This is a genomic window from Enterobacter wuhouensis (assembly GCF_035835995.1).
Classification (GTDB): Bacteria; Pseudomonadota; Gammaproteobacteria; order Enterobacterales; family Enterobacteriaceae; genus Enterobacter; species Enterobacter wuhouensis.
Genome location: NZ_CP142124.1, coordinates 4,406,570 through 4,464,240, shown reverse-complemented (window position 1 = coordinate 4,464,240; position 57,671 = coordinate 4,406,570). Strand labels below are relative to the sequence as shown.

At 57.9% G+C, this 57,671-nt stretch carries 48 protein-coding genes (1 of these 48 cut by a window edge); 29 read left to right on the top strand and 19 right to left on the bottom strand.

The genetic code is table 11. From position 1 onward, the window contains the following. Positions 1-396: the end of a gluconate transporter gene (gene gntU / locus VPX56_RS21330; protein ID WP_010436459.1), read on the top strand. It extends 945 nt beyond the left edge of the window; the window shows 396 of its 1,341 coding nt (coding positions 946-1,341); its start codon lies off the left edge, out of view; it ends in the stop codon at positions 394-396. A 342-nt stretch (positions 397-738) separates the two neighbouring features. On the opposite strand, the gene VPX56_RS21325 is transcribed toward gntU, so the two are convergent. Continuing rightward, positions 739-1,185: a hypothetical protein gene (locus tag VPX56_RS21325; protein ID WP_131635160.1), complete on the bottom strand. Its 447-nt coding sequence runs from the start codon at positions 1,183-1,185 to the stop codon at positions 739-741. A 398-nt stretch (positions 1,186-1,583) separates the two neighbouring features. Next, positions 1,584-2,177, bottom strand: coding sequence for an NAAT family transporter YhgN (gene yhgN / locus VPX56_RS21320; protein ID WP_003861574.1), 594 nt, complete (start codon positions 2,175-2,177; stop codon positions 1,584-1,586). A 177-nt stretch (positions 2,178-2,354) separates the two neighbouring features. Between yhgN and asd the strand changes: the two genes are divergently transcribed. The 6 genes from asd to glgP all read left to right on the top strand — a co-directional run bounded on the left by asd (position 2,355) and on the right by glgP (position 13,059). Further along, positions 2,355-3,458, top strand: coding sequence for an aspartate-semialdehyde dehydrogenase (gene asd, locus VPX56_RS21315; protein ID WP_119937579.1), 1,104 nt, complete (start codon positions 2,355-2,357; stop codon positions 3,456-3,458). A 232-nt stretch (positions 3,459-3,690) separates the two neighbouring features. Beyond that, positions 3,691-5,877 carry a 1,4-alpha-glucan branching enzyme gene (glgB, locus tag VPX56_RS21310; protein ID WP_326468771.1) on the top strand — a complete coding sequence of 729 codons (2,187 nt, stop codon included), beginning with the start codon at positions 3,691-3,693 and terminating at the stop codon, positions 5,875-5,877. Then, on the top strand, positions 5,874-7,847 hold the full coding sequence (gene glgX / locus VPX56_RS21305; protein ID WP_326468769.1) for a glycogen debranching protein GlgX: 1,974 nt from the start codon (positions 5,874-5,876) through the stop codon (positions 7,845-7,847). The genes glgB and glgX overlap by 4 nt, the downstream gene beginning before the upstream one ends. A gap of 17 nt (positions 7,848-7,864) precedes the next feature. Next, on the top strand, positions 7,865-9,160 hold the full coding sequence (gene glgC, locus VPX56_RS21300) for a glucose-1-phosphate adenylyltransferase (RefSeq protein WP_263610876.1): 1,296 nt from the start codon (positions 7,865-7,867) through the stop codon (positions 9,158-9,160). Then, positions 9,160-10,593 carry a glycogen synthase GlgA gene (gene glgA, locus VPX56_RS21295; RefSeq protein ID WP_131635156.1) on the top strand — a complete coding sequence of 478 codons (1,434 nt, stop codon included), beginning with the start codon at positions 9,160-9,162 and terminating at the stop codon, positions 10,591-10,593. The genes glgC and glgA overlap by 1 nt, the downstream gene beginning before the upstream one ends. Before the next feature lie 18 nt (positions 10,594-10,611). Then, positions 10,612-13,059 (top strand): glycogen phosphorylase, encoded by a 2,448-nt coding sequence (glgP, locus tag VPX56_RS21290; RefSeq protein ID WP_131635155.1) that lies wholly within the window; start codon positions 10,612-10,614, stop codon positions 13,057-13,059. A 110-nt stretch (positions 13,060-13,169) separates the two neighbouring features. On the opposite strand, the gene glpD is transcribed toward glgP, so the two are convergent. Beyond that, on the bottom strand, positions 13,170-14,678 hold the full coding sequence (glpD, locus tag VPX56_RS21285; RefSeq protein WP_131635154.1) for a glycerol-3-phosphate dehydrogenase: 1,509 nt from the start codon (positions 14,676-14,678) through the stop codon (positions 13,170-13,172). Positions 14,679-14,974: 296 nt separating this feature from the next. On the opposite strand from glpD, the gene glpE reads away from it, so the two are divergent. From glpE to VPX56_RS21270, 3 genes are read left to right on the top strand one after another with little or no spacing between them, the layout of a single operon-like run. After that, complete coding sequence (gene glpE / locus VPX56_RS21280; protein ID WP_131635153.1) at positions 14,975-15,307, top strand: thiosulfate sulfurtransferase GlpE; 333 nt, start codon at positions 14,975-14,977, stop codon at positions 15,305-15,307. Between the two features lie 47 nt (positions 15,308-15,354). Beyond that, on the top strand, positions 15,355-16,185 hold the full coding sequence (glpG, locus tag VPX56_RS21275) for a rhomboid family intramembrane serine protease GlpG (protein WP_263610877.1): 831 nt from the start codon (positions 15,355-15,357) through the stop codon (positions 16,183-16,185). A gap of 16 nt (positions 16,186-16,201) precedes the next feature. Continuing rightward, entirely contained in the window at positions 16,202-16,960 is a 759-nt protein-coding gene (locus VPX56_RS21270; protein WP_131635151.1) for a DeoR/GlpR family transcriptional regulator, read from the top strand. A gap of 62 nt (positions 16,961-17,022) precedes the next feature. Here the strand turns inward: VPX56_RS21270 and malT are convergent, their stop codons facing one another. Beyond that, positions 17,023-19,728: an HTH-type transcriptional regulator MalT gene (gene malT, locus VPX56_RS21265; protein ID WP_131635150.1), complete on the bottom strand. Its 2,706-nt coding sequence runs from the start codon at positions 19,726-19,728 to the stop codon at positions 17,023-17,025. A gap of 574 nt (positions 19,729-20,302) precedes the next feature. Here malT and malP point away from each other — a divergent pair. Next, complete coding sequence (gene malP / locus VPX56_RS21260; protein WP_326468761.1) at positions 20,303-22,696, top strand: maltodextrin phosphorylase; 2,394 nt, start codon at positions 20,303-20,305, stop codon at positions 22,694-22,696. A 9-nt stretch (positions 22,697-22,705) separates the two neighbouring features. Next, positions 22,706-24,784, top strand: coding sequence for a 4-alpha-glucanotransferase (gene malQ / locus VPX56_RS21255; RefSeq protein ID WP_263610880.1), 2,079 nt, complete (start codon positions 22,706-22,708; stop codon positions 24,782-24,784). A gap of 109 nt (positions 24,785-24,893) precedes the next feature. On the opposite strand, the gene gntT is transcribed toward malQ, so the two are convergent. From gntT to gntX, 3 genes are all read right to left on the bottom strand, one after another. Continuing rightward, positions 24,894-26,210 carry a gluconate transporter gene (gntT, locus tag VPX56_RS21250; RefSeq protein ID WP_263610881.1) on the bottom strand — a complete coding sequence of 439 codons (1,317 nt, stop codon included), beginning with the start codon at positions 26,208-26,210 and terminating at the stop codon, positions 24,894-24,896. A gap of 307 nt (positions 26,211-26,517) precedes the next feature. Continuing rightward, positions 26,518-27,093 (bottom strand): Fe-S biogenesis protein NfuA, encoded by a 576-nt coding sequence (gene nfuA, locus VPX56_RS21245; RefSeq protein ID WP_014072124.1) that lies wholly within the window; start codon positions 27,091-27,093, stop codon positions 26,518-26,520. 61 nt (positions 27,094-27,154) lie between these two features. Further along, complete coding sequence (gene gntX / locus VPX56_RS21240; RefSeq protein WP_263610882.1) at positions 27,155-27,838, bottom strand: DNA utilization protein GntX; 684 nt, start codon at positions 27,836-27,838, stop codon at positions 27,155-27,157. A gap of 37 nt (positions 27,839-27,875) precedes the next feature. Here gntX and bioH point away from each other — a divergent pair, with 37 nt between their 5' ends. After that, positions 27,876-28,649 (top strand): pimeloyl-ACP methyl ester esterase BioH, encoded by a 774-nt coding sequence (gene bioH / locus VPX56_RS21235; protein WP_326468755.1) that lies wholly within the window; start codon positions 27,876-27,878, stop codon positions 28,647-28,649. A 110-nt stretch (positions 28,650-28,759) separates the two neighbouring features. Then, positions 28,760-29,029: a YdgH/BhsA/McbA family protein gene (locus VPX56_RS21230; protein WP_131635144.1), complete on the top strand. Its 270-nt coding sequence runs from the start codon at positions 28,760-28,762 to the stop codon at positions 29,027-29,029. A gap of 33 nt (positions 29,030-29,062) precedes the next feature. Here the strand turns inward: VPX56_RS21230 and feoC are convergent, their stop codons facing one another. The 5 genes from feoC to greB form a co-directional block, all read right to left on the bottom strand. Next, positions 29,063-29,299, bottom strand: coding sequence for a [Fe-S]-dependent transcriptional repressor FeoC (feoC, locus tag VPX56_RS21225; RefSeq protein WP_023309498.1), 237 nt, complete (start codon positions 29,297-29,299; stop codon positions 29,063-29,065). A gap of 11 nt (positions 29,300-29,310) precedes the next feature. After that, positions 29,311-31,629 carry a Fe(2+) transporter permease subunit FeoB gene (feoB, locus tag VPX56_RS21220; protein WP_131635142.1) on the bottom strand — a complete coding sequence of 773 codons (2,319 nt, stop codon included), beginning with the start codon at positions 31,627-31,629 and terminating at the stop codon, positions 29,311-29,313. 29 nt (positions 31,630-31,658) lie between these two features. Further along, positions 31,659-31,886, bottom strand: coding sequence for a ferrous iron transporter A (gene feoA, locus VPX56_RS21215; RefSeq protein WP_010436417.1), 228 nt, complete (start codon positions 31,884-31,886; stop codon positions 31,659-31,661). Between the two features lie 335 nt (positions 31,887-32,221). Next, positions 32,222-34,552, bottom strand: coding sequence for a Tex family protein (locus VPX56_RS21210; protein ID WP_326468751.1), 2,331 nt, complete (start codon positions 34,550-34,552; stop codon positions 32,222-32,224). Positions 34,553-34,638: 86 nt separating this feature from the next. Then, complete coding sequence (greB, locus tag VPX56_RS21205) at positions 34,639-35,112, bottom strand: transcription elongation factor GreB (protein WP_010436410.1); 474 nt, start codon at positions 35,110-35,112, stop codon at positions 34,639-34,641. A gap of 228 nt (positions 35,113-35,340) precedes the next feature. Between greB and ompR the strand changes: the two genes are divergently transcribed. Next, on the top strand, positions 35,341-36,060 hold the full coding sequence (gene ompR, locus VPX56_RS21200) for an osmolarity response regulator transcription factor OmpR (RefSeq protein ID WP_006177890.1): 720 nt from the start codon (positions 35,341-35,343) through the stop codon (positions 36,058-36,060). Further along, complete coding sequence (gene envZ / locus VPX56_RS21195) at positions 36,057-37,403, top strand: two-component system sensor histidine kinase EnvZ (protein WP_326468748.1); 1,347 nt, start codon at positions 36,057-36,059, stop codon at positions 37,401-37,403. The genes ompR and envZ overlap by 4 nt, the downstream gene beginning before the upstream one ends. A gap of 96 nt (positions 37,404-37,499) precedes the next feature. Here envZ and pckA read toward each other — a convergent pair whose 3' ends face one another. The 5 genes from pckA to VPX56_RS21170 all read right to left on the bottom strand — a co-directional run bounded on the left by pckA (position 37,500) and on the right by VPX56_RS21170 (position 43,699). Continuing rightward, the gene (gene pckA, locus VPX56_RS21190; RefSeq protein WP_131635140.1) at positions 37,500-39,116 is read right to left on the bottom strand and encodes a phosphoenolpyruvate carboxykinase (ATP); all 1,617 of its coding nucleotides are present in this window, start codon (positions 39,114-39,116) and stop codon (positions 37,500-37,502) included. A gap of 392 nt (positions 39,117-39,508) precedes the next feature. Continuing rightward, positions 39,509-40,387, bottom strand: a complete 879-nt coding sequence (hslO, locus tag VPX56_RS21185; protein ID WP_131635139.1) for an Hsp33 family molecular chaperone HslO — start codon at positions 40,385-40,387, stop codon at positions 39,509-39,511. 23 nt (positions 40,388-40,410) lie between these two features. Beyond that, positions 40,411-40,812: a ribosome-associated heat shock protein Hsp15 gene (gene hslR, locus VPX56_RS21180; protein ID WP_131635138.1), complete on the bottom strand. Its 402-nt coding sequence runs from the start codon at positions 40,810-40,812 to the stop codon at positions 40,411-40,413. Continuing rightward, a complete protein-coding gene (yrfG, locus tag VPX56_RS21175; RefSeq protein WP_131635137.1) occupies positions 40,809-41,495 on the bottom strand; it encodes a GMP/IMP nucleotidase in 687 nt (228 codons plus the stop codon). The genes hslR and yrfG overlap by 4 nt, the downstream gene beginning before the upstream one ends. A 65-nt stretch (positions 41,496-41,560) precedes the next feature. After that, the gene (locus VPX56_RS21170) at positions 41,561-43,699 is read right to left on the bottom strand and encodes an intracellular growth attenuator family protein (RefSeq protein WP_131635136.1); all 2,139 of its coding nucleotides are present in this window, start codon (positions 43,697-43,699) and stop codon (positions 41,561-41,563) included. A gap of 322 nt (positions 43,700-44,021) precedes the next feature. Between VPX56_RS21170 and nudE the strand changes: the two genes are divergently transcribed. Then, positions 44,022-44,582 carry an ADP compounds hydrolase NudE gene (nudE, locus tag VPX56_RS21165; protein WP_326468742.1) on the top strand — a complete coding sequence of 187 codons (561 nt, stop codon included), beginning with the start codon at positions 44,022-44,024 and terminating at the stop codon, positions 44,580-44,582. Positions 44,583-44,661: 79 nt separating this feature from the next. Here the strand turns inward: nudE and mrcA are convergent, their stop codons facing one another. Further along, on the bottom strand, positions 44,662-47,214 hold the full coding sequence (gene mrcA / locus VPX56_RS21160) for a peptidoglycan glycosyltransferase/peptidoglycan DD-transpeptidase MrcA (RefSeq protein ID WP_165500726.1): 2,553 nt from the start codon (positions 47,212-47,214) through the stop codon (positions 44,662-44,664). Between the two features lie 120 nt (positions 47,215-47,334). Between mrcA and VPX56_RS21155 the strand changes: the two genes are divergently transcribed. The 12 genes from VPX56_RS21155 to trpS all read left to right on the top strand — a co-directional run bounded on the left by VPX56_RS21155 (position 47,335) and on the right by trpS (position 57,300). After that, entirely contained in the window at positions 47,335-48,117 is a 783-nt protein-coding gene (locus VPX56_RS21155; protein WP_263611457.1) for a type IV pilus biogenesis protein PilM, read from the top strand. Next, positions 48,108-48,602, top strand: a complete 495-nt coding sequence (locus tag VPX56_RS21150) for a PilN domain-containing protein (RefSeq protein WP_326468739.1) — start codon at positions 48,108-48,110, stop codon at positions 48,600-48,602. Before VPX56_RS21155 ends, VPX56_RS21150 begins: the two co-directional genes overlap by 10 nt. Positions 48,603-48,605: 3 nt before the next feature. Further along, the gene (locus VPX56_RS21145) at positions 48,606-49,067 is read left to right on the top strand and encodes a HofO family protein (protein WP_326468737.1); all 462 of its coding nucleotides are present in this window, start codon (positions 48,606-48,608) and stop codon (positions 49,065-49,067) included. After that, entirely contained in the window at positions 49,057-49,458 is a 402-nt protein-coding gene (locus VPX56_RS21140; RefSeq protein WP_326468735.1) for a HofP DNA utilization family protein, read from the top strand. Before VPX56_RS21145 ends, VPX56_RS21140 begins: the two co-directional genes overlap by 11 nt. Beyond that, positions 49,373-50,608: a DNA uptake porin HofQ gene (hofQ, locus tag VPX56_RS21135; RefSeq protein WP_326468733.1), complete on the top strand. Its 1,236-nt coding sequence runs from the start codon at positions 49,373-49,375 to the stop codon at positions 50,606-50,608. The genes VPX56_RS21140 and hofQ overlap by 86 nt, the downstream gene beginning before the upstream one ends. 288 nt (positions 50,609-50,896) lie before the next feature. Beyond that, on the top strand, positions 50,897-51,418 hold the full coding sequence (aroK, locus tag VPX56_RS21130) for a shikimate kinase AroK (protein WP_010436374.1): 522 nt from the start codon (positions 50,897-50,899) through the stop codon (positions 51,416-51,418). 57 nt (positions 51,419-51,475) lie between these two features. Beyond that, positions 51,476-52,564 carry a 3-dehydroquinate synthase gene (aroB, locus tag VPX56_RS21125; RefSeq protein WP_131635127.1) on the top strand — a complete coding sequence of 363 codons (1,089 nt, stop codon included), beginning with the start codon at positions 51,476-51,478 and terminating at the stop codon, positions 52,562-52,564. Positions 52,565-52,655: 91 nt separating this feature from the next. Beyond that, complete coding sequence (gene damX, locus VPX56_RS21120) at positions 52,656-53,951, top strand: cell division protein DamX (RefSeq protein WP_326468730.1); 1,296 nt, start codon at positions 52,656-52,658, stop codon at positions 53,949-53,951. Positions 53,952-54,017: 66 nt separating this feature from the next. Continuing rightward, entirely contained in the window at positions 54,018-54,830 is an 813-nt protein-coding gene (gene dam / locus VPX56_RS21115; RefSeq protein ID WP_131635125.1) for an adenine-specific DNA-methyltransferase, read from the top strand. 41 nt (positions 54,831-54,871) lie between these two features. Next, on the top strand, positions 54,872-55,549 hold the full coding sequence (rpe, locus tag VPX56_RS21110) for a ribulose-phosphate 3-epimerase (RefSeq protein WP_131635124.1): 678 nt from the start codon (positions 54,872-54,874) through the stop codon (positions 55,547-55,549). After that, the gene (gph, locus tag VPX56_RS21105) at positions 55,542-56,303 is read left to right on the top strand and encodes a phosphoglycolate phosphatase (protein ID WP_326468727.1); all 762 of its coding nucleotides are present in this window, start codon (positions 55,542-55,544) and stop codon (positions 56,301-56,303) included. The genes rpe and gph overlap by 8 nt, the downstream gene beginning before the upstream one ends. Further along, positions 56,296-57,300, top strand: coding sequence for a tryptophan--tRNA ligase (trpS, locus tag VPX56_RS21100; protein ID WP_131635122.1), 1,005 nt, complete (start codon positions 56,296-56,298; stop codon positions 57,298-57,300). Before gph ends, trpS begins: the two co-directional genes overlap by 8 nt. Before the next feature lie 143 nt (positions 57,301-57,443). Here trpS and VPX56_RS21095 read toward each other — a convergent pair whose 3' ends face one another. Then, a complete protein-coding gene (locus VPX56_RS21095; RefSeq protein ID WP_326468725.1) occupies positions 57,444-57,614 on the bottom strand; it encodes a YhfL family protein in 171 nt (56 codons plus the stop codon). Positions 57,615-57,671 lie beyond the last annotated feature (57 nt).

Here is a 57,671-nt window from a genome sequence, read left to right as displayed (position 1 = left end):
TTCAAGCAGGTGCTGGTGGATTCCGGCGTGGGTCCGGCGCTGGGCGAAGCGCTGACCGGGATGGGCCTGCCGATTGCGGTCACCTGCTTCGTGCTGGCCGCGGCGGTGCGTATCATTCAGGGCTCTGCAACCGTGGCATGCTTAACCGCAGTGGGCCTGGTGATGCCGGTGATTGAACAGCTGAACTACTCCGGTGCGCAGATGGCGGCGCTGTCTATCTGTATCGCGGGCGGTTCGATTGTGGTATCCCACGTGAACGACGCAGGCTTCTGGCTATTCGGTAAATTTACCGGCGCGACCGAAGCGCAAACCCTGAAAACCTGGACGCTGATGGAGACCATCCTCGGCACGACGGGTGCGATTGTCGGGATGATTGCGTTTACGTTGTTGAGCTAACGGATTTTCTCCCTCTCCCTGTGGGAGAGGGCGGCCGTATGTTTGTCGGGTGGCGGCTTCGCCTTACCCGACCTACAAGCCACTCCGGTTTTCTCTCTCTCCCTGTGGGAGAGGATTGGGGTGAGGGCAACAGGCCGCAGTGGCCGTATATTGTCGGGTGGCGGCTTCGCCTTACCCGACCTACAGGTCACTCCGGTTTTCTCCCTCTCCCTGTGGGAGAGGGTTGGGGTGAGGGCACCTGACCGCAGTGGTCGTATATTGTCGGGTGGCGCTTACGCTTACCCGACCTACACACCCCTCAGGTCCCGTAGGCCGGGCAAGCGCAAGCGCCACCCGGCTTTTTTACAGCGGCACGATGCCTTCCTTTGTGCGCAGCCAGCGCGGCGCTTTCAGCGTATCGCTGTACAACCCCACTAAGCCCTGCAACAAATCTCCTGCCACTCTTTCATCACTTCCAGAAAGCGTTCGAGCCAACAGCAGTTGCGTTAACAGCTGGCAGTATCTCCCCAGCTGATCCACTTCCGGCTCGAAGACCGGCACGTCCAATGGCAGGTCGTCCACCGTCAGGCTGGCTTTTAAAAATTCCGGTACAGGTTCAAGCAGCGTAGGCTGAAGCAGAGCGAGACAGGCAGAGAGCCGTCCGCACAGCGCCATCTTCTGGGCTGGGTTGTCACATTCAACCAGCACGTCGGCAAACCGCGCGCAGTTGTCTGCCAGTTCGGTGAAATCGGTGGTGTGATCGAACGGGGTGGTGAATAAAGCGTGAGGAAAGTTAGGGGTAGTAGTCATATGACCGCCTCCAAAGAGTAGTTTTTATCCACCACTGGAGAGGCTAATCTCGCTGGTGGCGGAACCGAGCAGGGTTAGCCTTACCGGCCTCTTCGGATACCGGCGCGTCTTTCGACGCCCCCGCTCGGCCCACCTTTGGAGTGTAGCTAAGCGCGCGACACAAAAAAACGTGTGTCACCGAAGAAGTAAGTCAGGAGGCTAACCCCGACGCCTGATTTTGCAGGCGCGGCAAGAAGATACTGCTTTGAAGATCGGGTGGCAAGAGAGGCTCTGGAAGGCAGCTCGCAAAACGAAATATTATTTTAGGGTGCGGCCTGATGCCCTCACCCCGGCCCTCTCCCACAGGGAGAGGGTGCAAACACTAAAAACGACAACGTTCGTTGTCGTTTTGCTTTTACCTAACCCTTCATCCACGCCCGGATCCCGTCCAGGAACATCTGCGTCGCCATCATCACCAGAATCAGCCCCATCAGGCGCTCCAGCGCGTTCACCCCTTTCTCGCCCAGCAGGCGCAGGAACAGCGACGACTGCAGCAGGATGATAAACGTCCCGCCCCAGGCGATCAGCAGGGCAATCACCAGATGGCTCATCTGATTCGGATACTGGTGCGACAGCAGCATCAGCGTCGCCAGAATCGTTGGTCCGGCGACCAGCGGGATCGCCAGCGGCACGATGAACGGCTCTTCACCCGCAGGCAGGCCGCTGCTGCTGCCTTCCGCGCTCGGGAAAATCATTTTGATGGCAATCAGGAACAGAATAATCCCGCCCGAAATCGAGACCGTTTCGGCGCGTAAGTTCAGGAACGCGAGGATCTTCTCCCCGGCAAACAGGAAGATAAACATCACCAGCAGGGCGATAAGCAGCTCGCGGATCATGATCGCCCGACGGCGCTTTGGTTCGGTGTGCTTTAGCACCGACATGAAGATGGGCAGGTTTCCGAGTGGATCCATTATCAGGATCAATAAAACCGCCGCGGAAATGATTTCACTCATGTAAATTATCCCTGAAACTCTCTATGGTTATTATGATGATTAGCTGTATTTCTGATTGCCGGGCAATCATCGATTAATTTCGCTTGCGACTTTGGCAGCATTTTGTAATGTGAAGCATATCCCAGTTCAATACTGGCTTGCACAAACAGCACACACCCTCTGCAGGAAATAAATGCTATGAAAAACGTTGGTTTTATCGGCTGGCGCGGTATGGTCGGCTCTGTACTCATGCAACGCATGGTTGAAGAGCGCGATTTCGACGCTATCCGCCCGGTCTTCTTCTCCACTTCCCAGCTCGGCCAGGCTGCACCGTCCTTTGGTGGTACCACAGGCACGTTGCAGGATGCTTACGATCTGGAAGCGCTGAAGGCACTCGACATTATTGTCACGTGCCAGGGCGGCGATTATACCAACGAAATCTATCCAAAGCTGCGTGAAAGCGGCTGGCAGGGCTACTGGATTGACGCGGCCTCTTCGCTGCGCATGAAAGACGATGCCATCATCATTCTCGACCCGGTTAACCAGGGCGTCATCACCGACGGCCTGAACAACGGCGTGAAAACCTTTGTCGGCGGCAACTGTACCGTTAGCCTGATGCTGATGTCCCTGGGCGGCCTGTTCGCGCAGGATCTGGTGGAGTGGGTCTCCGTGGCGACCTACCAGGCCGCGTCCGGCGGCGGCGCGCGCCACATGCGCGAGCTGCTGACCCAGATGGGCCAGCTGCACCAGAGCGTCGCAGCCGAGCTGGCAAACCCGGCGTCTGCAATCCTCGATATCGAGCGTAAAGTCACCCAGTTGACCCGCAGCGGCGAGCTGCCGGTAGACAACTTCGGCGTACCGCTAGCCGGTGGCCTGATCCCGTGGATCGACAAACAGCTGGACAACGGCCAGACCCGCGAAGAGTGGAAGGGCCAGGCTGAGACCAACAAAATCCTCAACACCGCGTCGGCGATCCCGGTTGACGGACTGTGCGTGCGCATCGGTGCGCTGCGCTGCCATAGCCAGGCCTTCACCATTAAACTGAAAAAAGATGTGTCTATTCCGACCGTGGAAGAGCTGCTGGCCGCGCACAACCCGTGGGCGAAAGTGGTGCCAAACGATCGCGATATCACCATGCGCGAACTGACCCCGGCTGCCGTCACCGGCACGCTGACCACCCCCGTTGGCCGCCTGCGCAAGCTGAACATGGGGCCGGAGTACCTCTCCGCGTTCACCGTCGGTGACCAGCTCCTGTGGGGCGCCGCCGAGCCGCTGCGCCGCATGCTGCGCCAGCTAGCGTAATAATTTGCTTACATACCGGGGGTGATTTTCACCCCCTTTTTTTGCGTACTACATGGAGTAACACGCGGATGTCTTATTTTTTATCAGGAGTCATGTAGAGCGTTGGCTATGCTTTAAGGAAGATTTGTTTCTTACCTGAGGTTAGGACGGGGCTGAGTGGATGCCCGTTCAGGTCACATTAAAGTCGTCCCAGGCGCTTAATAAGGGCGACATAAAAAACAGGATGAATACCATGTCCGATCGTGTGGATAGAGACGTGATTAATGCGCTTATTGCGGGTCATTTTGCCGACCCCTTTTCTGTGCTAGGGATGCACCGTACGGAGGCCGGACTGGAAGTTCGGGCGCTGCTGCCGGATGCCACAGAAGTCTGGGTGATTGAACCCAAAACCGGCCGCAAGGTCGGCAACCTGGAATGCCTCGATTCCCGTGGCTTCTTCTCGGGCGTCATGCCCCGCCGTAAAAACCCTTTTCGCTACCAGCTTGCCGTTATCTGGCACGGCCAGCAGAACCTGATTGACGATCCCTACAGCTTTGGCCCGCTCCTGAAGGAGATGGACGCCTGGCTGCTGTCCGAAGGCACCCACCTGCGCCCCTATGAAACGCTTGGCGCGCATGCCGATACCATGGACGGTATCACCGGCACGCGGTTCTCCGTGTGGGCACCGAACGCCCAGCGCGTCTCGGTCGTCGGGCAGTTCAACTACTGGGACGGTCGCCGTCACCCGATGCGCCTGCGCCGTGAAACCGGCATCTGGGAGCTGTTTATCCCCGGCGCGCACAACGGCCAGCTGTATAAATTCGAGATGATCGACGCCCACGGCAAGCTGCGCATCAAGGCCGATCCGTACGCCTTCGAAGCGCAGATGCGCCCGGAGACCGCGTCGCTGATCTGCGGCCTGCCGGAAAAGGTCGTGCAGAGCGAGGAGCGCAAGCAGGCCAACCGCTTCGACGCGCCGATCTCCGTCTATGAGGTTCACCTCGGGTCGTGGCGCCGCCACACCGACAACAACTTCTGGCTCAGCTATCGCGAGTTGGCAGACCAGCTGGTGCCGTACGCAAAATGGATGGGCTTTACCCATCTGGAGCTGCTGCCGGTCAACGAACACCCGTTTGACGGGAGCTGGGGCTATCAGCCAACCGGGCTCTATGCCCCGACGCGCCGCTTCGGCACGCGTGACGACTTCCGCTACTTCATCAACGCCGCCCACGCCGCCGGGCTGAACGTCATCCTCGACTGGGTGCCGGGCCATTTCCCGTCCGATGATTTTGCGCTGGCAGAGTTCGACGGCACGAAGCTGTACGAGCACAGCGACCCGCGCGAAGGCTATCACCAGGACTGGAACACGCTGATCTACAACTACGGTCGCCGTGAAGTGACAAACTACCTGGTGGGCAACGCGCTGTACTGGATCGAGCGCTTCGGCATTGATGCCCTGCGCGTCGATGCGGTGGCGTCGATGATCTACCGCGACTACAGCCGTAAAGAGGGGGAGTGGATCCCCAACGAGTTTGGCGGCCGTGAGAATCTCGAAGCGATAGAGTTCCTGCGCAACACCAACCGCATTCTCGGCGAGCAGGTGGAAGGCGCCGTGACCATGGCGGAAGAGTCCACCGACTTCCCCGGCGTCTCGCGTCCACCGTCAATGGGCGGCCTGGGCTTCTGGTACAAGTGGAACCTGGGCTGGATGCACGACACCCTCGACTACATGAAGCTCGACCCGGTTCACCGCCAGTATCACCACGACAAGCTCACCTTCGGGCTGCTCTATAACTACACCGAAAACTTCATGCTGCCGCTGTCGCACGATGAAGTGGTGCACGGCAAAAAATCCATCCTCGACCGGATGCCGGGCGACGCGTGGCAGAAGTTTGCCAACCTGCGCGCCTACTACGGCTGGCTGTTCGCTTTCCCCGGCAAGAAGCTGCTGTTTATGGGCAACGAGTTCGCGCAGGGCCGCGAGTGGAACCACGATACCAGCCTCGACTGGCACCTGCTGGAAGGCGGCGACAACTGGCACCACGGCGTGCAGCGCCTGGTGCGCGACCTCAACCTGACCTATCGCCACCACAAAGCGCTGCACGAACTAGATTTTGACCCGTACGGCTTTGAATGGCTGGTGGTGGACGACCACCAGCGCTCGGTGTTTGTCTTTGTACGCCGGGATAAGGCTGGCAATGAAATTATCGTTGCCAGCAACTTCACGCCGGTGCCGCGCGAACATTACCGCTTCGGCATCAACCAGCCGGGGAAATGGCGCGAAATCCTCAATACCGATTCCATGCACTACCACGGCAGCAATGCGGGTAACGGCGGGCTTGTGCAGAGCGATGCGATCGAAAGCCACGGGCGACCGAATTCCCTGAGCCTGACGCTGCCGCCGCTGAGCACCATCTGGCTGGTGCGGGAGGGGGAATGACGCAGCTCACGGCAGGTAAACCCGAACCGCTCGGGGCAAGCTTTGACGGAAAGGGGGTGAACTTCACCCTGTTTTCAGCCCATGCGGAGCGGGTAGAACTCTGCGTGTTTGACGGGGAAGGTAACGAGCACCGTTACGATTTACCCGAACGCACCGGGGATACCTGGCACGGCTACCTGTCCGGCGGTCGGCCGGGAATGCACTACGGCTTTCGCGTTCACGGCCCGTGGCAGCCTTCGCAGGGGCACTGGTTTAACCCGGCGAAGCTGCTGATCGATCCGTGCGCGCACCGCGTGGACGGCGAGTTTAAGGACGATCCCATCTTCCACGTCGGCTACGGTGAACCCGACCACCGCGACAGCGCGCCGCTCGCGCCAAAAAGCGTGGTGGTGAACGACCTCTACGACTGGGAGGACGATGCCCCGCCGCGCACGCCGTGGGGCAACACCGTCATTTACGAAGCGCATGTGAAGGGGCTGACGTACCTGCACCCGTCGATCCCCAAAGAGATGCGCGGCACCTATAAGGCGCTCGGGCATCCGACGATGGTCGCCTACCTGAAGCATTTGGGTATCACCGCGCTGGAGCTGCTGCCCGTGGCCCATTTCGCCAGCGAACCCCGCCTGCTGCGCCTGGGGCTGAGCAACTACTGGGGGTATAACCCGCTGGCGATGTTCGCCCTCGATCCGCGCTATGCGGTTCATCCCGAGAAGGCGCGGGACGAGTTTCGCGATGCGGTAAAAGCACTCCACGCGGCGGGCATTGAGGTCATTCTGGACGTGGTATTGAACCACAGCGCGGAAAGCGATCTTGACGGCCCGACGCTCTCGCAGCGCGGAATTGATAACCGTAGCTATTATTGGATCAGGGAGGATGGCGATTACTACAACTGGACCGGCTGCGGTAACACGCTGAATCTCAGCCATCCGGCGGTATCGCACTACGCGTATGAATGCCTGAAATACTGGGTAGAAACCTTCCACGTGGACGGTTTTCGGTTCGACCTGGCGCCGGTGATGGGGCGCACGCCGGCGTTTAGCCAGCAGGCGCCGCTGTTTGAAGCCATCAAAAACTGTCCGGTGCTCTCTCAGGTGAAGCTGATCGCGGAGCCGTGGGACATCGGTGAGGGCGGTTATCAGGTGGGGAATTTCCCGCCGCTGTTTGCCGAATGGAACGATCGCTACCGGGATGCCATCCGCCGCTTCTGGCTGGCGCGGGATCTGTCGTTAGGCGAATTCGCCGGACGCTTTGCCGGTTCAGCCGATCTCTTTAAGCGCGACGGCAAACGTCCGTCGGCCACCATCAATCTGGTGACGGCGCACGACGGTTTTACGCTGCGCGACTGCGTTTGTTTCAATCAGAAACACAATGAGGCAAACGGCGAGGAGAATCGCGATGGGACTAACAATAACCATAGCTTTAACCATGGTATAGAAGGGTTAGGCGGAAGCCTCGACGTTATCGAGCGGCGACGCGACAGCGTACACGCGCTGCTGACGACGCTGTTGTTGTCGCAGGGCACGCCGATGCTGCTGGCGGGCGATGAACACGGCCATAGCCAGCACGGTAACAACAACGCCTATTGCCAGGATAACACCTTAACCTGGCTCGACTGGGGGGAAGCGAACAGCGGGTTAACCCATTTTACCGCGGCGCTGATCCACCTTCGCCAGCAAATCCCTGCCCTTACCGCCGACGGCTGGTGGGAGGAGGGCGATGGCAACGTTCGCTGGCTGAATAAAGACGCGCAATCGTTGAGCGCGCAAGAGTGGCAACACGGCATAACCTGCCTGCAAATCCTGCTCTCGGATAGGTGGCTGGTGACGCTGAACGCGACGGACGACGTCGCAGAGATTGTTTTACCTGACGGGGAGTGGCGAGCCGTTCCCCCCTTTGCCGGAGCGGATAATCCGGTAGTTATGGCTGTCTGGCACGGGCCTGCGCACGGAGTGTGCGTATTCCAAAGATGATAAAAAAGGAGTTAGTCATGGTTAGATTAGAGAAGAACGATCCGTTAATGTTGGCGCGCCAGCTACCATTAAAAACTGTTGCCCTGATACTCGCGGGCGGGCGTGGTACCCGTCTGAAGGATTTAACCATCAAGCGCGCCAAGCCGGCCGTTCACTTTGGTGGTAAGTTTCGCATCATCGACTTTGCACTCTCCAACTGCCTGAACTCAGGCATTCGCCGCATTGGCGTCATTACGCAGTATCAGTCGCACACCCTGGTGCAGCACATCCAGCGCGGCTGGTCATTTTTCAGCGAAGAGATGAACGAGTTCGTCGACCTCCTGCCTGCGCAGCAGCGCGTTCACGGGGAAAACTGGTATCGCGGCACGGCGGATGCGGTGACCCAGAACCTCGACATCATTCGCCGCTACAGCGCGGAATACATCGTGATCCTCGCCGGGGATCACATCTACAAGCAAGACTACTCCCACATGCTCATCGACCACGTCGAAAAAGGGGCGCGCTGCACCGTGGCGTGTCTGCCGGTGCCCGTTGCCGAGGCGACGGCGTTTGGCGTGATGCACGTGGATACCGATGACAAAATCATCGACTTCGTCGAAAAACCGGCGAACCCGCCGACCATGCCGGGAGATGACACCAAATCGCTCGCCAGCATGGGGATCTATGTCTTTGATGCAGATTACCTTTATGAGCTGCTGGAAGACGATGACAAAGACGAAAACTCCAGCCACGACTTCGGTAAAGACATCATCCCGAAAATCACCAAAGCTGGCATGGCGTATGCACATCCCTTCCCGCTGTCCTGCGTGCAGTCTGACCCGAATGCGGAACCTTACTGGCGCGACGTGGGGACGCTGGAGGCGTACTGGAAAGCAAACCTCGACCTCGCGTCCGTCACGCCTGAACTGGATATGTACGACCAGAACTGGCCGATTCGTACCCATATGGAATCGCTGCCGCCCGCGAAGTTCGTGCAGGACCGCTCCGGCAGCCACGGCATGACGCTGAACTCGCTGGTGTCCGGCGGGTGCATTATCTCCGGATCGGTGGTGGTGCAGTCCGTCCTGTTCCCGCGCGTGCGCGTAAATTCATTCTGTAATATCGACTCGGCGGTCCTGCTGCCGGATGTGTGGGTAGGGCGCTCGTGTCGTCTGCGTCGCTGCGTAATCGACCGCGCCTGCGTCATTCCTGAAGGAATGGTGATTGGTGAAAACGCGGAAGAAGACGCACGTCGTTTCTACCGTTCTGAAGAGGGGATCGTGTTAGTCACACGGGAAATGTTGCGGAAGCTGCAGATCAAACAGGAGCGATGATGCAGGTTTTACACGTATGTTCTGAGATGTTCCCGTTGTTGAAAACGGGCGGTCTGGCGGATGTTCTGGGGGCATTACCGGCGGCGCAAATTGCCGGAGGCGTGGATACCCGAGTTCTGTTGCCCGCCTTTCCGGATATCCGGCGCGGAATACCTGATGCAAAGGTCGTGACGCGCCGTGAAACGTTCGCCGGACGTATCACCCTGCTGTTTGGACACTACAACGGCGTTGGCATCTACCTGATCGATGCCCCACACCTTTACGATCGACCGGGGAGCCCGTACCACGATACCAACCTGTTCGCCTACACGGACAACGTGCTGCGCTTTGCGCTGCTGGGCTGGGTCGGGGCGGAGATGGCCGTCGGGCTGGATCCGTTCTGGCGACCCAACGTGGTGCATGCCCACGACTGGCATGCTGGCCTTGCGCCCGCGTATCTGGCGGCGAAAGGTCACCCGGCCAAATCAGTGTTCACGGTACACAACCTGGCGTATCAGGGGATGTACTACGCCCATCATATGAATGACATCGATCTGCCATGGTCGTTCTATAACATGCACGGGCTGGAGTTTAATGGACAGATCTCGTTCCTGAAGGCGGGGATTTACTACGCCGATCACATTACGGCGGTGAGCCCAACCTACGCGCGTGAAATCACCCAGCCGGAGTTTGGCTACGGTCTGGAAGGGCTGTTGCAGCAGCGCCACCGTGAAGGCCGCCTGTCGGGCATTCTGAACGGCGTGGATGAGCAGATCTGGAGCCCGGAAACCGATCTTCTGCTGGCCGCGCGCTACGGCCGCGATTCGGTGGAAGACAAAGCCGAAAACAAACGCCAGCTGCAGATTGCGATGGGGCTGAAGGTTAACGACAAGGTGCCGCTGTTTGCGGTGGTCAGCCGCCTGACCAGCCAGAAGGGGCTGGATCTGGTGCTGGAGGCGCTGCCCGGTTTACTGGAGCAGGGCGGGCAGCTGGCGCTGCTCGGTGCGGGCGATCCGGTGCTGCAGGAAGGTTTCCTCGCCGCGGCCGCGGAACATCCGGGGCAGGTGGGCGTGCAGATTGGCTATCACGAGGCGTTCTCGCACCGCATCATGGGCGGCGCGGACGTTATTCTGGTGCCGAGCCGCTTCGAGCCCTGCGGCCTGACGCAGCTCTATGGCCTGAAGTACGGCACGCTGCCGCTGGTGCGCCGCACGGGCGGGCTGGCGGATACGGTGTCCGATAGCTCTCTGGAAAACCTGGCGGACGGTATCGCCAGCGGGTTTGTCTTTGAGGACAGTAATGCCTGGTCGCTGCTTCGTGCGATTCGGCGTGCGTTCGTCTTGTGGTCCCGTCCATCCCTGTGGCGTTACGTACAGCGTCAGGCGATGGCGATGGACTTTAGCTGGCACGTTGCGGCGCAGTCCTACCGCGACCTTTATCAACGCTTGATGTAACGAGGCGAAGTTACTGATATGAATGCACCTTTTAGCTACTCCTCACCCACGCTCAGCGTTGAGGCGTTAAAGCACTCCATCGCCTATAAGCTGATGTTTACCATCGGGAAAGATCCGGTTATCGCCAACAAACACGAGTGGCTAAACGCCACCCTGTTTGCGGTGCGTGACCGCATGGTCGAACGCTGGCTGCGCTCTAACCGCGCCCAGCTTTCGCAGGAAACGCGGCAGGTTTACTACCTGTCGATGGAGTTTTTGATTGGCCGCACGCTCTCTAACGCCCTGCTGTCGCTCGGTATCTACGACGACGTCAAAACCGCGCTGGAAGAGATGGGGCTGGACTTAGAAGAGCTGATTGACGAAGAGAACGACCCGGGCCTGGGTAACGGCGGCCTGGGGCGTCTTGCGGCCTGCTTCCTCGACTCGCTGGCGACGCTGGCGCTGCCGGGCCGCGGGTACGGTATCCGCTACGACTACGGCATGTTCAAGCAGAACATCGTCGACGGTCGCCAGAAAGAGTCCCCGGACTACTGGCTCGAATACGGCAACCCCTGGGAGTTCAAGCGCCACAACACGCGCTATAAGGTGCGTTTTGGCGGGCGTATTCAGCAGGAAGGCAAAAAATCCCGCTGGGTAGAAACCGAAGAGATCCTCGCGGTGGCCTATGACCAGATTATCCCGGGCTACGACACCGACGCGACCAATACCCTGCGCCTGTGGAACGCCCAGGCCAGCAGCGAGATCAACCTCGGTAAATTTAATCAGGGCGACTACTTCGCGGCGGTGGAAGATAAAAACCACTCCGAGAACGTCTCCCGCGTGCTGTATCCGGACGATTCGACCTACTCAGGCCGCGAGCTGCGCCTGCGCCAGGAGTATTTCCTCGTCTCCGCGACCATTCAGGACATCCTCAGCCGCCACCATCAGCTGCACAAAACCTACGCCAACCTCGCAGAAAAAACGGCTATTCACCTCAACGATACCCATCCGGTGCTCTCGATCCCCGAGCTGATGCGCCTGCTGATCGACGAGCATAAGTTCAGCTGGGACGAGGCGTTTGAAGTGACCTGCCAGGTGTTCTCTTACACCAACCACACCCTGATGAGCGAAGCGCTGGAGACCTGGCCGGTGGACATGCTCGGCAAAATTCTGCCGCGCCACCTGCAGATCATCTTCGAGATCAACGACTACTTCCTTAAGACATTGCAGGAGCAGTACCCGAACGATACCGGGCTGCTGAGCCGCGCGTCCATCATTGATGAATCAAACGGTCGCCGGGTGCGCATGGCCTGGCTGGCGGTGGTGATCAGCCACAAGGTCAACGGCGTCTCCGAACTCCACTCGAACCTGATGGTGCAGTCGCTGTTTGCGGACTTCGCGAAGATCTTCCCGACGCGCTTCTGCAACGTGACGAACGGCGTCACGCCGCGCCGATGGCTGGCGTTGGCAAACAAGCCGCTGTCAGAAGTGCTGGATGCAAATATCGGGCGCACCTGGCGTACCGACTTGGGTCAGCTGAGCGAGCTTGAGCAGCATATCGATTTCCCGACCGTGAACAAAGCCGTGCGGGAAGCCAAGCTGCTGAACAAAAAACGTCTCGCGGTCTGGCTTGCTATGCATCTGAACGTGGTGGCGAACCCGAAAGCGCTGTTTGACGTCCAGATCAAGCGCATACACGAGTACAAGCGCCAGCTGATGAACGTGCTGCACGTGATCACCCACTACAACCGCATCAAGGCCGATCCGACGGCCGACTGGGTGCCGCGCGTGAAGATCTTTGCCGGTAAGGCGGCGTCTGCCTACTACATGGCGAAGCACATCATTCACCTGATTAACGACGTGGCGAAGGTGGTGAACACCGATCCGGACATTGGTGACAGGCTGAAGGTGGTGTTCATCCCGAACTACAGCGTGAGCCTGGCGCAGCTGATCATTCCGGCGGCAGATCTCTCCGAGCAGATTTCAACGGCGGGTACGGAAGCGTCCGGCACCAGCAACATGAAGTTTGCCCTCAACGGCGCGCTGACCATCGGCACGCTGGACGGGGCGAACGTCGAGATGCTGGAGCACGTAGGCGAGGAAAACATCTTTATCTTCGGGAATACCACGGAAGAGGTGGAGGCGTTGCGCGCGAAGGGCTACTCGCCGCGTGAGTATTACGAAGAGGATGAAGAGCTACGCCAGGTGCTGACGCAAATCGCGACGGGTCTGTTTAATCCTGACGAGCCGGGGCGCTATCGTGACCTGGTGGATTCGCTGATTAACTTTGGCGATCACTATCAGGTGCTGGCGGATTACCGTAGCTATGTTGATTGTCAGGACAGGGTCGACGAGCTGTACCGTCAGCAGGAGAAGTGGACCAGCGCCGCGATGTATAACATCGCCAATATGGGGTATTTCTCGTCGGACAGGACCATCAAAGAGTATGCCGAGAACATTTGGCATATTGATCCGGTGCGGTTGTAAAAACAACCCCTCACCCCAGCCCTCTCCCCGAAGGGGAGAGGGTGTTAAAGTCCCCTCTCCCCTTCGGGGAGAGGGTTAGGGTGAGGGGGCATCAGCCCGCACCGATCGCATTACGACGCCAGCGACAATTCACGCTTTCCCGCATGCTGCTGCAACCACTGCGCCACGCGAGACTGCTGCTCGGCGTTGAGCCACATCCCTTCTTTGGTACGACGCCAGATAGCATCGTCCAGACGACGAACCCACTCGTGCTCTACCAGGTAACGCAGCTCGGCTTCGTACAGCTCGTGGCCGAAATGCTCGCCCAGATCCGCAATCTCTTTCGCTTCGTTCAGGAACAGCTCGGTATTGCTGCCGTAGGTGCGGGCGTAGTGGCGCGCCATCCCTTCGGTAATGAACGGGAAGCGACGGCGCAGCTTCGCGGCGTAATCGTCGCGGTTATTACCAATATCACCGCCGGGCAGAACCGCGCCTTTGGTCCACGCCGGGCCGATGCCTTTGTAGTACGGCGCCAGTTTTTCCAGCGCGTGCTCGGCCAGCTTGCGGTAGGTGGTGAGCTTGCCGCCGAAAACCGACAGCAGCGGCGCCTGGCCGTCTACGTCGTGAATATCAAGCGTATAGTCGCGGGTGATGGCCTGCGGTGAGTCAGACTCGTCATCGCACAGCGGACGCACGCCGGAGTAGGTCCAGACCACGTCATCGCGCGCCAGCTGTTTCTTGAAGTGCGCGTTATACACTTTCAGCAGGTAGTTCACTTCGCTCTCGTCGATCTCGACGTTCTTCGGATCGCCTTTGTACTCCACGTCGGTAGTGCCGATGATCGAGAACTCGTCCATCCACGGGATCACAAACACGATGCGCTTGTCTTCGTTCTGCAGAATGTAGGCCTGCTTCTGGGTATGCACGCGCGGCACCACGATGTGGCTGCCCTTGATCAGGCGAATGCCGTACGGCGAAGGCAGATGCATGCCGTCGTCGAAGAACTGCTTCACCCACGGGCCGGTGGCGTTCACCAGGCCGCGCGCTTTCCAGCTGAACTTCTCGCCGGTATCCACGTCTTCCGCTTCCACAATCCACAGGCCGTTTTCACGGCGCGCGGCGGTCGCGCGGGTACGGGTTTTCACCTCGCCGCCTTTCTTCTCTACCATCTGTGCGTTTGCCAGCACCAGGCGGGCATCGTCCACCCAGCAGTCGGAATATTCGAAACCGCGCACGATTTCAGGCTTAAGGACCGATTCTGAGCCAAAACGCAAACCGTTCGAACCCGGCAGGCTGGTGCGTTTACCCAGATGATCGTACATAAACAGGCCGATGCGGATCATCCACGCCGGACGCAGGTGCGGGCGATGGGGCAGGCGGAAGCGCATCGGGATCGCGAGATGCGGGGCCATTTTCAACAGCACTTCGCGTTCGGCCAGCGCTTCGCTGACCAGGCGGAATTCGTAGTGTTCAAGGTAGCGCAGGCCACCGTGAATCAGCTTGGAGCTGGCGGACGACGTCGCGCAGGCGAGATCGTTAGCTTCCAGCATCAGTACGGATAATCCGCGTCCTGCGGCATCGACCGCAATACCGGCACCGTTGATGCCACCGCCTATCACAATCAGATCTTTGGTTTCCATAACACCCTCACGCACTTTCGTTAAAGCTCAGAAATGTTCGATATCGCTCATAATAGCAAAGGAACGCGCTTTTGGTAACATCAAAAAAACAATTTAGAGTGATATGGATAACATAATGGCGTTTACCCGCCGCCAGGACGTACACTACGGGGTAAAATAGTGCGGTGAAACTTCACCCCTCACCCTAACCCTCTCCCCTGAGGGGAGAGGGAATGGTTTGCTCCCTCGCCCCCTTGGGGAGAGGGCCGGGGTGAGGGGGAAAACCGCACCACACCAGAATATAAGATGAGAACACCATGGATCAGTTTGAATGTATTAACGTAGAAGAAGCCCACCAGAAGATGCATCAGGGAAAAGCGGTGCTGGTGGACATCCGCGATCCGCAGAGCTTTGCGATGGGCCACACGCCGGGCGCGTTTCATCTTACCAACGACTCATTGGGCGCGTTTATGCGCGATAACGACTTTGACACCCCGGTGCTGGTGATGTGCTACCACGGCAACAGCAGCAAAGGCGCGGCGCAGTATCTGCTTCAGCAGGGCTACGACGCGGTGTACAGCGTCGACGGCGGCTTCGATGCCTGGCATCGTCATTTCCCGGCAGAAGTGGAATACGCTTTTGAGCGCTGATCCCGCTATACTGTCCCCTTTTGTGTGGAAATAAGCGACCGCCGCCCATGTTGATGATTACCTCCTTTACCAACCCGCGCGTCGCCCAAGCGTTTGTCGACTATATGGCGACGCAGGGCATTATTCTGACGATTCAGCAACATAACCAGACCGACGTCTGGCTGGCCGATGAGAGCCAGGCCGCGCGCGTAAACGAAGAGCTGGCGCGTTTTCTTGAAAACCCAGGCGACCCGCGCTATCTGGCGGCAAGCTGGCAGTCCGGGCAGACCGGCAGCGGTTTGCACTACAGCCGGTTTCCCTTTCTTGCCACCATCCGCGAACGTGCAGGGCCGTTTACGCTGCTGCTGATGGCGGCGTGCATCATCGTCTTCATTATTATGAACGTGGTGGGCGACCAGGGCGTGATGATGGCCCTCGCGTGGCCGTACGATCCGTCGCTGGATTTTGACGTCTGGCGCTACTTCTCCCACGCGCTGATGCACTTCTCGGTCATGCATATCCTCTTTAACCTGCTGTGGTGGTGGTATCTTGGCGGTATCGTTGAGAAGCGTCTCGGCAGCGGCAAGCTGATCGTCATTACGGTTATCAGCGCCCTGCTGAGCGGCTACGTTCAGCACAAGTTCAGCGGTCCGTGGTTCGGTGGATTGTCCGGCGTGGTATATGCCCTGATGGGCTACGTCTGGCTCAGAGGCGAGCGCGACCCGGAAAGCGGCATCTATCTGCAACGCGGATTGATAACCTTTGCGTTAATATGGCTAATTGCCGGATGGTTTGATCTGTTTGGTATGTCTATCGCCAACGGTGCGCACGTTACCGGGCTGGCCGTGGGGCTGGCGATGGCGATTGCCGACACGCTCCATGCGCGGAAACGAACATAATTCCCAGGGATATTTCATGAAACAAACACAGCGTCATGACGCCATTATCGAACTGGTTAAAAAGCAGGGATACGTCAGCACCGAAGAGCTGGTGGAGCAGTTTGCCGTCAGCCCGCAAACCATTCGCCGCGACCTGAACGACCTGGCCGATCAGAACCGCATCCTTCGCCACCACGGCGGCGCGGCGCTGCCGTCCAGCTCGGTTAACACCTCCTGGCACGACCGTAAGGCCACGCAGACGGCTGAGAAAGAGCGCATTGCCCGGAAAGTGGCGAGCCAGATCCCGAACGGCGCGACGCTGTTTATTGATATCGGCACCACGCCGGAAGCGGTCGCCCATGCGCTGCTGGATCACGAAAACCTGCGCGTGGTGACCAACAACCTGAACGTCGCCAACACCCTGATGCAAAAAGATGATTTCCGCATTATCCTCGCGGGCGGCGAGCTGCGCAGCCGCGACGGCGGGATTATCGGCGAAGCGACGCTCGATTTTATCTCCCAGTTCCGCCTCGACTTCGGCATTCTGGGGATCAGCGGCATCGACAGCGACGGTTCCCTGCTGGAGTTTGATTACCACGAGGTGCGCACCAAGCGCGCGATTATCGAAAACTCACGCCACGTGATGCTGGTAGTAGATCACTCTAAGTTTGGCCGTAACGCGATGGTGAACATGGGCAGCATCAGCATGGTGGATGCGGTCTATACGGACGTACCGCCGCCTGCAGGGGTGATGCAGGTGATTAAAGATAATAATGTGCAGTTAGAGTTGTGTTGAGAAGCCTTTCTCCCTCTCCCTGTGGGAGAGGGCCGGGGTGAGGGCATCAGGCCGCACAAAACCTAAACGCCGTACCCCATCATCTTCAATAATTGCTGCGCGTGCAGCACGGCATCCTGACGGTGCGCCACGCCCAGCTTCTGATACAGATTGCGGATATGCGTTTTGATGGTGGTCGCCGCCACCGCCAGCTCGCCGGCAATCTGCTCGTTGCTATAGCCTGAATAGATCAGCCCCAGCACCTGCCATTCACGCTGGGTGAGCGGGCTGGTGCGGATAAGCTCCGGCACTTCCGGATGGTTCAGCAGACGTTCCACGAAGTTCTCATCGAAGTGCGCAAACTTGTGGCGGTGATGCTGGTTAATTTCGCGCAGAATGCGCTGGGCGCGATGCTGATCCAGCTCCGGCAGCGTGTTGAGCTGAATAAGCTGGCGCAGCTGCTGCGCCATCACTTCGCCTTCAATCACAAAGTGGCTGATAAACCCGGTGCGGTTGGCGAGCTGGAGTGCTTCCAGCAGTACGCGCTGGGCGTCGTTTTTGCGCCCCGCCTGCCAGTAAAGCTGGTTGAGCAGCAGCAGGTTGCGGTTCAGATCGCTCATCAGGCGCAGGCTGCGGGCGTTTTCGTTCAACTCCTCAAGCACGATCTCGGCAGGCTCGAAGTCACCCAGCAGGATCTGCACGCGGGCAATATTGCGCCACTGGCTCTGCAGGAAGTGGTTATTGGCAAATTCCGGTTTTGGCGTCTGGCGCAGCCAGTTGGCGGCGGATTTTTTGTCGCCGGTCATTTGCCAGTAAATCACCCGGACCTTGTCGGCGTTCGATACCCAGTCGCTGTGATACTGGCCGTTGCCGAGCAGGTTTTCCAGGCGGTTCAGGTGGTTGCGGGCATTATCCAGATCCCCGCGCGCCAGCGAGCACTGCACCAGCAGCGCCAGGCACTGCAGCTGCTGCTGCGGCTGGAAGCTGGAAAGGACGTCCACCCCCTGACGCGCGCAGCTTTCTGCTTCGTCCAGGCGCGACCATGCCCACAGCAGCTGGGCGCGAATACGCAACAGAAACTCGTGCATCGGCAGCTGTTCCAGATGCTGTTCACGAATCAGCTGGAACGCTTTTTCCTGATTCTCCCAGGCGGCCTGCAGGAAGCCCTGCGCGAATAAAATCTCGCTCTGCTGGATCAGGCTCCACAGCGCGTAGTGCCAGACATCGTGACGACGGGCCATCTGTTCGGTTTGCTGCATTAATGAAAGCGAACGGGTGAGATCGCCTTTGCAGTGCAGCACTTCACCGTGCACCGAGGTCGCCACAATGCGGCTGTAGAAGTTGGCCAGCGGAAGCTCATCCAGCGCGACCATGGCAAGGCGCTCTGCCTCGTCCGGGTCGCCATCGTTAATCGCCACCTGCGCGCGCAGGGCGTTAAACTCGCCGTGCAGGGTGACATCCATTTCGCTTTCCATCTCCTGCTCGGCGCGCGCCAGCAGGGTATTCACTTCGCTGTAGCGATGCTGGCTCTGCATCAGCCAGGCCTGCAGCAGCACCAGGCGCGGGTTCTCCAGCAGGCTCTCCCACGGCAGGGCTTTTAATGACTCTTCCAGCAGGGACAGTTCGCTGTGGTTAAACAGCCCCCACGCATGGTTGAGGAGGATATCGCGCAGCATGCCGGCATCACCGGCGGCCAGCGCGTGGTGGATAGCCTCGCTCGGGAAACCTTGCGCCATCCAGCTTTCGGCGGCGGCGCGGTGGATTTCCGGCAGTTCGACGGCCAGCTCCCACTGACAGCGCTGGCGCAGGAAGCTGCCAAACAGCGGGTGGTAGCTAAACCACTCGCCGGGATCGTCCATGCGGGTCAGGAAAAGGCCCTGACGTTCTATCTCTTCGAGCTGTAGCTGACCGTTTTCACAGCCCGTCACGCGCACGATCAGCGCATCGTTCATGGAACGCAGCAGAGAGCTTTTCAGCAGAAAATTGCGGGTAGAAGTATCGACGCTGTCCAGTACCTCATCCACCAGATAATCTGACAGGTGGCTGGCGTTAATGCCCGCCAGGCGGCGCGCGGACTGGTGCGTTGGGCTGTTATTCTGACGCGCGGAAAGGGCGATAAGCTGCAGCGCGGTGGCCCATCCCGCAACGTCATCGCAGAGGCGGCTGCTTTCGGCGGCCTCAATCGGTGAGGTCAGGCGGCAGTCGAAGAACTGTTTGGCTTCCTGATGCGTAAACGCGAGCTGTTGGCTGCCCACTTCCAGCAGCTGATCGCGCACGCGAAGGTTGGCAATGCCCAGCTGCGGCAGGTTGCGCGACAGGACGACCAGCGTCAGGTTTTCCGGCTGATGGCGAAGGAAGAAGCGCATCGACTCGTGGATCGCCGGGTTGGTGATCAGATGATAATCATCAATGACGACGTACAGCGGGCGATGCCATTCCGCCAGCTCAATAAAAATCTGCGAGAAAAGGGAGGACAGGCTGGCGTACTGGCGCTTCTGCACCATCACCTCACTGGCGGCACAGTGTCCGTTAGTTGCCTGCTGAATAGCAGCAACCAGGTAGCTGGCAAAACGCTCTTGCTGGTTATCGCCCTCGTCGAGGGAGTACCAGCCAAGATCGCTTTTACCTGCGGCCCATTGCGAAATGAGCGTTGTTTTTCCATAACCTGCAGGACTCGTTACCAGCGCCAGTCGGAAATTATGCGCGCCGGAAAGTTTAGCCAACAGACGCTCGCGGACCACCGTATGGTCAAGACGAACCGGGCGACTTAATTTGGACGGAATCAACATAGTTTTCACTTCACTGTGGGGAACGAGAGAATTTATTTTTTTTGCGCTTCGTAATTAATAGATATAAGGTCGGCCAATAAGGGAACTATTGCAAGTTATGTCGGGCTTTTGTGGCTCTGAATTTGCACTCTGTCACAAAACATTCCCGTACGGGGTGGAACTTTTTAAAAATGGCTCACACGCCGCGTGGATGCTGGTTTGTATGCATTTAGTGCGGTTACGCTGAAACTGGTTTCAGAAAGTTATAGTGACGTCAAAGTTAATAAAGTTTGGGTAAAGTTATGCGGGATTAATAGCCTTCCAGGGTAATCCTCAGTTGCAGAAATATTATTCTACGTAAGTAATCATTTCAGCGTGGATTAATTTCCTGCGAAACCGCATTTCATTTTTTTGACACTCTTCCAGGATAACTTTTCCTCCGCAGTGCACACTCACAGAGTGGCCTCGATCACACTTTTATGCTCATCCCCGCTACTCCTCCCTGTCTAATCCCCCACGGGAGGAGGAAGAGGCGAAATGAGCCAGGCACACTAGCGCTAACTTGTGTTCTCTTTCTAAAGGATGCCGATCCCCTATGTCACAGCCTACCTTCAACAAAGCTCAATTCCAGGCTGCCCTGACGCGTCAGTGGCAGCGTTTTGGCCTTCACGCCGCCAGCGAGATGACGCCTCACCAGTGGTGGCAGGCCGTGAGCGGCGCGCTCGCAGAGCAACTGGACGCTCAGCCGGTGGCGAAGCCTGTTAAAGGCCAGCGTCACGTGAACTACATTTCGATGGAATTCCTGATTGGCCGTCTGACCGGCAACAACCTGCTGAACCTCGGCTGGTATCAGGACGTCGGTGACGTCCTCAAAGAACACGACATTAACCTGACCGACCTGCTGGAAGAAGAGACTGACCCGGCGCTGGGCAACGGTGGTCTGGGACGCCTGGCGGCCTGCTTCCTGGATTCTATGGCTACCGTCGGCCAGTCGGCGATTGGCTACGGCCTGAACTATCAGTACGGTCTGTTCCGCCAGTCGTTCGCCGACGGGCATCAGATGGAAGCGCCGGACGACTGGCACCGCAATACCTACCCGTGGTTCCGCCACAACGCGCAGCTGGACGTGCATGTCGGCATTGGCGGGAAGGTCACAAAGCAGGGTCTTTGGGAACCGGCGTTTACCATTACCGGTGAAGCCTGGGATCTGCCGGTGCTCGGATACCGCAACGGCGTGTCGCAGCCTCTGCGCCTGTGGCAGGCGAAGCACGCGCATCCGTTCAACCTGACCAAATTCAACGACGGCGACTTCCTGCGCGCCGAGCAGCAGGGCATCGACGCCGAGAAGCTGACCAAAGTCCTCTACCCGAACGACAACCACCTGGCCGGTAAGAAGCTGCGCCTGATGCAGCAGTACTTCCAGTGCGCCTGCTCCGTGGCGGATATTCTGCGTCGCCATCACCTGGCGGGCCGCAAGCTGGCGCAGCTGCCGGACTTCGAAGTGATTCAGCTCAACGACACGCACCCGACCATTGCTATTCCCGAACTGCTGCGCGTGCTGATCGACGAGCATCAGCTGAGCTGGGACGACGCCTGGGCCATCACCAGCCGTACCTTTGCCTACACCAACCACACCCTGATGCCGGAAGCGCTCGAGTGCTGGGATGAGAAGCTGGTGAAAACGCTGCTGCCGCGCCACATGCAGATTATCAATAAAATTAACGACCAGTTTAAAGTGCTGGTGGATAAAACCTGGCCGGGCGACAAAGCCGTGTGGGCGAAGCTGGCGGTCGTGCATGATAAACAGGTGCGCATGGCGAACATGTGCGTAGTCAGCGGCTTCGCGGTGAACGGTGTGGCGGCGCTGCACTCGGATCTGGTGGTGAAAGATCTGTTCCCGGAATACCACCAGCTGTGGCCGACTAAGTTCCATAACGTGACCAACGGCATCACGCCGCGCCGCTGGATCAAGCAGTGCAACCCGCTGCTGGCCGGCCTGCTGGATAAAACCCTGAAAAAAGAGTGGGCCAACGATCTGGATCAGCTGATTGCTCTGGAAAAACAGGCTGACAGCGCGAAGTTCCGCGAGCAGTACCGCGCGATCAAGCTGGAGAACAAGGTTCGCCTGGCGGCGTTCGTGAAGGTGCGTACCGGGATTGAGATCAACCCGAACGCGATTTTCGACATCCAGATCAAACGCCTGCACGAGTACAAACGTCAGCACCTGAACCTGCTGCACATTCTGGCGCTGTACAAAGAGATCCGCGAGAACCCGCAGGCCGACCGCGTGCCGCGCGTGTTCCTGTTCGGTGCGAAAGCGGCGCCGGGCTACTACCTGGCGAAAAACATTATCCTCGCCATCAATAAGGTGGCGGCGGCGATCAACAGCGATCCGAAAGTGGGCGACAAGCTGAAGGTGGTGTTCCTGCCGGATTACTGCGTCTCTGCGGCTGAAATGCTGATCCCGGCGGCGGATATCTCCGAGCAGATCTCCACGGCAGGTAAAGAAGCGTCCGGTACCGGCAACATGAAGCTGGCGCTGAACGGCGCGCTGACCGTCGGCACGCTGGACGGTGCAAACGTCGAAATCGCCGAGAAGGTCGGCGAGGAGAACATCTTTATCTTCGGCCATACTGTTGAAGAAGTGAAAGCCATCAAGGCCAAAGGCTACGACCCGGTGAAATGGCGTAAAAAAGACAACGTGCTGGATGCGGTGCTGAAAGAGCTGGAAAGCGGTAAGTACAGCGACGGTGATAAGCATGCGTTTGACCAGATGCTGCACAGCATGGGCAAACAGGGCGGCGATCCGTATCTGGTGATGGCGGACTTCGCGGCCTACGTTGAGGCGCAGAAGCAGGTCGACGTGCTGTACCGCGACCAGGAGGCCTGGACCCGCGCGTGCATTCTGAACACCGCGCGCTGCGGTATGTTCAGCTCTGACCGCTCAATCCGTGATTATCAGTCCCGTATCTGGCAGGCAAAACGCTAAGGAAGCGCGATGGAGAGTAAACGTCTGGACAGTGCCGCGCAGGCGGCGGGAATTAGCCTCAGTTACATCAATGCGCACGGCAAACCGCAGTCTATTGGTGCGGACACCAAAAGACGTTTGCTGGATGCCATGCACAAAACCGACGCGAAAGCGTCGGCTGCACCGGTGCCAAACGTGAAGGTATTCACCGCGGGCAAAAAGATGCCGCTAGCGGTGGAGGGGCGGGGGGAGTTTAGCTGGCTGCTCACCACCGAAGAGGGGCATCAGCACAAGGGTCACGCCACCGGCGGCAAGGCGCTTAACCTTCCGGCGAAGCTGCCGGAGGGCTACCACACCTTAACGCTCACCCAGGACGATCGGCGTTTTCACTGCCGGGTGATCGTCGCGCCAAAACGCTGCTACGAGCCGCAGGCGCTGCTTGAAGGCAAAAAGCTGTGGGGCGCCTGCGTGCAGCTTTACACGCTGCGCTCCGACAGCAACTGGGGCATCGGGGATTTTGGCGATCTGAAAAAGATGCTGGCATCCGTGGGCGAGCGCGGCGGCGCGTTTATCGGCCTCAACCCGATCCACGCGCTCTATCCGGCGAACCCGGAAAGCGCAAGTCCGTACAGCCCGTCATCCCGCCGCTGGATGAACGTAATTTATATCGACGTTAACGCGTTAGATGATTTCAAAAACAGCAAAGAGGCGCAGGCGTGGTGGAAACTCCCGACCACGCAGCAGCTTCTGAAGCAGGCGCGCGAGGCGGATTGGGTCGACTATTCCACCGTCACCTCGCTGAAGATGGCCGCGCTGCGTCTGGCGTGGAAAGGCTTTGCGCAGCGCGATGACGAGCAGATGGCGGCCTTCCGACAGTTTGTGACGCAGGAAGGCGAAAGCCTTTACTGGCAGGCGGCGTTCGACGCGCTTCATGCGTATCAGGTAAAAGAGGATGAAATGCGCTGGGGCTGGCCGGTCTGGCCCGAAGCGTATCGGTCCGTCAACACGCCTGAGGTGAAAGCCTTCTGTAAAAAATATGCCGATGAAGTGGACTTCTATCTGTGGCTGCAGTGGCTGGCGTACAGCCAGTTTGCCGCCTGCTGGCAGGTGAGTCAGGGCTATAACATGCCGATCGGCCTGTATCGCGATCTGGCCGTCGGCGTGGCGGAAGGCGGGGCGGAAACCTGGTGTGACCGTGAACTTTACTGCCTCAAGGCCTCCGTGGGTGCGCCACCGGATATCCTTGGCCCGCTGGGGCAGAACTGGGGCCTGCCGCCGATGGACCCGCACGTGATGGCGGCGCGCGCCTACGAGCCGTTTATCGACCTGCTGCGTGCGAACATGCAGAACTGCGGGGCGCTGCGCATTGACCACGTGATGTCCGTGCTGCGCCTGTGGTGGATCCCCTACGGTGAAACGGCGGATCACGGGGCGTACGTGCAGTATCCCGTTGACGATCTGCTCGCGATCCTCGCGCTGGAAAGTAAGCGTCACCAGTGCATGGTGATCGGTGAAGATCTCGGCACCGTACCGGTGGAAATCGTCAGCAAGCTCCGCGACAGCGGCGTCTACTCCTACAAAGTCCTCTATTTTGAAAGCGATCATGAGAAAACCTTCCGCGCGCCGCAGGCGTACCCGGAACAGTCAATGGCAGTCGCGACGACGCATGACCTTCCTGTGCTTAAAGGCTATTGGGAAAGCGGCGACCTGACGCTCGGTAAATCCCTGGGGCTGTATCCTGATGAAGAGGTGCTGCGCGGTCTGTATCAGGATCGCGAGCTGGCGAAGCAGGGCTTGCTGGATGCGCTGCACAAGCATGGCTGTCTGCCGAAGCGCGCCGGGCATAAGGCGTCGCTGATGTCGATGACGCCAACGCTTAACCGTGGCTTACAGCGCTACATCGCCGACAGCAACAGCGCGCTGCTGGGGCTGCAGCCGGAAGACTGGATTGGTATGGCGGAGCCGGTGAACATTCCGGGCACCAGCTATCAGTACAAGAACTGGCGCCGCAAGCTGTCCATGTCGCTTGAGACGATGTTTGCCGATGACGGGGTGAACAGGCTGATTAAGGATTTGGACAAGCGGCGAAAAGCAGCCGCGAAGAAATGATAAAAACCCGCCGGTGGCGGGTTTTTTATTGCCCGGTGGCGCTGCGCTTACCGGGCCTACATGGATCGAGTAGGTCGGGTAAGGCGTAGCCGCCACCCGACTTATCGCATCAGATAACCATATTCAACAGCAGCACCCCAACCAGCCCGCACACGGAAATAATGGTTTCCAGCATGGACCAGGACTTGATGGTTTCACCGATCGTCAGGTTGAAATACTCCTTGAACAGCCAGAAGCCCGGATCGTTAACGTGAGAGAAAATCACGCTGCCGGAGCCGACCGCGATAACCATCAGCTCAGGGCTTACGCCCGTGGTCGCGATCAGCGGTGCGACAATACCGCCTGCGGTGATCGCCGCAACGGTTGCTGAACCGAGCGCGATACGCAGAACCGCCGCGATTGACCAGGCCATAAAGAGCGGCGACACGTTGGTTTCATGCATCATGGCAGCGATGTATTTATCCACGCCGCTGTCGACCAGCACCTGCTTGAACGCACCGCCGCCGCCGATGATCAGGAGCATCATGGCAATGATTTTGATGGAGGAGGTCAGCGTGTCGTTGATCTGATCCATTGAACGACCGCGGTTCAGACCGAAGGTGAACATCGCGATCAGCACCGCAATCAGCGTTGCCATTACCGGGTCACCCAGGAATTCTGCAACGGACAGGAACGCGTGGCCTTTCGGCAGGATCATCTCAGCCACGGCACGCATCGCCATCAGGATAACCGGCACCAGTGAGGTCCAGACGCTGACGCCAAAGCCCGGCATCTCTTCTTCGGTAAAGGTTTTGGCGCTGTACAGACCTTCCGGAATCGGCTTGTCGATGCCTTTCAGGAAACGCGCAAAGACCGGGCCTGCCAGAATCACGGTTGGGATCGCCAGAATCGTACCGAACAGCAGGGTTTTACCCATATCGGCGTGGAAGATGGTGGCAATAGCGGTTGGACCCGGGTGCGGGGGCAGGAAGCCGTGGGTGACGGACAGCGCGGCCGCCATTGGCACACCAACGAACAGCAGCGGAATGTTGGCCGCCGCCGCAATGGTGAACACCAGCGGCAGCATCAGCACGAAGCCCACTTCGTAGAACAGCGCGAAGCCGACGGTGAAGCCGGTTAAGACCACGGCCCACTGAATGTGCTGTTTACCGAATTTGGCAATCAGGGTGGTGGCAATACGCTGCGCGCCCCCGCAGTCCGCCAGCATTTTGCCGAGCATGGCACCGAAGCCCATGATCAGCGCCAGGCTGCCGAGCGTACCGCCGACGCCGGCCTTGATGGAGCTAATAACCTTAACCAGCGGCATACCCTGCATCAGACCGACTGCAAGTGCCACCAGAACCAGAGCGATAAACCCGTTCAGCTTGAAGCGGATCATCAAGAGCAGTAATAACACAACACCGATAGCGACGATGACTAATGGCATGATTTACCTGGCCTTTGAATTGTTATGGGTAACGTCATTGTTTCAACGACAAATTCCGATTGTCCCAACTGGGAACAGAGCGTTAACGGCACTCATACTGATGCCGGCGAAACCATTAAGTTTAGTCGGCTGTTATAAGGGTGTTGAGTGCCCACGAGAATGATACGGGTAACATGCGGTGATTGAGAATCACCCAGGCAGGTAAAATTTAAATTATGAGATGCAGGTCAACATATGGAGGAGGAAGGCAAGGAAAGGTAGGCCCGGTAAGCGCAGCGCCACCGGGCGGTACAAACGGGGGACTGAATTAGTAGTAAGAGTGCTCGCCGCGCTGGTGCTCGGTCAGATCGCGCACGCCTTTCAGTTCCGGGAATTCGTTCAGCAGCTGCTTCTCGATCCCTTCTTTCAGGGTCACGTCGACCATGGAGCAACCGTTACAGCCGCCGCCGAACTGCAGGATCGCCAGACCGTCTTCCGTGATTTCCATCAGGGAAACGCGACCGCCGTGGCCCGCCAGCTGTGGGTTGATCTGGGATTGCAGCAGATACTCAACGCGCTCCATCAGCGGGGCATCGTCGGAGACTTTACGCATTTTCGCGTTCGGCGCTTTCAGGGTCAGCTGAGAACCCAGCTGATCGGTGACGAAGTCGATCTCCGCATCGTCAAGATACGGCGCGCTCAGCTCGTCGACGTAAGCGGTGAGCTGTTCAAATTTAAGGGCAGTGTCAGTTGCTTCCACAGCGTCCGGAGGACAATACGAGACACCACATTCTGCATTCGGAGTGCCTGGATTGATCACAAACACGCGGATCTGCGTCCCTTCTTCCTGATTTGCCAGCAGTTTGGCAAAGTGCGCTTGTGCAGAATCGGAAATACGGATCATAGCTTTGGCCTAATAGTTGACTAAATTACCTGGGTATAATCATACGCCCATTGAAGAAGGGCTACAAGGTACGGCACAGACACCATACCTGAACCGACGCCGCGCCGCTTCGCAAAAGCAGTCGGGAAAGTTCAGCCACGGTACTGCCCGTCGTGACGACATCATCCACAATCGCGATATGGAGGCCGTTGACCGGCAATTCAAGGCGAAAGGCGTTTCGCAGGTTTCTTTTGCGTAGCCGGGCGTTCAGCTGATGCTGTATCGCCGTCGCGTGAACGCGCGTCAGGGCTGAGGGCGCATAACGGCAGCCGAGCCAGCGGGCAAGCGGGCGGCAGAGCAGGTCACTCTGGTTAAAGCCGCGCCGCCACTGTCGGCGGTGGTAGAGCGGGACATTCACGATCGTGTCGACGCGGGGCAGGGCGCGGGTCCGTCGGGCCTGCAAAATTGCCAGCAGCAGCAGGCGGGCAAGCGGCTGCGCCAGAACGCTCTGGCCGGAAAACTTCAGCCTGAGAATAAGACCGCTAAGCGGCGGAACATAATCATCAACCGCCACCAGCGCACGCCAGGGCGGCGATTTTTTCAGGCAACGGCCGCAGGGAAGCAGCCGATTGACGGCGGGTAAACCGCACTGCGGACACCGGTTGATACGACACTTCAGCGAGCGCGTGCAGACTGAACAGATCCCCCACGCGCTCAGCGCAAGCGGCATTCGGCATAGCCAGCACAAGCCGGGCACTGTTAGCATGTGTAACCTCCATGTTTTGAAAAGAGAACAGTAACTGATGAAGACGCTGTGGTGGCAGACCGTTGGGACGGGAAATTGTCATCTTGTGCTGCTGCACGGATGGGGACTGAATGCGGAAGTGTGGCATTGCATAAGCGAGGAACTCGCCTCGCATTTTACGCTGCACCTGGTTGATTTACCGGGATTTGGCCGCAGCCACGGCTATGGCGCACTGTCGCTGGACGAGATGGCGCAGGAGGTGGTAGACGCCGCGCCGAAAAATGCCATCTGGCTCGGCTGGAGCCTGGGCGGGCTGGTGGCAAGCAGGATTGCCCTGGCTTACCCCGAGCGCGTGCAGGCGCTGGTAACGGTGGCCTCGTCGCCGTGTTTCAGCGCCCGGGACGCGTGGCCGGGGATCAAACCTGACGTGCTGGCCGGTTTCCAGCAGCAGCTGAGCGAAGATTTTCAGCGCACGGTAGAACGCTTCCTGGCGCTACAGACGATGGGCACCGACACCGCCCGCCAGGATGCGCGTACCCTGAAGCAAACGGTGCTTTCCCTGCCGATGCCGGACGTTGAGGTGCTCAACGGTGGGCTGGAGATCCTGAAAACGGCCGATCTGCGTGAGCCGCTGATTTCGCTTCCGATGCCGCACCTGCGCATCTACGGCTATCTCGACGGGCTGGTGCCGCGCAAGGTGGTTCCGCTGCTGGATGCGCTGTGGCCCGAAAGCGAATCCCTGATCGTTGCCAAAGCGGCGCACGCGCCGTTTATCTCTCATCCGGCTGAGTTTTGCTCGGCGCTGTTGGCATTAAGTCAACGTTTAAACTGATTATTTTCCAACCCGCCTGGCAAAAGTGACGCACCGCAACAATACTCAATATATCGTTGCGGTTGTTGAGCAGACGATGATCAAAACAACAATCTAAGGAGAGTCATGGTATGAAACTTGTCACAGGTATTGTTACATCTCTGGTTATTGGGTCACTGTCATTCGGCGCGCTTGCTGCAGAAGAGCTGGCAAAAGATAAAGTCAAAGATATGAATCTGACCAAAGTGGGTGAGATCACAACGTCTGACACCACCGCGCCAATGGACGCGAAGCGCGAGCTGTCCAAGAAGGCGGATGAGCTGGGCGGGAAATACTACGTGATCACCAGCGCAGAGAAATACACCAAAGACGTGCGTGCAACCGCGGACGTGTATAAGTAATACAATAAAGCCGGGCTGCATTGCCCGGCTTTGTTAACGCAGCGCCCACCACTCCCTGAGACAGGCTTTACCTTCCGGACAGCTTTTACAGCTTCCCGATAAGCACCCGTCGGGCTCTTCCTGAATGCGCACGGCTTTTCCCATCGCTTCCAGTCTTTCCAGCATGGCATCGATCATCGGCTGCGGCGTGTGCAGGCTGAGGCTGAGCTGTTTTGCCTCCATTCGCCCCTGCAGCGCCAGTAAATCACGAACCTGAATCAACGATGCCATCTGTTTGCCCCTCAGTGACAGTCGCCCGCCGGGCTGTCGCAGCAGGTAGTTGGCGTTTTACGCGTTGCCAGCAGGTTGACATCAACGCGGCTGCGCGCCCTGCGCAATAGGCCCATCACAACCACGTTGAACAGGATCACCGCCAGGATGCAGACCAGGCTGTAACGCGGATGCTGGCTAAAGTTAGCGGTCTGGTAAAAGACCGTCGACAGCGAGTAGGCGATGTTCAGCCCCCACAATATGGAGAAGCCCATCCAGCCGCGGCTGGACTCGCGGGCAATTGCCCCCATCACCGAGATGCACGGGATATAGAGCAGAACGAAGATCAGATAGCTGTAGGCCGCGGAGGCGCTGCCGAATTTCTCGCTCATTACGCCCATTGCGCCGGTCGCCATTTCGCCGTCGCCTTTACTGGCTTCGATTGGGTTTGCCAGCACGCTCAGGCTAAAGGTGTCTTTCAGGCTCTGCCAGGTTTCTTCAACGGCGCCCAGCAGTTCGTCGCCGAGGCTAAACTCTGCCGGATTAAAGTCTTGCTCCTGAATGTTCTCGGCGGTGTAGAGCGTGTTCAGCGTCCCGACAACCACCTCTTTCGCCATCGCGCCGGTGAACAGGCCGACGGTTGCCTGCCAGTTATCCTCATGCACGCCAATCGGTTTAAAGATTGGGGTAATCACGCGGCTGACGGAGGCGAGGGCGGAGTCGTTGATGTTGTCCGCCGCCTGGCCGCTGAGGGTGAAGCTGTTCAGGGCGCTCAGGAAGATGCTGACGATAACAATCACCTTACCGGCGCGCAGAACGAAGCCTTTCAGGCGCTGCCAGGTCTGGATCGCCAGGCTCTTCAGGTGCGGAACGTGATACACCGGCAGCTCCATCACGAACGGCGATGCTTCACCGCGCATGATGGTGTGCTTCAGCATTAATCCGGTCAGGATCGCCATCACGATCCCCAGCACGTACAGCGAGAAGACCGCCAGCGCGCCCTGCTGACCAAAGAAGGCCGCCGCAAAGACCGCGAAGATGGCCAGACGCGCGCCGCAGGACATAAACGGCGCCATCATGATGGTCATCAGGCGTTCGCGCGGCGCATCCAGCGTGCGTGCGCCCATCACCGACGGCACGTTACAGCCGAAGCCGACAATCAGCGGCACGAAGGATTTCCCCGGCAGCCCCAGCGCCTGCATCAGGCGGTCCATCACGAACGCCGCGCGCGCCATGTAGCCGGAGTCCTCCAGGAAGGAGAGGAACAGATACATCATGCCGATCTGCGGCACCAGCGGAAGCACGGTGTTGATACCGCCGCCGATGCCCTGGGCAAGGAAGATGGTCAGCCATTCCGGGAAATGCAGGGTGTAGCCCAGCCACTGAATGCCGTGCACGAAGATCGCCACGGAACCGGCGTCGAAAACAGGCTGGAGCGCGCCGCCGATGTTAATGGCGAGCAGGAACATCAGGTACATCACCAGTAAAAACACCGGCAGTCCCAGGAAGCGGTTAAGCACAATTTTGTCCACGGCGGCGGTAAAGCGGCTTGGCTCTGCCGTCAGGGCGTTGCTGACCACGTCGCAAATCGCGGCGATGGCCTGATAGCGCGCGTCCGCAATGTGCAGCGCGGGGTCGTCAAGCTCGTTGCTCAGGTGCGCCAGCGCAACGTCGAGTTTATCTGCCGCATCGCCCGCGTAGGCGCGGCTGTAGATATCACCTTCCAGCATCTGCAGGCCGAGCCACTGGCGCTGTCTGGCGGGCATGGATTTGTCCATCTCCTGCGCCAGCCTGTCCGCTTCGCGCAGCAGCGGCTGCGCGTAGTGCACCAGCTCAACGTCGGCATTGCCCGCATGACGATCGATTGCCAGCTTTAGGGCATCAATGCCGCGTGCGCGGGTAGAAACCAGCGGAACCACCGGACAGCCCAGGCGAGCGGAGAGAGCGTCGACGTCGATGCGCAGTTTTTGCTTCTCTGCGATGTCGAGCATGTTGAGCGCCACGATGCAGGGAATACCCAGCTCAAGCAGCTGCAGCGTGAGATAGAGATTACGCTCAAGGTTAGAGGCATCGACCACGTTAATTAATAAATCCGCGTCGCCGCTCAGAATATAGTGGCAGGCAATCTGCTCATCGAGAGAGGTTTGGGATGAAATGGTGGTGAGCGAATAGGTGCCGGGCAGATCGACCAGCGTGACCTGGTTGTCCGTCGTCGTGAACTGGCCTTCTTTACGTTCAACCGTCACGCCTGCCCAGTTACCCACGCGCTGGCGTGCGCCGGTGAGCTGATTAAATAAGGTTGTCTTGCCGGAATTAGGATTGCCAATTAAGCCAATAGTTAATTTTTTCATTGTTTTAGACTCGCTGAACCGCTGGCGTGTTATTGAGATAAGGCTTCGACTTCAATTAACGCGAGGTCTTTTTTTCGGAGTACCAGATTAACGCGCCGGGTTTCGATATGAACAGGGTCGCCCAACGGCGCTACGCGCACCACCTGAAATGATGAGCCGGGCAGCATGCCTAGCGATAACAGCTTCTGCCGATAGGCCGGGCTAATTTCACGGGTAAAACCGGTAATTTTCCATGCACTGTCTGGAGTGAATTGCATAGCGCCTGATTCCACGAGAGGTTAAATAATCTACACTGCGATGATAATGAGAATAGTTTTTATCAGCAATAATAAAACTGTGACGGAATGTTGTTTGCGGTATTAATTTACGGCTTGTTTGACCTTGCTCAATATTTGCCGAATTGCCTGGAAAACGAAAAGGGGAGTATTTGTTAACGGGGTGATAATTGGTGGTTTAAATATGGATATGCAATCGGTTTCATATATTTCGAATAATATTTCCCCTCACCCCGGCCCTCTCCCCAAAGGGGCGAGGGTGTAATCGTTCCCTCTCCCCTTTGGGGAGAGGGTTAGGGTGAGGGGTGTTAACAGCCTTAGCGTTTCTTACCCATTGCCGCCGCCAGCGCATCCATCATCGCGCTGTTGCCTGCCGGCTGGGCGTCACGACCGCGCGGCTTCGCGGCTTTAGCCGCAGGACGCTGCTGCTCGCGGCCACCGCCGTTGCCGCCGCGGCGCGCGTTGGTTTCGCCGGGCTGCTCGTCGAGACGCATGGTTAAAGCGATACGCTTGCGCTGCAGATCCACTTCCAGCACTTTGACCTTCACGATGTCGCCCGCTTTGACCACGGTGTGCGGGTCTTCAACGAACTTGTCGGCGAGGGAGGAAATATGCACCAGACCGTCCTGATGCACGCCGATATCCACAAACGCGCCAAAGTTGGTGACGTTAGTGACTGCGCCCTCCAGCACCATGCCCGGCAGGAGATCGTTCATGGTCTCCACGCCGTCGGCAAAGGTCGCGGTTTTAAACTCAGGACGCGGATCGCGGCCCGGTTTTTCCAGCTCTTTGATGATGTCGGTGACCGTCGGTACGCCAAACTGCTCGTCGGTAAAATCAGACGCTTTCAGGTTACGCAGCGCGCCGTTGTCGCCCATCAGGTCTTTCAGCGCCTGCTGGGTCGCGGCCAGAATGCGCTCCACCACCGGGTAGGCTTCCGGGTGAACGGTAGAGGCATCGAGCGGGTTATCGCCGTGGTTGATGCGCAGGAAGCCCGCGCACTGCTCAAACGCTTTTGGCCCCAGACGGCTCACCTTCAGCAACTGCTGACGGTTCTGGAACTGGCCGTTCTCATCGCGCCAGGCCACGATGTTCTGCGCCATCATGCGGGTTAAGCCCGCCACGCGGGTCAGCAGGGGCACGGAGGCGGTGTTCAGATCGACGCCGACGGCGTTCACGCAGTCTTCCACAACCGCGTCCAGCTTGCGCGCCAGCTGCGTCTGGCTCACGTCGTGCTGGTACTGGCCCACGCCGATGGATTTCGGGTCGATTTTCACCAGCTCCGCCAGCGGGTCCTGCAGGCGACGGGCGATAGAGACCGCGCCGCGCAGGGAAACGTCGAGATCCGGGAACTCCAGCGCCGCCAGCTCGGAGGCGGAATAGACGGATGCGCCCGCTTCGCTGACGATCACTTTCTGCGCCGTCACTTTCGGGAACTGCTTCTGCACGTCGAGGTAGAAACGTTCGGTTTCGCGTGACGCCGTGCCGTTGCCGATGGCGACCAGCTCCACGTTGTATTTTTCGCACAGCGCCGCCACCACGACGGCCGCTTTCGCTGCCTGGCCGGTGTGCGGATAGATAGTATCGGTCGCCACCAGCTTGCCGGTGCCGTCAACCACGGCGACCTTCACGCCGGTACGCAGGCCCGGATCGAGACCCATGGTGGCGCGCAGGCCCGCAGGAGCGGCCATCAGCAGGTCGTGCAGGTTACGGGCAAACACATTGATCGCTTCGTCTTCGGCGCGCTCGCGCACGGTGCCCATCAGCTCGGTTTCGAGGTGCATCAGCACCTTGATGCGCCAGGTCCAGCTCACCACGCCTTTGCGCCAGCTGTCCGCCGGAGCGTTGTTCAGGCGCAGGCTGAGATGATCGATGATGATCTGCTCGCAGTGGCTCTCTTTCGGCGGCTCGTCAAACTGAGGGTCGGCGTTCAGGGAGAGCTGCAGCACGCCTTCGTTGCGGCCGCGGAACATCGCCAGCGCGCGGTGAGACGGTGCGGTAGAAATCGGTTCGTGGTGATCGAAGTAGTCGCGGAACTTCGCGCCTTCTTCCTCTTTGCCCGCCACCACGGTAGAGACGATGTGGGCATTCTTCCACAGATAGTCACGCACTTTAGCGAGCAGGGCGGCGTCTTCAGAGAAGCGCTCCATCAGAATGTAGCGTGCGCCGTCGAGAGCGGCCTTGGTGTCCGCTACGCCTTTGTCGGCGTCGATGAATTTCGCCGCTTCGGTTTCCGGGTCGTGGGACGGCTCGTTCCACAGCAGGTCGGCCAGCGGCTCAAGGCCCGCTTCAATCGCAATCTGCCCGCGCGTGCGGCGCTTCGGCTTGTACGGCAGATAGAGATCTTCGAGTTCGGTTTTGCTCAGGGTGCCGTTGATGGCTTTTTCCAGGTCGCTGGTGAGCTTGCCCTGTTCGCCAATGGATTTAAGGATTGCCTGACGTCGGTCTTCCAGCTCGCGCAGGTAGCCCAGACGGGTTTCCAGGTTACGCAGCTGCGTGTCGTCCAGACCGCCGGTGACTTCCTTACGATAGCGTGCAATAAACGGCACGGTGTTCCCTTCATCAAGCAGGCGAACGGCAGCTTCTACCTGTTCGGCCCTGGCCTGAATATCACCCGCAATAATGCGGCAGAGCGAATCTTTCATCATGGCTTTATCATCTTGTGGGTCAAAAATCAGGGGATAGTTATACGGGCTGGCACGGCAAAATGCCAGCCGGGGAGGGCGCTCTCGGACTATTTAACGTACTCGATTTCGTTCACGTACCAGCTCGCTTCACCGGACGGCGTCTGGACGACGGCCAGATCGCCCACTTCCTTTTTCAGCAGCGCGCGGGCCATCGGCGAATCGATAGAGATGTAATCCTTACGACCAAAAATTTCATCGTAGCCAACGATGCGAAAGCGCAGGGTGTTACCGTCGTCATTTTCGATCTCCACCCAGGCACCGAAGAACACCTTGCCCTCCTGCTGCGGGGAGTAATCGACAATTTTGAGATTTTCGAGGCACTTTGTCAGATACCGCACCCGGCGGTCGATTTCGCGCAGCCGCTTTTTGTTGTACTGGTAGTCCGCATTTTCGCTGCGATCGCCCAGGCTTGCGGCCCAGGTGACCTTTTTGGTCACTTCCGGGCGCTCCTCGCGCCACAGGTAATCCATCTCTTTTTTGAGTTTTTCGTACCCTTCGCGGGTGATCAGGGGCGTTTTCATGGTGAAGCCTTTGCTGCCGGTTAACTGTCTTGCGCACAATACGTACCACAGAGTGTAACAGACAGGATTAATAATGATTTATGTGATGAAATGAGCAGATAAGCTGCTGTTAAATATGCTTTGTAACAATTTCGACTAGAATTTATACCAGAATTAGCTGGTCGAATACGTGCACTTTTTTAGAATACGCTGTTACAAAGACTATCCGAACCTTTGGGAGTACACACAATGCAAGAAAACTACAAAATTCTGGTCGTGGATGACGACATGCGCCTGCGCGCGCTGCTTGAGCGTTATCTGACCGAGCAGGGCTTCCAGGTTCGTAGCGTCGCGAACGCCGAGCAGATGGACCGTCTGCTGACCCGCGAATCTTTCCACCTGATGGTCCTCGACCTGATGCTGCCTGGCGAAGACGGGCTTTCTATTTGCCGCCGTCTGCGCAGCCAGAGCAACCCGATGCCGATCATCATGGTGACCGCGAAGGGCGAGGAAGTTGACCGTATCGTGGGCCTCGAAATCGGTGCGGACGACTACATTCCAAAACCGTTTAACCCGCGCGAGCTGCTGGCGCGTATTCGCGCCGTGCTGCGCCGTCAGGCGAACGAACTGCCTGGCGCACCGTCGCAGGAAGAAGCGGTCATCGCCTTCGGTAAGTTCAAGCTGAACCTCGGCACCCGCGAGATGTTCCGTGAAGACGAGCCAATGCCGCTTACCAGCGGTGAGTTTGCGGTACTGAAAGCGCTGGTCAGCCACCCGCGCGAGCCGCTCTCCCGCGACAAGCTGATGAATCTGGCGCGCGGTCGTGAATACTCCGCAATGGAACGCTCCATTGACGTGCAGATCTCTCGTCTGCGCCGCATGGTGGAAGAAGATCCTGCGCATCCTCGTTATATTCAGACCGTGTGGGGTCTGGGCTACGTGTTCGTCCCGGACGGCGCTAAAGCATGAGGCGAATGCGCTTCTCGCCGCGAAGCTCGTTTGCCCGTACCCTGCTGTTGATCGTCACCCTGCTGTTCGTCAGCCTGGTGACGACCTACCTGGTGGTGCTGAACTTTGCGATCCTGCCTAGCCTCCAGCAGTTTAATAAGGTCCTGGCCTACGAAGTCCGTATGCTGATGACCGATAAGCTGCAGCTGGAGGACGGCACGCAGCTGGTTGTTCCCCCGGCGTTTCGCCGTGAAATCTACCGCGAGCTGGGCATTTCGCTCTACTCAAACGAAGCGGCGGAAGACGCTGGTCTGCGCTGGGCGCAGCACTACGAATTCCTCAGCCAGCAGATGGCGCAGCAGCTGGGCGGCCCAACGGAAGTGCGCGTTGAGGTTAACAAAAGCTCGCCGGTCGTCTGGCTGAAAACCTGGCTGTCACCCAATATCTGGGTGCGCGTTCCGCTCACTGAAATCCATCAGGGCGACTTCTCGCCGCTGTTCCGCTATACGCTCGCGATTATGCTGCTGGCGATAGGCGGCGCGTGGCTGTTTATCCGTATTCAGAACCGACCGCTGGTCGACCTGGAGCACGCGGCGCTGCAGGTCGGTAAAGGGATTATTCCTCCCCCGCTGCGCGAGTATGGCGCGTCGGAAGTCCGTTCGGTGACGCGCGCGTTTAACCACATGGCGGCCGGCGTGAAGCAGCTGGCGGACGACCGTACGCTGCTGATGGCGGGGGTTAGCCATGACCTGCGCACCCCGCTGACGCGTATTCGTCTGGCGACGGAGATGATGGGGGAAGAGGATGGCTATCTTGCCGAGTCCATCAATAAGGACATCGAAGAGTGTAATGCCATCATCGAGCAGTTCATCGACTACCTCCGCACCGGGCAGGAGATGCCGATGGAGATGGCCGACCTGAACGCGGTGCTGGGCGAAGTGGTGGCTGCGGAAAGCGGCTACGAGCGCGAGATTGATACCGACCTGCAGGCGGGCGAGATCCAGGTGCGCATGCACCCGCTCTCCATCAAACGTGCGGTCGCCAATATGGTGGTCAACGCGGCGCGCTACGGTAACGGCTGGATTAAGGTCAGCAGCGGATCTGAACTCAACCGCGCCTGGTTCCAGGTGGAGGACGACGGTCCGGGCATCAAGCCCGAGCAGCGTAAGCATCTGTTCCAGCCGTTTGTGCGCGGCGACAGCGCGCGCAGCACCAGCGGAACCGGCTTAGGCCTGGCGATTGTTCAACGTATTATCGATAACCACAACGGACTGCTGGAGATTGGCACCAGCGAGCGGGGCGGATTAAGCATTCGCGCCTGGCTGCCGGTGCCGGTGACGCGGGGGCATGTGAAAGAGGGTTAAGCCTTAAAGGTGCGGTCTGATGCCCTCACCCCGGCCCTCTCCCACGGGGAGAGGGAGAAAACATTAAAAAAGGCAACTTTCGTTGCCTTTTTGCTTTTACCTTGGTCCCGCGCTCACCAGCGCAGCACCCGCCGGGGTATCGGTATACTTCTCGAAGTTCTCAATAAACAGCTTCGCCAGCGATTCCGCCTTCTCGCGCCACTGCTCCGGTGAACCGTAGGTATTGCGCGGGTCGAGGATATGCGTATCCACGCCCGGCAGCGACGTTGGGATCGCCAGATCGAACATCGGCAGGGTGAAGGTTTCGGCGTTATCCAGCGAACCATCCAGAATGGCGTCGATAATGGCGCGCGTATCTTTGATGGAAATGCGTTTGCCGGTACCGTTCCAGCCGGTGTTCACCAGGTATGCCTGCGCGCCGGATGCCTGCATGCGTTTCACCAGCACTTCTGCATACTGGGTCGGGTGCAGCGACAGGAATGCCGCGCCGAAGCAGGCGGAGAAGGTTGGGGTTGGCTCCGTCACGCCGCGCTCGGTACCCGCCAGCTTGGCGGTGAAGCCGGAGAGGAAGTGGTACTGCGTCTGGTTAGCGGTCAGGCGAGACACCGGCGGCAACACGCCAAACGCATCGGCGGTGAGGAAAATCACCTTCGTGGCATGACCTGCCTTCGACACCGGCTTGACGATATTGTCGATGTGGTAGATCGGATACGACACGCGGGTGTTTTCGGTTTTCGACGCATCGTCGAAGTCGATGGAACCGTCGGCACGCACGGTGACGTTTTCCAGCAGCGCGTCGCGACGGATCGCGTGGAAGATGTCCGGCTCAGCCTCTTCAGACAGGCGGATGGTCTTCGCGTAGCAGCCGCCTTCGAAGTTAAATACGCCGTCATCGTCCCAGCCGTGTTCGTCATCGCCAATCAGGCGGCGTTTCGGGTCGGTGGACAGCGTAGTTTTCCCGGTGCCGGACAGGCCGAAGAACACCGCTACGTCGCCTTTCTCGCCGACGTTCGCCGAGCAGTGCATCGAGGCGATGCCGCGCAGCGGCAGCAGGTAGTTCATGACCGAGAACATCCCTTTCTTCATCTCGCCGCCGTACCAGGTACCGCCGATCAGCTGGATACGCTCGGTCAGGTTGAAGGCGATGAAGTTTTCGGAGTTCAGGCCCTGCTCTTTCCACTGCGGGTTAGTGCATTTTGCACCGTTCATCACGATGAAATCCGGGGTGAAGTCCTGCAGCTCGTCGTCGGTTGGACGGATAAACATGTTCTTCACGAAATGCGCCTGCCAGGCCACTTCGGTGATAAAACGCACGGAGAGTCGGGTGTCGGCGTTAGCGCCGCAGAAAGCGTCGACAATGAACAGACGCTTGCCGGAAAGTTGATGGGTGACGAGCCCTTTCAGGTGCTGCCAGGTTTCCGGGGAGAGCGGTTTGTTGTCATTCTTCCCTTTGCCCTTGTCAGCCCACCACAGCGTATCGCGGGTGGTTTCGTCTCGGACGATATACTTATCTTTCGGCGAACGACCGGTAAAGATACCGGTATCGACGGCGATAGCACCAAGGTTCGTCAACACACCTCGCTCGTATCCTTCCAGTGCTGGATTGAGCTCTTCCTGATACAGCGTATCGTAATCGGGGTTGTAGACGACTTCCTGGACGTCGTGAATACCATAAGCCTTGAGATCTTGCGGGGTTAAACCAGTAACACGCATATCACTGCTCCTTAGCCAATATGTACTGCCTGAAATTGTAGGGTTTTTCTGAGGTTGTTAACCGCGACGGGGCTCATAGATTTACGTATCTGGACAAAACCCTTGCTAACGGAAAACGCTGCGACTCCAGTCACAGGGCAGGCGGATTATCGCAGGATTCGCTTTTTGGTTGGGGAAAATGTTCCGAAAAGGTTAAGGGCTGGTGAATTTAACCGAAGGAATGTGAATGTAATCGCATACACGTAAGAAAATTACGTAAGGGTTACATAGGGAAAACGATTCAGCTTGGGGGGATTTTTTTTACCCCTCACCCCAGCCCTCTCCCCAAAGGGGAGAGGGGGTTCACGTTCCCTCTCCCCTTTGGGGAGAGGGTTAGGGTGAGGGGAAGAGGTTTAGTGAACCTGCGGGTCCGCCGGAGAGGCGTTATTGCGGATCTCGGCGATATCCATCGAATTGAACACGTAGTGCGTACCGCAGTAGTCACAGTTCATATCGATTTCACCGTCTTCCGCCATGATGCTGTCGATCTCTTCATCCGGCAGGGTTTTCAGTGCGCCTGCGCAACGCTCGCGGGAGCAGGTGCACTTGAATTCCACCGCCTGCGGATCGTAGACCGTCACTTCTTCTTCATGGTACAGACGCCACAGCACGTCGGTTGCCGACAGGTTGAACAGCTCTTCCGCCTTGACGGTTTCCGTCAGCGTCGCCAGATGCTCGAAGTCGTTGGTCTGCGCGTCCTGAGCTGGCAGAACCTGCAGCAGCATACCGCCCGCGGCAGGCTGACCGTCCACTTCACCGGTACGGATGAACAGACGCGTAGGCAGCTGCTCAGAGCGCATGAAGTAATCTTCCAGGCAGGCCGCCAGGGTATCGCCCTCCAGACCGACCACGCCCTGATAGCGCTCGCCTTCTTCCGGAGAAATGGTGATCACCAGGTAACCATTGCCCACCAGCGTTTTGAGATCTGCGTTTTCAGGCACGTCGCCCTGAACGCGCGCGACGCCGCGCATCTGCTGCTGGTTGTTGCCGTTGATCACCGCCAGCGTCATCGGGCCGTCACCCTGTAGCTGCACGGTGATATCGCCAGCGAACTTCAGCGTGGCGGTCAGCAGGCTGGTGGCAACGAGCAGCTCGCCCAACAGGTTTTTCACCGGCAGCGGGTAGTTGTGGTTTTCCAGAATCTGTTTCCAGGTTTCGGATACGGTGACCAGCTCGCCGCGCACGGCGAATTGTTCAAACAGATAGCGGTGTAATTGGTCGTGTTGGGCCATTTTCATCTCTCGTGCGGGTGAGGTTACTCGGTCTCACCGTGTTTAAATTTCATCAGATCGCGGCGCTCTTTTTTATCCGGCCGCCGGTCCGGGTGTGGCATTGTTAGCGCATTCATTTTGCGCGCCAGCGCGGTCTTCTCGCGCTTTTCAATGCTTTCAGCCGTCTCTTCATAAAGCAAAACGGCTTCGGTTGCGGGCCGCCGCTGTTCGGTAATGGCTCTCACCACTACCGTTTTTTCATCGTTGCCCTGGCGCAGCGTGAGCGTGGCATTCAGCTCAACCAGCTTGCTCGGCTTGCTGCGCTGGCCGTTGTAATGCACCTTTCCGCCGTCAACCATTTCGCGGGCAAGGGCGCGCGTTTTATAAAAACGGGCGGCCCACAGCCATTTATCCAGTCTTACCCCATCAGCGGGTTTTTCTTTCATGGCGTCTCCTTCACGGTGGCGAGTGAGGGGATCATCCGGCGATAGTCGTTAAGCCCCGGATGGCGCAGATAGCTTTTTTCCGCCAGGCCAGAATCAGGGTTGGTCACGCCCAGGCAATAGCGAATGCCAAACGTCGCGGCGGAGTCCAGAATCGGTTCGCTGTCGTCGATAAACAGCGTGCGTTCCGGCTGCAGGCCGGTCTCTTCCGCCACCGCATGCCACAACCGCTGATCTTCTTTCGGATAACCAAATGTGTGGGTGGAAAGTAATAAATCAAGGTGTGACGCCAGACCCGTATGTTCCAGCTTCACGGCCAGGTTATGCGGATGCGCGTTGGTCAGCAAAATACGGCGCTTGCCGCTGGCCTTCAGGGCATCCAGGAACGGCACCGTATCATCACGCAGCACGGCGCGTGGCCCCTGGGCGGTGGTCATGGCACAAATATCCAGCCCGAGTCGCTCGCTCCAGTAGTCGAGACAGTACCAGTTTAGCGTATGCTGCACCGCGCTATATTGCGAGCGAATGAATTCCTGCGCTTCTGCCGGGGAGATACCCTGTTGTTCACCATAGGTTTCTGGCACCAGTTTTTGCCAGAAATAGTTATCAAAGGCGAGATCGAGCAGCGTGCCGTCCATATCCAGCAGGACGGTATCAACCTCCTGCCAGGCGATATCAAGATGCATAAAGGGGGAACTCCAGCCAGAAGAAACGTGCGCGACAGGGTAGCACAACTTGTCGCGCAGTGAGGTTATCCGATCAGGCTTTCCGGGGCGGAGATCAGCTTAGGATTGAGGCAGTTTTCGTAATACTGCTGGATGTCGGCCAGGCGCGTACGTGAACGCTGGTAGCGGCGCAGGGCCATAAATCCGTTCCAGAAAATGCACGCCAGCATCGCAATCATCAGCAGGGAGGTGCCGATGTAACGCCACAGCCCTGCGCTATCCGGCATCCGGTGCAGGTCGATATGGCGGGTGCCGTTGGCGTCGGTAAAGATGCCTGTGACAATGCCCTCTGCGCTGAATGGCGTTTGCATCAGCATCTGCGCCAGGCGCTGGAACTCTCCCCATTGCTCCTGAGCAGGGTAGTCATACAGCGCAACCTGCGGATAAGGCTGATCGACCAGATCGCTACCCTCATCGCTGACGATCACAAACCCGCCCGGTGCCGGGCTGTTCAGCGCCTGCGCCGCCCGCGTGGTTTCGCGCATCACGAACGGTGCGGTCGAGGTGGAGACCAGGTTATCCAGCGATTCGGCGCTCACCGGGCGCAGCAGCACGTTGACGCCGTCCAGCCGGCCCGCTTCAGCACGCTTAACCAGCGCTTCCCAGTCTTTACTGTTACCGAGATTCACCAGCGCGTTTTTAAGACGCACGCATTCATCCTGGGCAGAACACAGGTCCTGGGTCTTCATGACGATCTCGCCAAAGTCGTCCAGCAGGACCATGCCGGATTTCTGAATAGCCGAGCGCAGGGCAGGGCTGACGCGTGAGTCATCGTCCGGTTTAGGGTGCAGCTGACGGTTGACCGTCTGGGTCAGCGCCGTGGCTTTGGCGACCACCTCTGATTCCGGTAGCGGCAGCGGTGGCGCATCGTTCCAGATGATTTGGGAACAGTCGAATGGCGTGAACGGTGAATTCTGGCGCGTGTTCCAGGCACCCGGCGTATGGATATTACACATCCCGGTTCCCTTCAGACGCAGCGTATCACCGACTCGCACACCGGCTTCGTCCAGCTGTTTGACGCTGGTGGCTTCCACGGTTTGCGCGCCCTTAATCCACGACAGGGTAAACTTGATTGGCATATCCAGCGGCACGAACAGCAGCAGCATGGCAAAGACCAGCGCGGCGCCGCCGGCGATAACCGTACTGCGCAACCAGTGCTGAAGCGGGAAGTTTTTCACTTCATCGTGGAGTGACAGATAGCGTCCCTGACGCACAACGTGGCGGTCAAGATAGATATCGATATCGGTTTTATGCCCTAAGTCCTGCGCAATCCACGGCTGCCAGTGGCGCGGGTAAATAAGATCGATAATGCCCAGAGAAATATTGTTGAGATGTTCCTGATCGTTCTCACCGAACAAACCCCAGCGTTTGGGGGTGCCGCGCAGGCAGTGAATTTCACGCAGCGAGGTTTTCGCCGGCGGCGCAAACAGACCCCATAGCCCGGCAGCGAGCAGCAGAACGCCGCCGCCAGCCAGCCAGGGAACAAAGACGTCTGGCGTCAGCAGGCAGAAGAAAAAGAGCAGAAACGCGGCGACGATCAGCACGGCCTCGCGGATACCGTCCGGGCGGCTGAGGGCGTACTCTTCATGCGTCTCCTGACGGATATTCAGCAGCTCGATCTGCTCGGTCTCTTCACCGCGAATGGACGCCTGAGTAGAACTCGCACGTTCCAGCGCAAAACGCGGTGCTTCCTGAACGTATTCACTCAGGGTATGCCCGTTTAGGGAAATGACCAGCGGCAGGGAGTCGGTATGGATAAGCTCTACGCTGTTTTCATCATTGATGTACTGCTCCCAGAACGGCGGGAGATGGACCTCAACAGAATCAAGATAGTAGCGCCATTTGTTTGGATCGTCGGTGGTAATGCCGTAGCGGGTGATGGACCGCGTTACGCAGAGTACGGTGTCGCTCTGCGCATTCAAACTGAGTGAGACAGGGGCAGCGCTGGCTCCCGTTGGCCCAGGCGTGAGCTGAGAACGGTTTAAGGTGTCGAGATAGTGTTCAACCGCGCTCTGTTCTTCCGGCGTGAGCTTGCGCGTAGTCGCGCCAGCAAATGCATTCAAAAAGGGCAGCCGATATCGCCGCTGTACGCGACGCCTGTACGCCCACCCTGCAAGCAGCGCGGCGGCCAGCATAGCAGCGAGAACAATCAAAATGGTGCTCATGCTTTCCCCATCTTACTTATCTTTTCAGGTGTAGTCAGTTGCACCTTAAACATGAATGAGAGTCTGTGGTTGGCTATCGGCAAGTATGGAGTCGAACTTGAGCATTTTGAAGCGCATCCCAGTGACCGCTGATGATAGCAAAGCCTGACATGGCGCGATATCAGCAAATTCCTGGAAACATTTCAACCTCTTGACATTTGTTTTGAATTGATGATTGATTCCTGTTACGTTGCACAAATGTAAATACAGCGCAATTGACATTGCCGAAACCGTGCGGCATATCGCACAATAAAGCCAGTTCACACAGCAAAGACCCATCAAGATGAGCAAACCACTACAAAAACCCACCATTCTGAATGTTGAAACAGTCGCTAAATCGCGCCTGTTTAATGTTGAAAGCGTGGATCTGGAGTTCAGCAACGGTGTGCGTCGCGTTTATGAACGTATGCGCCCCTCTTCGCGCGAAGCGGTGATGATTGTTCCGATTGTCGATGAACATCTGATCCTGATCCGTGAATATGCCGTCGGCACGGAGTCTTATGAGCTTGGGTTCTCTAAAGGGCTGATTGACCCAGGTGAAACGGTGTTTGAAGCGGCCAACCGCGAGCTGAAGGAAGAGGTCGGGTTTGGTGCGAACGAACTGTCGTTCCTGAAAAAGCTGAGCATGGCGCCGTCCTATTTTTCCAGCAAAATGAACATTGTGGTGGCGGAAGACCTCTATCCTGAATGGCTGGAAGGGGACGAACCAGAGCCTTTGCCGCAGGTGCGCTGGCCGCTGGCACATCTGATGGATTTGCTGGAAGACCCTGATTTTAACGAAGCGCGCAACGTCAGCGCGCTGTTCCTGGTCCGCGAGTGGCTGAAAGGGCAGGGGCGACTGTAGGCCATAAAAAAGCCGGGTGGCGGCTTCGCCTTACCCGGCCTGCAATTTTCTGCCCGGTTTTTACCGGGCATTTTTATGCTTAAAACAGCTCGTGCGTCTCGCCGTTATCAATCAGCTCAGTACCCACCTCATGCACCGCCTGCGTGGTTGGCTGCGTGCCCTCGATGAAATACTCTTCACGGCTGTTTCCGCCGTTAGCGAGCTGCCCGGTGCTGCGGTCGATATTGACCGTCACCACGCCCGGCGGTGGCGTCAGCGGCTGCTCCGGCACGCCCTCTAGAACGGATTTCATATAGGCATCCCAGGCCGGTTGCGCACTCTTCGCGCCGCCTTCATAGCCGGAGATCTGATCCTTAATCGCGCCAGAAGCCGTCGTGCGGCCCAAATCACGGCGGTGATCGTCAAAGCCAATCCAGACCGACGTCACAACGCCCGGGCCGTAGCCGGAGAACCAGGCATCCTTCGAGCTGTTGGTTGTCCCGGTTTTACCGCCGATGTCATGGCGCTGCAAATCGCGACCCGCACGCCAGCCCGTACCCTGCCAGCCCGGCTCACCGAAGATATTGGTGTTCAGCGCGCTTTTGATCAGGAAGGAGAGCGGCGTGTTAATCACGTGTGGGGCATACTCCTGCGCGCCGCTCTGGGCTACCAGCGCCTGGTTCGCCTGCTCGAGCTGAGGCTGAGGAGCCACGGTGTTCGGCTGCTCCTGAGATATCGCCACGTCTTCCATATCCTTGTTCTCAAGGACGTTGGATTTTTGCGTATCGCCGTAAATCACCGGAATATCGCAGTCAGGACAGGCAATTTTCGGCTTCGCTTCAAACAGCACGCCGCCCTGGTCATTCTCGATTTTACTGATGTAGTACGGATCGATCAGGAACCCGCCGTTGGCCATGACCGAGTACCCACGCGCGACCTGCAGCGGCGTGAATGACGCGGATCCAAGCGCCAGCGACTCCGTGTGAACAATATTCTGCGCCGGGAAACCGAAACGCTGCAGGTACTCTGCCGCATAGTCGACGCCCATCGCACGCATCGCACGCACCATCACGACGTTTTTCGACTGTCCAAGACCCTGACGAAGACGGATCGGACCGGCATATTGCGCAGGGGAGTTCTTCGGCTGCCAGTCTGAGCCCGCGCCGGCATCCCAGCGAGAAATCGGGACGTCGTTAAGAATACTGGCGAGCGTCAAACCCTTATCCATCGCGGCGGTGTAGAGGAACGGCTTGATGTTCGAGCCAACCTGACGAAGCGCCTGGGTGGCACGGTTAAATTTGCTCTGGTTGAAATCGAACCCGCCAACCAGCGCCATCACCGCGCCGTTTTGCGGATTGATAGACACCAGCGCAGAGTTAACGTCCGGCACCTGCGCGAGCCACCAGGCATCGCCCACTTTGCGCACCCAGATTTGTTGTCCGGTCTGCACGGCATCGGTCACTTTGCGCGGCGTTGGACCTTGCAGCGTATCCGAGCGATAAGGACGCGCCCAGCGGATACCGTCCATGCGCAGAGATACCGACGTGCCATCGGCCATCATCACCACGGCTTCCTGGGGATCGGCCTGGGTCACGACGGCAGGCAGCAGCGGGCCATAGGTTGGCAGCGACTTCAGCGAGCCGGTGATTTTTTTGCTGTCCCATGCGCTTTCGCCCACTTTCCACAGCACGTTTGACGGGCCGCGATAGCCGTGACGCATGTCGTAGTCCATCACGTTATTGCGCACCGCGTCCTGCGCCGCCTGCTGCACTTTGCGGGTCACGGTGGTGTAAACGCGGTAGCCATCTTCATAGGCCTTTTCACCGTAGCGGCTCACCATGTCCTGGCGAACCATTTCCGTGAGGTACGGTGCAGAGAAGGCGATCTCAGGCGCATGGTAGTTCGCGTCAATGACAGCGTTACGCGCCTGGTCGTACTCGGTCTGGCTGATGTAGCCTTCGCTGAGCATGCGTGACAGGACAACGTTACGACGCGCGGTGGCGCGATCGAGCGAGTAGAGCGGGTTAAACGTGGATGGCGCTTTTGGCAGACCGGCGATGGTTGCCATTTCGCTGAGCGTCAGCTGTTCAACGGGCTTACCAAAGTACACCTGGGCAGCAGCCCCCACGCCATAGGCGCGGTAGCCGAGATAAATCTTGTTGAGATAAAGCTCGAGGATCTCGTCTTTGCTCAGCAGCTGCTCGATGCGGATTGCGAGGAACACCTCTTTGATCTTACGCATCAGCGTCTTTTCAGGACTGAGGAAGAAGTTACGCGCCAGCTGCTGCGTAATGGTACTCGCCCCCTGAGAGGCATGGCCAGAGAACAGCGCAACGCTTGCGGCACGGAAAATCCCCACCGGGTCGACACCGTGATGTTCGTAGAAACGACTATCCTCGGTAGCGATAAAGGCTTTCACCATAACGGGTGGAATTTGATTTAAGGTCAAGGGGATACGACGTTTTTCGCCGTATTGCGCCATCAATTCACCATCGGCGCTGTAGACCTGCATAGGGATCTGAAGCCGCACATCACGAAGCGTGGCGACATCGGGTAGCTGTGGCTCAATGAATTTGTACAAACCATAAATCGAGCCTGCTCCCAGCAGAATGCAACAGACTGCAAGGATTAATAAATACTTTACGAACTTCACCGGAGATTTCCCATTTGGTTTCACTTGGGCAGTTTCTAAACAATCGCGCGGTAGTATAAAGGCAAGCCTGATTCATTGATATAGCCGTCACCGTGACGGGCGATAAGGAGATCGTGAAGCATGGCTTTCAAAACATGGCAAACGGGCGTTCATATTCAACAAGATAGGGTGCTGGCCGTTTCGCTAACGCGCGAGAAATCGGCCTGGTGCCTGCGCCGGTGGTGGGTTATTCCGCTGGCTGACGGTATCATCCGTGACGGTAAGATTTGTCAACCAGAACAGCTGGTTAACGCCCTGCGCGACTGGCGAAGAACGTTACCCCATCATCACCGCGTCTTCCTCTCTTTCCCGGCGGCACGCACGCTGCAACGTTCGCTCCCGCGCCCGGCAATCGCGCTGCGCGACAGCGAACAGCTCTCCTGGCTGGGCGCCGCCCTCTCGCGTGAGCTGGAAATGCCTGCGAACGCACTGTGCTTTGATTACGCACAAGATACGTTTAGCAACACATTTCACGTCACCGCCGCGCAAAACAAAGAGGTTGAAACGCTATTGCTGCTGGCCGAAACGCTACGTTTGCGGCTGGTGGCCATTACCCCGGATGCCGGCGCGCTGGCGAACCTGCTTCCTGCGGTAAAGCCCGCGCAGTGTGTGGCCTGGCGGGATGAGAACCAGTGGCTGTGGGCGATGCGTCATCAGTGGGGAAGGCGTTTCACCACCGAGGCGGAGAGTGTCGGGGAACTGGCCGCCCTGCTTGCCCTGGCGCCGGATGATATTGCCCTGTTTGATTCCCGGCGCGATCTGTGGGAAATCCTACATCGCTGCCAGCCACCGCTGCCTGAATGCGGGGCTGACTATACCGTCGCGCTGGCACTGGCGATGAGCGAGGTGGGGGAATGCGTATGATTAACCTTCTCCCCTGGCGTCAGCAACGACGCGCGCGATGCCTGCGTTTCTGGGGAACGCTGTCTCTTGCTGCGTGGATGCTGGTCATCATCACGGCGTACGCGATCAGGATGAACAATGCGGTGATGTTGCCGGGCCTTCAAATCCAGCTGTCGGGAATACAGTCCGTGCGGCAGGTTCTCGCGGCTCGCCAGAGACCGGCCACGCCTGCAGAGATGCCCGCGCCTGCGCCTCAACGACGCGCATGGCAACCCCTGCTGGAATCGCTTTCGAGGATCATTCCCGCTCAGGCCTGGCTGACAGAGCTGCGCTATCAGCCCCCTTCGTTAGTGTTTATCGGATATGCAACTGCGCTTCCGGCCCTCTCGTCATTGCGCGATGCGCTGAAGGATATTGCCGGTTTTACGCCCGGCCCCGCGGGCGAATTACAGCAGGACCCTCAGGGGCGATGGATGTTCACTTTACAGCTTAAAAGCCAGGGGTAACGCGTGGATACCGTGTTTGAACGTTGGTGCGAATGCCGAAGCGGGTATCGGGTGCTGTGCTGGTTTCTGAGCATTGTCCTTGTGGTGGGGATTGCGTGGGGCGTGCTGCTCCGGCCGATGAATACGCAGCTGGCTGGTTTGCAGCGGGAGATAGCCCATGCCACGCGGACGAATGCAACGCTATGGCCCTCCGCCAGGCGCCTGCCGGGCCAGGTAATTACGCCAGACGAACGCGTCGTCCCACCCTTTTCGCCGCTGGATTTTCAGGGTAACGGCAGCAGGCTGGTTCACTGGAAGCCACTTCAGCGTGGTGGAGAGCTGGCGGTGGACGCCGACTGGCAGGCCGTCCCGTCCGTCTTTTCCATGCTGCTTGAGCGGGACGTGTTGATTACTGCGTTTTCCCTTACTCCGCAGGGGACAACATTACGCCTGCGCGTGCAGCTGGAGCATGAGTATGCGAAATAGCGCGCGATACCTGCTGGTGTGCTCCGCGCTGCTGGTGACGGGAATGCGCGATCCGTTTCACCCGCCGGTAGATCCCTGCGCCATCGGCGAGCTGGCGCAGTGGCACTACCGCGGGATAGTGGAAGGCACTCTGAATGTGGGCATGTTACAGGACGGGCAAAAGCGCTGGCATCGCCTGAAAGCGCAGGATCGTTTCCCGGCGGGCTGGCGAGTGATAACCCTGAATGAAAGCGAATTGGTTGTTGAGCTGGGCGAAGTGTGTGAGCCCAAACAATGGACATGGCAACGAGAAGGAACGAATAAACATGAAAACAGGGATAGCGCTGCTGCTGTTGATATGCAGCACCCAACCGATCGCCGGGATGAAACCCGTCACGCTGATGGTGGATGATGTACCGGTGGTACAGGTGCTGCAGGCGCTGGTGAGTCAGGAAAATCGAAATCTGGTGGTATCGCCTGATGTCAGCGGTTCGCTGTCGCTCAACCTTACGCGCGTCCCCTGGCGCCAGGCGCTACAGACCGTCGTGACCAGTGCAGGACTCATTCTGCGAGAGGAGCGTGGCATTTTTTATGTTCATACGGCTGCCTGGCAGCAAGCGCAGCAGACGCGCAAGGATCAGGAGCTGGCGCGTCGGCAGCTTGACGCTCCCCTGATATCGCACAGCATTCCCTTTTCGTACGCCGATGCCGGGGAGTTGCAAAAGGCGGCGGAAAAGCTGCTTAGCCCGAAGGGCAGTTTATCCGTCGATAAGCGCACCAACCGCCTGCTGATCCGCGATAGCCAGGCGGTACTGGATGCCTTACAGCACTGGGCGGCGCAAATGGATATCCCTGTAGAGCAGGTTGAGCTGGCAGCGCATATCGTAACCATTAATGAAAAAAGCCTGCGCGAGCTGGGCGTGAAATGGAACCTTGCCGACGCGACGCAGGCTGGGAAGGTCGGGCAGGTTACGACGCTGGGTAGCGACCTTTCTGTTGCCAGCGCCACCACGCATGTGGGTTTTAGCATTGGGCGTATCAACGGCAGGCTGCTCGATCTGGAGCTGTCGGCGCTGGAGCAAAAGCAGAAGGTGGATATTATCGCCAGCCCCCGTTTGTTGGCCTCGCACATGCAGCCCGCCAGCATCAAGCAGGGCAGCGAAATCCCATATCAGGTCTCCAGTGGAGAGAGCGGGGCAACATCGGTGGAGTTTAAAGAGGCGGTGCTTGGGATGGAGGTTACGCCGGTGGTACTGCCGGGTGGGCGCGTGCGCCTGAAATTACATATCAGCGAAAATATGCCAGGCCAGGTCCTGCAGCAGGCCGACGGTGAAACGCTGGCGATCGATAAGCAAGAAATAGAAACGCAGGTGGAGGTTAAAAGCGGAGAAACGCTGGCATTGGGCGGTATTTTCTCGCAAAAGAATAAAACGGGTAGCGATGGCGTCCCAGGGCTCGGCAATATTCCCTGGCTTGGACAACTGTTTCGCCATGACGGGAAAGACAACGAACGACGCGAGCTGGTGGTATTTATCACGCCAAGGCTGGTGGGTATTCACTAATGGGGTCACGATCCCCGCAATGATTTTGCATTCAGTTTGTTGCAGATGTTTGACGTGGGGCATGAATTAGCATACAAGGAGTACCGATTCGAGTTGGACTTACGCTCTTGTTGTCTTATGCGCCTGTAACGGTGATTTAATCAGTTGCCAAACAAGCTCGAGTATTGAGATAATTTTTAGTCTGACTCTCGCTCTATTGCATATGAGGTTTCAGTTCATGTCCTGCCACGCTGGGTGTCTGCGTAGCGGGGATTACCATTAACGAATAGTCTTAGTAGTACCGAAAAAATGGCAGAGAAACGCAATATCTTTCTGGTTGGGCCTATGGGTGCCGGCAAAAGCACTATTGGGCGTCAGTTAGCTCAACAACTCAATATGGAATTTTACGATTCTGATCAAGAGATTGAGAAACGAACCGGAGCTGATGTGGGCTGGGTCTTCGACGTAGAAGGCGAAGAAGGTTTCCGTGACCGAGAAGAAAAAGTGATCAACGAACTCACGGAAAAACAGGGCATTGTGCTGGCAACTGGCGGCGGCTCTGTGAAATCTCGCGAAACCCGCAACCGTCTCTCCGCCCGTGGCGTAGTGGTCTATCTTGAGACGACCATCGAGAAACAGCTGGCACGTACGCAGCGCGATAAAAAGCGCCCGCTGCTGCAGGTTGAAACGCCGCCGCGCGAAGTTCTGGAAGCCCTGGCCGGTGAACGCAATCCTCTGTACGAAGAGATTGCAGATGTGACCATTCGTACTGACGATCAGAGCGCTAAGGTGGTTGCAAACCAGATTATTCATATGCTGGAAAGCAACTGATTCTGGCTTTATATACACTCGCCTGCGGGTAAAAGCATTTAAGGTGGATGTCGCGTCATGGAGAGGATTACAGTTACTCTCGGGGAACGTAGTTACCCTATCACCATCGCGGCTGGTTTGTTTAACGATCCAGCTTCCTTCTTACCACTGAAAGCGGGTGATCAGGCGATGCTGGTCACCAATGAGACGCTGGCTCCGCTTTATCTCGACCGCGTTCGTCACCTGCTTGAGCAGGCTGGCGTGAAAGTCGACAGTGTGATTCTGCCCGATGGCGAGCAGTACAAAAGCCTGACGGTGCTCGACACCGTCTTTACCGCATTACTGCAAAAACCGCATGGTCGCGATACGACGCTGCTCGCCCTGGGCGGCGGTGTTGTGGGCGATCTGACGGGGTTTGCCGCCGCCAGCTACCAGCGTGGCGTGCGCTTTATTCAAATTCCTACGACGTTGCTGTCACAGGTCGACTCTTCCGTCGGCGGCAAAACGGCAGTCAACCATCCGCTCGGCAAAAACATGATTGGCGCGTTCTACCAGCCCGCATCGGTGGTGGTGGATCTCGACTGTCTGAAAACCCTGCCAAAACGCGAGCTGGCCTCCGGCCTTGCTGAAGTGATCAAATACGGCATTATCCTCGACGGTGAGTTCTTTACCTGGCTGGAAGAGAATATGGATGCCCTGCTGCGCCTCGATGGTCCGGCACTGGCGTACTGTATTCGTCGTTGCTGTGAGCTGAAGGCGGAAGTTGTTGCCGCAGACGAGCGTGAAACCGGCTTACGTGCTTTACTGAATCTGGGGCATACGTTCGGTCACGCCATAGAAGCCGAAATGGGCTACGGCAACTGGCTGCACGGTGAAGCCGTTGCTGCCGGTATGGTCATGGCAGCGCGTGCGTCTGAACGTTTGGGTCAGTTCAATGCGGAAGACACCGCGCGCATCATTGCGCTGCTGGAACGTGCGGGCCTCCCGGTAACAGGACCGCAGGCGATGTCTGCCCAGGCGTATCTCCCCCACATGTTGCGCGATAAAAAAGTATTGGCAGGTGAGATGCGTCTTGTACTCCCGCTTGCAATAGGGAAGAGTGAAGTGCGCGGTGGAGTACCGCACGATATTGTTCTTGGCGCTATCGCTGACTGTCAGCAGGCGTAACAACTAGAAAGGTCAGGCCACTTTAACGGGTGGTCGTTTAGCTTCAGGCAAAATGCAAGTCGTTGGCATGAGCCTTTGAGTGGGGTGTTAAATGGATGAATTCAAACCAGAAGACGAGCTGAAACCCGATCCCAGCGATCGTCGCACTGGTCGTTCTCGTCAATCTTCAGAACGTGATAACGAGCCGCAGATCAACTTTGACGATGTTGATCTGGATGCAGACGATCGTCGCCCTTCACGCAGCCGCAACGCGCGTGAAGAGCGAGAAGAAGAGGGTTATGAGTCCGAAGAAGAGTCAATGGACGAAGAGCCTGTAGAGCGTCGCCCGCGTAAACGTAAGAAAGCAGCCGCGCAAAAACCCGCTTCCCGCCAGTACATAATGATGGGGCTTGGCGTTCTGGTGCTGGTGCTGCTGATTGTCGGCATTGGCTCTGCGCTGAAAGCACCGTCAACGACCTCAACTGAGCAAACTGCCTCCACCGAGAAGAGCATCAACCTTTCCGGCACTGATGCATCCGATCAGGCGAATGGCGCGCAGCCAGCGCCGGGAACCACTTCTGCAGAGCAGACTGCTGGAAACACAACGACGCCGCAGGATGTGTCTCTGCCGCCCGTTTCCTCAAATCCGGATCAGGGCCAGGCACCTGCTACGCCAGAAGGCCAGCAGCGCGTTGAGGTTCAGGGCGACCTGAACAATGCGCTGACGCAGCCGCAAAATCAGGAGCAGGTGAACAACGTTGTTGTTAACTCTACGCTGCCTACAGAGCCTGCGACCGTCGCGCCGATTCGCGGTGGTAATGCTCAGCAGCAAACCGCTGCAACGGAAACCAAACCGCGCCAGACGCAGACTGCACCTCGTCCGGAACGCAAGCAGGCGGTAATTGAACCTAAGCGTGAAACCAAACCTCAGGCAGTCGTCAAAGCGCCTGAAGCGAAGGCGACGGCTCAGCCAAAACGCACTGAAACGGCTGCGGTAAGCGAACCTGCCAAAGCGCCAGTCACGCAGACTGCACCGAAAGCCACGGCGACCACGGCTGCGCCCGCCGCAACAGCAGCACCTGCTGCTGCTGCGACTGCATCCAGCGCCGCAGGCAAAACGGCCGGTAACGTAGGTTCTCTGAAATCTGCGCCATCCAGCAACTACACCCTGCAGCTGAGCAGCTCGTCTAACTACGACAACCTCAACGGTTGGGCGAAAAAATCGAATCTGAAAAACTACGTGGTTTATCAGACGACCCGTAACGGGCAGCCGTGGTACGTGCTGGTGAGCGGTGTGTATGCTTCCAAAGATGAAGCGAAACGCGCCGTGGCAACACTGCCAGCCGATGTTCAGGCGAAAAACCCGTGGGCGAAGCCGATTCATCAGGTGCAGGCCGATCTGAAGTAATGTTAAAGCGCAGGATGCTGTCGGAGCTTTCTCCACAGCCGGAGAAGGTGTAATCAGTTAGTCAGCATGAAAAAAAATCGCGCTTTTCTGAAATGGGCAGGGGGCAAATACCCCCTGCTCGACGATATAAAAAAACACCTGCCGAAGGGCGAGTGTCTTATCGAGCCCTTTGTGGGTGCTGGATCGGTGTTCCTGAATACCGATTTTTCTCGTTATATCCTGGCGGATATTAACAGCGACCTCATCAGCCTCTATAACATCGTAAAATCGCGTACCGACGAGTACGTGGATGAGGCGCGCAAACTGTTTACGCCAGAAAACAACAACCCGGACGTTTACTATCAGTTCCGCGCTGAGTTCAATCAGAGCCGGGACCCGTTCCGTCGTGCGCTGTTGTTCCTTTACCTCAACCGCCACGGCTACAACGGCCTGTGTCGCTATAATCTGCGCGGGGAGTTTAACGTGCCGTTTGGTCGCTATAAGCGCCCTTACTTCCCCCAGGCTGAGCTGTATCACTTTGCTGAAAAAGCGCAGAATGCAGAGTTCCACTGCCTCTCATATGAAGAGTGCATGGAGCAGGCAGACGCAAATTCGGTGGTCTATTGCGATCCGCCATACGCGCCGCTGTCTGCAACAGCGAACTTCACCGCTTATCACACCAACAGCTTCAGCCCGGCCGAGCAGGCCCGTCTGGCAGAGATGGCGGAAAAGCTGGTCAGCAAAAGAATTCCAGTGTTAATTTCGAATCACGATACGCCTGATACGCGCGAATGGTATAAAGCCGCGAAGCATTTTCAGGTCAAAGTGCGGCGTAGCATTAGCAGCAACGGCGGCACACGTAAAAAGGTGGACGAACTCCTGGCTCTCTATCGCCCCTGAGCCGTTTTGCCCGCCGGTAAACACATTTCAAGGAGATGCGGATGAAACAGTTTTTGATTGCTCCCTCAATTCTGTCGGCCGATTTTGCCCGCCTGGGCGAGGACACCGCCAATGCACTCGCGGCTGGTGCGGATGTCGTCCATTTCGACGTTATGGATAACCACTACGTTCCCAATCTGACCATCGGCCCGATGGTGCTCAAGGCGCTGCGCAATTACGGTATTACCGCGCCGATCGACGTCCATCTGATGGTGAAGCCTGTCGATCGCCTGGTCCCAGATTTTGCCGCAGCGGGTGCCAGCATCATCACCTTCCATCCGGAAGCCTCCGAACACGTTGACCGCACGCTGCAGCTGATCAAAGAGAACGGCTGTAAGGCGGGTCTGGTGTTTAACCCGGCCACGCCGCTGAGCTATCTCGACTACGTGATGGATAAGCTGGACGTGATCCTGCTGATGTCCGTAAACCCGGGCTTTGGCGGTCAGTCGTTCATTCCTCACACTCTTGATAAGCTGCGAGAAGTACGCCGCCGTATCGATGAGTCTGGCTACGACATTCGCCTGGAAGTGGACGGTGGCGTGAAGGTGAATAACATCGGTGAGATTGCCGCAGCGGGCGCGGATATGTTCGTTGCAGGTTCGGCCATCTTTGACCAGCCGGACTACAAAAAAGTGATTGATGAAATGCGCAGTGAACTGGCAAAGGTAAGTCATGGATAAATTGCAGGCAACCCGGGGTATCGCATTTGACCTCGACGGCACGCTGGTCGACAGCGCGCCAGGCTTAACGAGCGCGGTCGACCAGGCGCTGTACGCGCTTGAACTTCCCGTTGCGGGAGAAGAACGCGTGGTGACGTGGATTGGCAACGGTGCCGACGTGCTGATGGAGCGCGCCCTGAACTGGGCTCGCCAGGAGCGCGCATCGCAGCGTTCCGCACAGGGTAAACCGAGCGTCGATCACGCCGATATTCCGCAGGATGAGCAGCTGCGCGTACTGCGCAAACTGTTCGACCGCTTCTACGAACAAACCGTTGAAGAAGGCAGCTTCCTGTTCCCGGACGTGGCGGAAACGCTGAGCGCACTTCACGCCAAAGGCATCCCGCTGGGGCTGGTGACCAATAAGCCGACGCCGTTCGTCGCACCTCTGCTGGAAGCGCTGGATATCGCAAAGTACTTCTCGGTGATTGTTGGCGGCGATGACGTGCAGAACAAAAAGCCGCACCCGGAACCGCTTCTGCTGGTGGCAGGAAAATTATCCTTAACGCCTGCGGAGCTGCTCTTTGTTGGTGATTCCCGCAATGATATTCTGGCTGCCAGAGCGGCGGGCTGTCCTTCCGTGGGATTAACCTATGGCTACAACTACGGTGAGGCCATCACGCTGAGTGAGCCGGACGTCGTGTTCGACCACTTCAAAGATTTGTTGCCCGCACTCGGGCTTTCGCACAGTGAACATCAGGAATTGAAAAATGACTAAGCCCATCGTTTTTAGTGGCGCACAGCCCTCAGGTGAATTGACCATTGGTAACTACATGGGTGCGTTACGTCAGTGGGTTAGCATGCAGGATGACTACCATTGTATTTACTGCATCGTGGATCTGCACGCTATTACCGCACGTCAGGATCCTGAGAAGCTGCGCAAAGCCACCCTTGATACGCTGGCGCTGTATCTGGCCTGCGGCATCGACCCGGAAAAGAGCACTATCTTCGTTCAGTCTCACGTGCCGGAGCACGCGCAGCTGGGCTGGGCGCTGAACTGCTATACCTATTTCGGCGAGCTGAGCCGCATGACCCAGTTCAAGGATAAATCCGCGCGCTACTCTGAGAACATCAACGCCGGTCTGTTCGACTATCCGGTACTGATGGCGGCTGACATCCTGCTGTATCAAACCAACCAGGTCCCGGTGGGAGAAGACCAGAAGCAGCACCTGGAGCTGAGCCGCGATATCGCCCAGCGCTTCAACGCGATCTATGGCGACGTGTTCAAGGTGCCAGAGCCGTTCATTCCGAAATCCGGCGCGCGCGTGATGTCGCTGCTGGAGCCGACCAAGAAGATGTCCAAGTCTGACGATAACCGCAACAACGTTATCGGCCTGCTGGAAGATCCGAAATCGGTGGTGAAAAAGCTCAAGCGTGCTGTGACCGATTCCGACGAGCCGCCAGTCGTGCGCTACGACGTGCAGAACAAAGCGGGCGTGTCTAACCTGCTGGATATCCTCTCCGGCGTAACGGGCCAGAGCATTCCTGAGCTGGAAAAACACTTCGAAGGCAAGATGTACGGCCACCTGAAAGGTGAAGTGGCAGACGCCGTTTCCGGCATGCTGACCGAGCTGCAGGAGCGCTATAACCGCTACCGTAACGACGAAGCTTTCCTGCAGAAGGTGATGAAAGACGGCGCGGAAAAAGCCAGCGCGCGTGCGTCCGAGACTCTGAAAGCGGTGTACGAAGCGATTGGGTTTGTCGCGAAACCTTAGGTAAAAGCAAAACGGTAACCACGTTACCGTTTTTAGGGTTTATTCCCTCTCCCCGTGGGAGAGGGCCAGGGTGAGGGCATCAGGCCGCACCACCCCAACAAAAAAACCGGGAAATTCCCGGTTTTTTTACGCCTGAAAAACGCTTACTGCTGTGCCGCCGGGCCGCAGCCACCGATGATCTTCGAAATGGAGATCGCCGGGTGCAGCAGGTAATCGTAGCTGCAGTTATTTTTCGTGTTTTGCACGTGACCGGTGCAGGCGGTCAGGGTCGATAACAGGCCAACCAGAACGGCGGCATTTGCCAGTTTGAACATACGCATTCCTTGTCTTAAAACGAAAATTGGATGTAACTCAAGGGAATAAATGGAAAA

Bases quoted from the DNA above. Each gene is read 5' to 3' on its own strand.
- aroB (WP_131635127.1), top strand. From the start codon at position 51,476: ATGGAGAGGATTACAGTTACTCTCGGGGAACGTAGTTACCCTATCACC.
- VPX56_RS21155 (WP_263611457.1), top strand. From the start codon at position 47,335: ATGGCTTTCAAAACATGGCAAACGGGCGTTCATATTCAACAAGATAGG.
- malT (WP_131635150.1), bottom strand. From the start codon at position 19,728: ATGTTGATTCCGTCCAAATTAAGTCGCCCGGTTCGTCTTGACCATACG.
- gntT (WP_263610881.1), bottom strand. From the start codon at position 26,210: ATGCCATTAGTCATCGTCGCTATCGGTGTTGTGTTATTACTGCTCTTG.
- glgA (WP_131635156.1), top strand. From the start codon at position 9,160: ATGCAGGTTTTACACGTATGTTCTGAGATGTTCCCGTTGTTGAAAACG.
- glgP (WP_131635155.1), top strand. From the start codon at position 10,612: ATGAATGCACCTTTTAGCTACTCCTCACCCACGCTCAGCGTTGAGGCG.
- gph (WP_326468727.1), top strand. From the start codon at position 55,542: ATGGATAAATTGCAGGCAACCCGGGGTATCGCATTTGACCTCGACGGC.
- glgC (WP_263610876.1), top strand. From the start codon at position 7,865: ATGGTTAGATTAGAGAAGAACGATCCGTTAATGTTGGCGCGCCAGCTA.
- feoB (WP_131635142.1), bottom strand. From the start codon at position 31,629: ATGAAAAAATTAACTATTGGCTTAATTGGCAATCCTAATTCCGGCAAG.
- yrfG (WP_131635137.1), bottom strand. From the start codon at position 41,495: ATGCATCTTGATATCGCCTGGCAGGAGGTTGATACCGTCCTGCTGGAT.
- feoC (WP_023309498.1), bottom strand. From the start codon at position 29,299: ATGGCATCGTTGATTCAGGTTCGTGATTTACTGGCGCTGCAGGGGCGA.
- nfuA (WP_014072124.1), bottom strand. From the start codon at position 27,093: ATGATCCGTATTTCCGATTCTGCACAAGCGCACTTTGCCAAACTGCTG.
- VPX56_RS21150 (WP_326468739.1), top strand. From the start codon at position 48,108: ATGCGTATGATTAACCTTCTCCCCTGGCGTCAGCAACGACGCGCGCGA.
- VPX56_RS21095 (WP_326468725.1), bottom strand. From the start codon at position 57,614: ATGTTCAAACTGGCAAATGCCGCCGTTCTGGTTGGCCTGTTATCGACC.
- damX (WP_326468730.1), top strand. From the start codon at position 52,656: ATGGATGAATTCAAACCAGAAGACGAGCTGAAACCCGATCCCAGCGAT.
- rpe (WP_131635124.1), top strand. From the start codon at position 54,872: ATGAAACAGTTTTTGATTGCTCCCTCAATTCTGTCGGCCGATTTTGCC.
- malQ (WP_263610880.1), top strand. From the start codon at position 22,706: ATGGAGAGTAAACGTCTGGACAGTGCCGCGCAGGCGGCGGGAATTAGC.
- glpD (WP_131635154.1), bottom strand. From the start codon at position 14,678: ATGGAAACCAAAGATCTGATTGTGATAGGCGGTGGCATCAACGGTGCC.
- VPX56_RS21230 (WP_131635144.1), top strand. From the start codon at position 28,760: ATGAAACTTGTCACAGGTATTGTTACATCTCTGGTTATTGGGTCACTG.
- trpS (WP_131635122.1), top strand. From the start codon at position 56,296: ATGACTAAGCCCATCGTTTTTAGTGGCGCACAGCCCTCAGGTGAATTG.
- feoA (WP_010436417.1), bottom strand. From the start codon at position 31,886: ATGCAATTCACTCCAGACAGTGCATGGAAAATTACCGGTTTTACCCGT.
- ompR (WP_006177890.1), top strand. From the start codon at position 35,341: ATGCAAGAAAACTACAAAATTCTGGTCGTGGATGACGACATGCGCCTG.
- VPX56_RS21270 (WP_131635151.1), top strand. From the start codon at position 16,202: ATGAAACAAACACAGCGTCATGACGCCATTATCGAACTGGTTAAAAAG.
- bioH (WP_326468755.1), top strand. From the start codon at position 27,876: ATGAAGACGCTGTGGTGGCAGACCGTTGGGACGGGAAATTGTCATCTT.
- pckA (WP_131635140.1), bottom strand. From the start codon at position 39,116: ATGCGTGTTACTGGTTTAACCCCGCAAGATCTCAAGGCTTATGGTATT.
- dam (WP_131635125.1), top strand. From the start codon at position 54,018: ATGAAAAAAAATCGCGCTTTTCTGAAATGGGCAGGGGGCAAATACCCC.
- hofQ (WP_326468733.1), top strand. From the start codon at position 49,373: ATGAAAACAGGGATAGCGCTGCTGCTGTTGATATGCAGCACCCAACCG.
- greB (WP_010436410.1), bottom strand. From the start codon at position 35,112: ATGAAAACGCCCCTGATCACCCGCGAAGGGTACGAAAAACTCAAAAAA.
- VPX56_RS21325 (WP_131635160.1), bottom strand. From the start codon at position 1,185: ATGACTACTACCCCTAACTTTCCTCACGCTTTATTCACCACCCCGTTC.
- glpE (WP_131635153.1), top strand. From the start codon at position 14,975: ATGGATCAGTTTGAATGTATTAACGTAGAAGAAGCCCACCAGAAGATG.
- VPX56_RS21170 (WP_131635136.1), bottom strand. From the start codon at position 43,699: ATGAGCACCATTTTGATTGTTCTCGCTGCTATGCTGGCCGCCGCGCTG.
- VPX56_RS21140 (WP_326468735.1), top strand. From the start codon at position 49,057: ATGCGAAATAGCGCGCGATACCTGCTGGTGTGCTCCGCGCTGCTGGTG.
- gntX (WP_263610882.1), bottom strand. From the start codon at position 27,838: ATGCTAACAGTGCCCGGCTTGTGCTGGCTATGCCGAATGCCGCTTGCG.
- nudE (WP_326468742.1), top strand. From the start codon at position 44,022: ATGAGCAAACCACTACAAAAACCCACCATTCTGAATGTTGAAACAGTC.
- glgX (WP_326468769.1), top strand. From the start codon at position 5,874: ATGACGCAGCTCACGGCAGGTAAACCCGAACCGCTCGGGGCAAGCTTT.
- asd (WP_119937579.1), top strand. From the start codon at position 2,355: ATGAAAAACGTTGGTTTTATCGGCTGGCGCGGTATGGTCGGCTCTGTA.
- aroK (WP_010436374.1), top strand. From the start codon at position 50,897: ATGGCAGAGAAACGCAATATCTTTCTGGTTGGGCCTATGGGTGCCGGC.
- hslR (WP_131635138.1), bottom strand. From the start codon at position 40,812: ATGAAAGAAAAACCCGCTGATGGGGTAAGACTGGATAAATGGCTGTGG.
- glpG (WP_263610877.1), top strand. From the start codon at position 15,355: ATGTTGATGATTACCTCCTTTACCAACCCGCGCGTCGCCCAAGCGTTT.
- hslO (WP_131635139.1), bottom strand. From the start codon at position 40,387: ATGGCCCAACACGACCAATTACACCGCTATCTGTTTGAACAATTCGCC.
- VPX56_RS21210 (WP_326468751.1), bottom strand. From the start codon at position 34,552: ATGATGAAAGATTCGCTCTGCCGCATTATTGCGGGTGATATTCAGGCC.
- envZ (WP_326468748.1), top strand. From the start codon at position 36,057: ATGAGGCGAATGCGCTTCTCGCCGCGAAGCTCGTTTGCCCGTACCCTG.
- yhgN (WP_003861574.1), bottom strand. From the start codon at position 2,177: ATGAGTGAAATCATTTCCGCGGCGGTTTTATTGATCCTGATAATGGAT.
- glgB (WP_326468771.1), top strand. From the start codon at position 3,691: ATGTCCGATCGTGTGGATAGAGACGTGATTAATGCGCTTATTGCGGGT.
- malP (WP_326468761.1), top strand. From the start codon at position 20,303: ATGTCACAGCCTACCTTCAACAAAGCTCAATTCCAGGCTGCCCTGACG.